Annotated in this window: 49 protein-coding genes (2 of these 49 running past the window's edge); 28 read left to right on the forward strand and 21 right to left on the reverse strand. The window is 42.9% G+C overall.

Going from position 1 to position 57,671, the window contains the following annotated elements:
- The 4 genes from DDZ16_RS09180 to DDZ16_RS09195 all read left to right on the forward strand — a co-directional run.
- On the forward strand, window positions 1-561 hold the 3' end of the coding sequence (locus DDZ16_RS09180; RefSeq protein ID WP_109264153.1) for a M16 family metallopeptidase. 894 nt of this gene lie to the left of the window's left edge; 561 of the gene's 1,455 nt are visible here — the last part of the coding sequence; its start codon lies beyond the left edge, outside the window; it ends in the stop codon at window positions 559-561.
- Between the two features lie 142 nt (window positions 562-703).
- Window positions 704-1,159 carry a deoxycytidylate deaminase gene (locus DDZ16_RS09185; RefSeq protein ID WP_109264154.1) on the forward strand — a complete coding sequence of 152 codons (456 nt, stop codon included), beginning with the start codon at window positions 704-706 and terminating at the stop codon, window positions 1,157-1,159.
- Between the two features lie 86 nt (window positions 1,160-1,245).
- Window positions 1,246-2,952, forward strand: coding sequence for a S41 family peptidase (locus DDZ16_RS09190; RefSeq protein ID WP_109264299.1), 1,707 nt, complete (start codon window positions 1,246-1,248; stop codon window positions 2,950-2,952).
- A gap of 24 nt (window positions 2,953-2,976) precedes the next feature.
- Complete coding sequence (locus tag DDZ16_RS09195; RefSeq protein ID WP_109264155.1) at window positions 2,977-3,243, forward strand: DUF4834 family protein; 267 nt, start codon at window positions 2,977-2,979, stop codon at window positions 3,241-3,243.
- A gap of 36 nt (window positions 3,244-3,279) precedes the next feature.
- Here DDZ16_RS09195 and DDZ16_RS09200 read toward each other — a convergent pair whose 3' ends face one another.
- Window positions 3,280-4,302, reverse strand: a complete 1,023-nt coding sequence (locus DDZ16_RS09200; RefSeq protein ID WP_109264156.1) for a branched-chain amino acid aminotransferase — start codon at window positions 4,300-4,302, stop codon at window positions 3,280-3,282.
- Window positions 4,303-4,580: 278 nt separating this feature from the next.
- Between DDZ16_RS09200 and DDZ16_RS09205 the strand changes: the two genes are divergently transcribed.
- Together DDZ16_RS09205 and DDZ16_RS09210 are read left to right on the forward strand one after the other, a co-directional pair.
- Window positions 4,581-7,304, forward strand: a complete 2,724-nt coding sequence (locus tag DDZ16_RS09205; protein ID WP_109264157.1) for a TonB-dependent receptor — start codon at window positions 4,581-4,583, stop codon at window positions 7,302-7,304.
- A 63-nt stretch (window positions 7,305-7,367) separates the two neighbouring features.
- Window positions 7,368-8,474: an NHL repeat-containing protein gene (locus DDZ16_RS09210; RefSeq protein ID WP_109264158.1), complete on the forward strand. Its 1,107-nt coding sequence runs from the start codon at window positions 7,368-7,370 to the stop codon at window positions 8,472-8,474.
- A gap of 54 nt (window positions 8,475-8,528) precedes the next feature.
- Here DDZ16_RS09210 and DDZ16_RS09215 read toward each other — a convergent pair whose 3' ends face one another.
- A complete protein-coding gene (locus DDZ16_RS09215) occupies window positions 8,529-9,293 on the reverse strand; it encodes a sulfite exporter TauE/SafE family protein (RefSeq protein WP_232526598.1) in 765 nt (254 codons plus the stop codon).
- A gap of 135 nt (window positions 9,294-9,428) precedes the next feature.
- Here DDZ16_RS09215 and DDZ16_RS09220 point away from each other — a divergent pair, with 135 nt between their 5' ends.
- Window positions 9,429-9,806, forward strand: a complete 378-nt coding sequence (locus DDZ16_RS09220; protein ID WP_146192223.1) for a hypothetical protein — start codon at window positions 9,429-9,431, stop codon at window positions 9,804-9,806.
- A gap of 257 nt (window positions 9,807-10,063) precedes the next feature.
- Here the strand turns inward: DDZ16_RS09220 and DDZ16_RS09225 are convergent, their stop codons facing one another.
- The 3 genes from DDZ16_RS09225 to DDZ16_RS09235 form a co-directional block, all read right to left on the reverse strand.
- On the reverse strand, window positions 10,064-10,786 hold the full coding sequence (locus DDZ16_RS09225; protein WP_232526599.1) for a tRNA threonylcarbamoyladenosine dehydratase: 723 nt from the start codon (window positions 10,784-10,786) through the stop codon (window positions 10,064-10,066).
- Window positions 10,779-11,438, reverse strand: coding sequence for a TatD family hydrolase (locus tag DDZ16_RS09230; RefSeq protein WP_109264162.1), 660 nt, complete (start codon window positions 11,436-11,438; stop codon window positions 10,779-10,781). Before DDZ16_RS09230 ends, DDZ16_RS09225 begins: the two co-directional genes overlap by 8 nt.
- Before the next feature lie 1,086 nt (window positions 11,439-12,524).
- Entirely contained in the window at window positions 12,525-18,053 is a 5,529-nt protein-coding gene (locus tag DDZ16_RS09235; RefSeq protein ID WP_109264163.1) for an alpha-2-macroglobulin family protein, read from the reverse strand.
- A gap of 368 nt (window positions 18,054-18,421) precedes the next feature.
- On the opposite strand from DDZ16_RS09235, the gene DDZ16_RS09240 reads away from it, so the two are divergent.
- Window positions 18,422-18,646: a hypothetical protein gene (locus tag DDZ16_RS09240; protein ID WP_109264164.1), complete on the forward strand. Its 225-nt coding sequence runs from the start codon at window positions 18,422-18,424 to the stop codon at window positions 18,644-18,646.
- Here the strand turns inward: DDZ16_RS09240 and DDZ16_RS09245 are convergent.
- The 9 genes from DDZ16_RS09245 to DDZ16_RS09290 all read right to left on the reverse strand — a co-directional run bounded on the left by DDZ16_RS09245 (window position 18,643) and on the right by DDZ16_RS09290 (window position 26,605).
- Window positions 18,643-18,930, reverse strand: a complete 288-nt coding sequence (locus DDZ16_RS09245) for a type II toxin-antitoxin system RelE/ParE family toxin (RefSeq protein ID WP_109264165.1) — start codon at window positions 18,928-18,930, stop codon at window positions 18,643-18,645. The genes DDZ16_RS09240 and DDZ16_RS09245 overlap by 4 nt on opposite strands.
- Window positions 18,923-19,162, reverse strand: a complete 240-nt coding sequence (locus tag DDZ16_RS09250; protein WP_109264166.1) for a ribbon-helix-helix domain-containing protein — start codon at window positions 19,160-19,162, stop codon at window positions 18,923-18,925. Before DDZ16_RS09250 ends, DDZ16_RS09245 begins: the two co-directional genes overlap by 8 nt.
- Before the next feature lie 423 nt (window positions 19,163-19,585).
- The gene (locus DDZ16_RS09255; RefSeq protein WP_109264167.1) at window positions 19,586-20,143 is read right to left on the reverse strand and encodes a GNAT family N-acetyltransferase; all 558 of its coding nucleotides are present in this window, start codon (window positions 20,141-20,143) and stop codon (window positions 19,586-19,588) included.
- Between the two features lie 1,220 nt (window positions 20,144-21,363).
- Complete coding sequence (locus tag DDZ16_RS09265) at window positions 21,364-23,784, reverse strand: RICIN domain-containing protein (RefSeq protein ID WP_109264169.1); 2,421 nt, start codon at window positions 23,782-23,784, stop codon at window positions 21,364-21,366.
- A gap of 285 nt (window positions 23,785-24,069) precedes the next feature.
- A complete protein-coding gene (locus tag DDZ16_RS09270) occupies window positions 24,070-24,384 on the reverse strand; it encodes a hypothetical protein (RefSeq protein ID WP_109264170.1) in 315 nt (104 codons plus the stop codon).
- Between the two features lie 408 nt (window positions 24,385-24,792).
- Window positions 24,793-25,356 (reverse strand): hypothetical protein, encoded by a 564-nt coding sequence (locus tag DDZ16_RS09275; RefSeq protein ID WP_109264171.1) that lies wholly within the window; start codon window positions 25,354-25,356, stop codon window positions 24,793-24,795.
- A complete protein-coding gene (locus DDZ16_RS09280; RefSeq protein ID WP_158275639.1) occupies window positions 25,343-25,774 on the reverse strand; it encodes a DUF1016 N-terminal domain-containing protein in 432 nt (143 codons plus the stop codon). Before DDZ16_RS09280 ends, DDZ16_RS09275 begins: the two co-directional genes overlap by 14 nt.
- Before the next feature lie 218 nt (window positions 25,775-25,992).
- Window positions 25,993-26,400 carry a putative toxin-antitoxin system toxin component, PIN family gene (locus DDZ16_RS09285; RefSeq protein ID WP_109264173.1) on the reverse strand — a complete coding sequence of 136 codons (408 nt, stop codon included), beginning with the start codon at window positions 26,398-26,400 and terminating at the stop codon, window positions 25,993-25,995.
- Window positions 26,390-26,605 (reverse strand): hypothetical protein, encoded by a 216-nt coding sequence (locus DDZ16_RS09290; protein WP_109264174.1) that lies wholly within the window; start codon window positions 26,603-26,605, stop codon window positions 26,390-26,392. Before DDZ16_RS09290 ends, DDZ16_RS09285 begins: the two co-directional genes overlap by 11 nt.
- Window positions 26,606-28,280: 1,675 nt before the next feature.
- Between DDZ16_RS09290 and DDZ16_RS09295 the strand changes: the two genes are divergently transcribed.
- Window positions 28,281-29,294, forward strand: a complete 1,014-nt coding sequence (locus DDZ16_RS09295) for an aldo/keto reductase (RefSeq protein ID WP_109264175.1) — start codon at window positions 28,281-28,283, stop codon at window positions 29,292-29,294.
- 236 nt (window positions 29,295-29,530) lie between these two features.
- Here DDZ16_RS09295 and DDZ16_RS09300 read toward each other — a convergent pair whose 3' ends face one another.
- Window positions 29,531-30,049 carry an HdeD family acid-resistance protein gene (locus DDZ16_RS09300; RefSeq protein ID WP_109264176.1) on the reverse strand — a complete coding sequence of 173 codons (519 nt, stop codon included), beginning with the start codon at window positions 30,047-30,049 and terminating at the stop codon, window positions 29,531-29,533.
- Between the two features lie 170 nt (window positions 30,050-30,219).
- Between DDZ16_RS09300 and DDZ16_RS09305 the strand changes: the two genes are divergently transcribed.
- The 3 genes from DDZ16_RS09305 (at window position 30,220) to DDZ16_RS09315 (ending at window position 34,943) form a co-directional block, all read left to right on the forward strand.
- Window positions 30,220-30,855, forward strand: coding sequence for a DUF6064 family protein (locus tag DDZ16_RS09305; protein WP_109264177.1), 636 nt, complete (start codon window positions 30,220-30,222; stop codon window positions 30,853-30,855).
- Window positions 30,856-31,863: 1,008 nt separating this feature from the next.
- Window positions 31,864-33,519 (forward strand): DUF6377 domain-containing protein, encoded by a 1,656-nt coding sequence (locus tag DDZ16_RS09310; protein ID WP_109264178.1) that lies wholly within the window; start codon window positions 31,864-31,866, stop codon window positions 33,517-33,519.
- A gap of 185 nt (window positions 33,520-33,704) precedes the next feature.
- A complete protein-coding gene (locus DDZ16_RS09315; protein WP_109264179.1) occupies window positions 33,705-34,943 on the forward strand; it encodes a DUF418 domain-containing protein in 1,239 nt (412 codons plus the stop codon).
- Here DDZ16_RS09315 and DDZ16_RS20735 read toward each other — a convergent pair.
- Window positions 34,930-35,262, reverse strand: a complete 333-nt coding sequence (locus tag DDZ16_RS20735; protein WP_158275640.1) for a hypothetical protein — start codon at window positions 35,260-35,262, stop codon at window positions 34,930-34,932. The genes DDZ16_RS09315 and DDZ16_RS20735 overlap by 14 nt on opposite strands.
- Window positions 35,263-35,519: 257 nt before the next feature.
- Between DDZ16_RS20735 and DDZ16_RS09325 the strand changes: the two genes are divergently transcribed.
- The 8 genes from DDZ16_RS09325 to nagA all read left to right on the forward strand — a co-directional run bounded on the left by DDZ16_RS09325 (window position 35,520) and on the right by nagA (window position 43,360).
- Window positions 35,520-36,344, forward strand: coding sequence for a ZIP family metal transporter (locus tag DDZ16_RS09325; RefSeq protein WP_109264181.1), 825 nt, complete (start codon window positions 35,520-35,522; stop codon window positions 36,342-36,344).
- A 119-nt stretch (window positions 36,345-36,463) separates the two neighbouring features.
- Window positions 36,464-37,066, forward strand: a complete 603-nt coding sequence (locus tag DDZ16_RS09330; protein ID WP_109264182.1) for a YhgN family NAAT transporter — start codon at window positions 36,464-36,466, stop codon at window positions 37,064-37,066.
- 167 nt (window positions 37,067-37,233) lie between these two features.
- Complete coding sequence (locus DDZ16_RS09335; RefSeq protein ID WP_109264183.1) at window positions 37,234-38,142, forward strand: DMT family transporter; 909 nt, start codon at window positions 37,234-37,236, stop codon at window positions 38,140-38,142.
- Window positions 38,143-38,785: 643 nt separating this feature from the next.
- Window positions 38,786-39,265 carry an SRPBCC family protein gene (locus DDZ16_RS09340; protein ID WP_109264184.1) on the forward strand — a complete coding sequence of 160 codons (480 nt, stop codon included), beginning with the start codon at window positions 38,786-38,788 and terminating at the stop codon, window positions 39,263-39,265.
- 699 nt (window positions 39,266-39,964) lie between these two features.
- Window positions 39,965-40,927, forward strand: a complete 963-nt coding sequence (locus DDZ16_RS09350) for an NAD(P)-dependent alcohol dehydrogenase (RefSeq protein WP_109264300.1) — start codon at window positions 39,965-39,967, stop codon at window positions 40,925-40,927.
- 69 nt (window positions 40,928-40,996) lie between these two features.
- Complete coding sequence (locus tag DDZ16_RS09355; RefSeq protein WP_109264301.1) at window positions 40,997-41,539, forward strand: GNAT family N-acetyltransferase; 543 nt, start codon at window positions 40,997-40,999, stop codon at window positions 41,537-41,539.
- A 165-nt stretch (window positions 41,540-41,704) separates the two neighbouring features.
- Window positions 41,705-42,127 carry a hypothetical protein gene (locus DDZ16_RS09360; RefSeq protein ID WP_109264186.1) on the forward strand — a complete coding sequence of 141 codons (423 nt, stop codon included), beginning with the start codon at window positions 41,705-41,707 and terminating at the stop codon, window positions 42,125-42,127.
- Window positions 42,128-42,217: 90 nt separating this feature from the next.
- Entirely contained in the window at window positions 42,218-43,360 is a 1,143-nt protein-coding gene (gene nagA, locus DDZ16_RS09365; RefSeq protein ID WP_109264187.1) for an N-acetylglucosamine-6-phosphate deacetylase, read from the forward strand.
- Between the two features lie 7 nt (window positions 43,361-43,367).
- On the opposite strand, the gene DDZ16_RS09370 is transcribed toward nagA, so the two are convergent.
- Together DDZ16_RS09370 and DDZ16_RS09375 are read right to left on the reverse strand one after the other, a co-directional pair.
- Window positions 43,368-43,982 (reverse strand): deoxynucleoside kinase, encoded by a 615-nt coding sequence (locus tag DDZ16_RS09370; protein ID WP_109264188.1) that lies wholly within the window; start codon window positions 43,980-43,982, stop codon window positions 43,368-43,370.
- A gap of 8 nt (window positions 43,983-43,990) precedes the next feature.
- Window positions 43,991-45,502, reverse strand: a complete 1,512-nt coding sequence (locus DDZ16_RS09375; protein WP_109264189.1) for a GH3 auxin-responsive promoter family protein — start codon at window positions 45,500-45,502, stop codon at window positions 43,991-43,993.
- A gap of 86 nt (window positions 45,503-45,588) precedes the next feature.
- On the opposite strand from DDZ16_RS09375, the gene DDZ16_RS09380 reads away from it, so the two are divergent.
- From DDZ16_RS09380 to DDZ16_RS09395, 4 genes are all read left to right on the forward strand, one after another.
- A complete protein-coding gene (locus tag DDZ16_RS09380; protein ID WP_109264190.1) occupies window positions 45,589-46,209 on the forward strand; it encodes a CvpA family protein in 621 nt (206 codons plus the stop codon).
- An 82-nt stretch (window positions 46,210-46,291) separates the two neighbouring features.
- Complete coding sequence (tyrS, locus tag DDZ16_RS09385; RefSeq protein ID WP_109264191.1) at window positions 46,292-47,584, forward strand: tyrosine--tRNA ligase; 1,293 nt, start codon at window positions 46,292-46,294, stop codon at window positions 47,582-47,584.
- A 288-nt stretch (window positions 47,585-47,872) separates the two neighbouring features.
- Entirely contained in the window at window positions 47,873-48,778 is a 906-nt protein-coding gene (locus DDZ16_RS09390; protein WP_109264192.1) for a CPBP family intramembrane glutamic endopeptidase, read from the forward strand.
- 442 nt (window positions 48,779-49,220) lie between these two features.
- On the forward strand, window positions 49,221-50,210 hold the full coding sequence (locus DDZ16_RS09395; RefSeq protein ID WP_109264193.1) for a hypothetical protein: 990 nt from the start codon (window positions 49,221-49,223) through the stop codon (window positions 50,208-50,210).
- Between the two features lie 270 nt (window positions 50,211-50,480).
- Here DDZ16_RS09395 and frr read toward each other — a convergent pair whose 3' ends face one another.
- Window positions 50,481-51,044 (reverse strand): ribosome recycling factor, encoded by a 564-nt coding sequence (frr, locus tag DDZ16_RS09400; protein WP_109264194.1) that lies wholly within the window; start codon window positions 51,042-51,044, stop codon window positions 50,481-50,483.
- Between the two features lie 132 nt (window positions 51,045-51,176).
- The gene (locus tag DDZ16_RS09405; protein ID WP_109264195.1) at window positions 51,177-51,962 is read right to left on the reverse strand and encodes an alpha/beta fold hydrolase; all 786 of its coding nucleotides are present in this window, start codon (window positions 51,960-51,962) and stop codon (window positions 51,177-51,179) included.
- 277 nt (window positions 51,963-52,239) lie between these two features.
- On the opposite strand from DDZ16_RS09405, the gene DDZ16_RS09410 reads away from it, so the two are divergent.
- From DDZ16_RS09410 to DDZ16_RS09425, 4 genes are all read left to right on the forward strand, one after another.
- Window positions 52,240-52,941 carry a succinate dehydrogenase cytochrome b subunit gene (locus DDZ16_RS09410; protein ID WP_109264196.1) on the forward strand — a complete coding sequence of 234 codons (702 nt, stop codon included), beginning with the start codon at window positions 52,240-52,242 and terminating at the stop codon, window positions 52,939-52,941.
- Between the two features lie 20 nt (window positions 52,942-52,961).
- Window positions 52,962-54,902: a fumarate reductase/succinate dehydrogenase flavoprotein subunit gene (locus DDZ16_RS09415; protein ID WP_109264197.1), complete on the forward strand. Its 1,941-nt coding sequence runs from the start codon at window positions 52,962-52,964 to the stop codon at window positions 54,900-54,902.
- 31 nt (window positions 54,903-54,933) lie between these two features.
- A complete protein-coding gene (locus DDZ16_RS09420; protein ID WP_109264198.1) occupies window positions 54,934-55,689 on the forward strand; it encodes a succinate dehydrogenase/fumarate reductase iron-sulfur subunit in 756 nt (251 codons plus the stop codon).
- A 318-nt stretch (window positions 55,690-56,007) separates the two neighbouring features.
- Window positions 56,008-56,709: a hypothetical protein gene (locus DDZ16_RS09425; protein WP_109264199.1), complete on the forward strand. Its 702-nt coding sequence runs from the start codon at window positions 56,008-56,010 to the stop codon at window positions 56,707-56,709.
- Window positions 56,710-57,085: 376 nt separating this feature from the next.
- Here DDZ16_RS09425 and DDZ16_RS09430 read toward each other — a convergent pair whose 3' ends face one another.
- On the reverse strand, window positions 57,086-57,671 hold the 3' portion of the coding sequence (locus DDZ16_RS09430; RefSeq protein WP_109264200.1) for a glycosyltransferase family 2 protein. 161 nt of this gene lie beyond the right edge of the window; 586 of the gene's 747 nt are visible here — the last part of the coding sequence; its start codon lies beyond the right edge, outside the window; its stop codon occupies window positions 57,086-57,088.

Below are 57,671 nucleotides of genomic sequence, written 5' to 3' on the forward strand. Positions count from 1 at the left end.
GAAAACAGTGTTAAAGTAGAAGTGCTTAACGAAATCCTCGGAGAAAGTCAGCTTTCATATTTGTATAAAAACATAAGAGAAGACAAAGGTCTGTGCTACTTTGTCAGATCAAGCCTCACTCCTGATGATAATGGTGGAAGAGCCACAATATGGACAACCGTACGTACCGATCAAACTGCCTATGCCCTTGAGAATATTATTCTTGAAATGTTGCGAATTAGAAATTTCGATGTTTCTGATGAGGATCTTAAGATTGCCAAAAGCAGTTTAATTGGAGAATTTACCCGCTCCTTAAGTGGCATTGCCCCCATTCCTTATATGTCTTTTGCTATGACCAAGGATTTCTATAATTTGCCTGATGATTATTTACAAACAAGGGTTTCTAAATATTACGAAGTAACAACGGATGACATTCGCGAAATGGCAAAAAAATATGTAAAGCCCTTTGAATCCGTGGTTATCGTCAATGGCAAAGCCAGTGAACTAAAAGGTACTTTGGAAAAATTTGGGGAGGTAACTTATTTGGATGAAAAAGGAAACGAATTAATTTTTGAACAATAAGCAAAACTAAACTCAAAAGGAAAGGCCGTCTCGGAAGCATAATCTGAGAGGGCCTTTTTTATTTTAAACCCGTTTTTTTTCCCATCACAACCTCCAAGTCACTTTCTTTGTTAATTTTGTGGCACTACATTATATTTTTACTATGCAAAATCCGGAAAATCACAAGAAACAACAATTATTGGATCGCCGATATTTAGATATGGCCCGCATATGGGCAAAAAACAGCTATTGCCAAAGAAGGCAGGTAGGTGCGCTTCTTGTCAAAGATAAAATGATCATCAGCGATGGTTACAACGGGACACCTTCCGGCTTTGAGAATATTTGTGAAGACGAAAACAACAAAACCAAGCCCTATGTGCTTCATGCCGAAGCCAATGCCATTACCAAGGTTGCTCAATCAGGCAACAGTTCAAGGGGGGCCACCTTGTATGTAACCTCTTCCCCCTGCCTCGAATGCGCCAAACTGATTATTCAGGCCGGGATATGCAGGGTTGTTTTTTCAGAAAAATACAGGGTTGAGGACGGCATTAAGCTGCTTGAGCGGGCAAAAACAGAGGTCGTTCAATTAGAATTTCGAGATCCAGAGGAACTTCCTTAATCAAGGTACAATTATTGCAGGAATTAACCGAACCAAAATACATTCTTTTGGCTTCTCCGGCCGGAAGAAAGAAGACAGGAAAAAAGATGACAGAAAAGAAGAACTCAAAAAGACAGATTTACCTTCCAATCATACTTGCCGTTGTACTTGTCGCCGGCATGCTCATTGGCCGAATGACCAGTCCCTCCGGGAATGGCAAATCAGGTCAGAGACTCATGATGTATCCGGAAGCCGGCAAGCTCCAGACCATCATCAATTTGATTGATGAGCAATATGTCGACAGTATTGATACAGATCAGCTGGTAGAGAATATCATACCTGATGTATTAAAGAAATTAGACCCTCATACCGTTTACATTCCTCCCAAAGATCTGGAAGCTGCCAACCAGGAGCTGGAAGGAAATTTTGGAGGAATTGGCGTGCAATTCAGCATGCAGAACGATACAGTGCTGGTCATAAGTGTGGTTTCAGGAGGCCCTTCCGAAAAGGTGGGAATCTTGCCCGGGGACAGAATTATTACCGTAAATGATTCTGTTATTGCCGGCGTGGATACCCCAACCAATGAGGTGGTCAACATGCTGAGAGGAGACATTGGCACCAAAGTAAATGTGGGCATTCAACGAAGAAACAAAGATAAATTACTGGATTTTGAGATCACCCGGGGAAATATTCCGCTTTACAGTGTGGATGTATCCTACATGGTGACAGACTCCATCGGCTACATAAAAGTCAATCGGTTTGCCCGCAATACCTATCAGGAGCTGCTTTCAGCACTGGCAAAACTGAAAGCCAACAACTGCAAAAGCATCATCATGGACCTTCGTCAGAATTCGGGCGGCTACCTGGATATCGCTATCAGCATGGTCAATGAGTTTCTTGACAAAGGTGACATGATCGTTTATACTGAAGGGGTCAACAGCAAACGCCAGGATGTTTATGCCAACGGATCCGGGTCCTGTAAAGACACTGAAGTTACGGTCCTCATTGATGAATTCAGTGCTTCGGCGAGTGAAATTTTTGCGGGAGCAATGCAGGACAATGATCGCGGGCTGGTTGTTGGACGACGCTCTTTTGGCAAAGGTTTGGTTCAGCAACAATTCCCGGTTCCTGCAGGAGGAGCCCTCAGATTAACGATAGCCCGTTATTATACCCCAAGCGGCCGCTGTATACAGAAACCTTACGAAAACGGTGTGGAAGACTATTACAAAGACATTATTCACAGATATGAACATGGGGAGTTCTTTGAAAGAGACAGCATTGATGTCAATGATTCTTTAATGTATGAAACGGTGGGAGGCCGCACAGTATATGGTGGCGGTGGCATTATGCCCGACTACTTCGTTCCTACAGATACATCCGATCGCAGCGAGTATTATTATAACCTGCGCGAGCAGGGAATACTTTATCAGTTTGCTCTTGAATACAGCGACAACAATCGTTCTGAGCTTTCTAAATATGAAACAGCCAATGAATTGAAGGGATATCTGGATCAGCAGCCAATAGCAAAAATGCTTACCGATTTTGCCAGTCAGAAAGGCATTAAATTCAACCGGAAAGAATTTCAGGTTTCTAAAGAATTATTGAAAGTGGAAGCTAAAGCGTATATTGCCCGCAACATAATAGACAATGAAGGTTTTTACCCAATCATTAGTGAGCAGGATGAAGTGCTTCAGAAGGCCGTTGAACTGATCAAATCAGATGCCGATTCAGTTTTGCAGACCTCGGCAAACACGGAGGCAGAAATGGAGCAGGATATAGCCGCAACCGAAATGGAAGCGGCTGCAATGAATTAAATTAATCGAACAAAGCAGAATGCTATGGGTACATTACTAAAAATAATCCTTTTCGCCGTTCTTTTCTATTACATTTTCAAAGGTATATTTCGTTTTCTTTTTCCATTTTTGCTATCTAACCAGGCAAAAAAGATGCAAAGAAAACAGGAGGAAGCCCAACGAGATTATTTTAACAAGCAAAAGCACGAAGAAGGGAAAGTTACCATCGAATACGATTCTTCACAAAAGCAATCAAATAAGAAGAATCATGGAAACACAGGAGAATACGTTGATTACGAGGAAGTAAAATAGTTACCATAAAAAAAGCGCCTCAAAAAGGCGCTTTTTTTATTTATCTTCAAGAACGGTTACCCAGCCGTAAGGATCCGGTTCATCGCCATACTGAATGGCCCGTAATTTATGGTAGAGTTTCTTAGAAACCGGTCCGGGCTCCCCATCTTTTGTAAAGCTAAATGACTCATCATTGTCAACGTCGTCGATGCGCCCGACAGGACTAATCACTGCCGCTGTTCCGCATTGCCCAACTTCCTCAAAAGTTTTTACTTCATCAAACGGAATGGGCCGCCTTTCGGTCTTCATCCCCATATCCTGAGCCAACTGAATTAAGCTCTTATTGGTAATTGAGGGCAAGATTGATTTCGATTCGGGGGTGATGTAAGTATTATCTTTTATACCAAAAAAGTTGGCAGGACCACACTCGTCAATGAATTTCTTTTCACGGCTATCGAGATAAAGAACCGCAGAATATCCTTTGTCCTTTGCAATCATGCCGGCTTTCAGACTTGCTGCATAGTTACCACCCACCTTGATATTCCCTGTACCATGTGGCGCTGCACGATCATACTCACGCATCACAGCCACATTGGTCAGTTTAAACCCTTCTTTGAAATAAGGACCTACAGGGGTCACAAATACCATGAACAGGTATTCTTCCGCCGGCTGAACACCAACCTTGGGACCTGATCCAATCAGCAATGGGCGAATATAAAGAGCTGCTCCGGATTCATAGGGAGGGACAAAACGTTTATTAAGAGCAACAGCTTTTTCAACAGCTTTCACAAAAAGCTCTTCAGGAACTTCGGCCATCATAATACCCTGCGATGAAGTAATCATGCGTTTGGCATTATCTGCAGCCCTGAAAATACGGATTTTATCGTCTTTCCCGCGATAAGCTTTCAAGCCTTCAAATGCTTCCTGTCCATAATGAAGCGATGTGGCTGCCATATGGATATTTATCTGATTGGAGGAGGAAACTTCCAGTTCACCCCATTTTCCGTCGCGATAATAGCATCGAACATTGTAATCAGTATCCAAATAGCTAAATGATAAGTTTGCCCAGTCTATATTCATGATATTACGGTTTAAACAATGCAAATAATGGGTTTAAAGTTAATGAAATTTCCCCAAATGGGAATGATGGATGTCAGAGTGCCTTTTAGAAACAAAAATTAAGATTTATCTAAGAATGAGTTAATTTTTCTTTAATGAATCTCAACTCATCATCCAATCCTTTAGCACTTTATCCATATCCACCTGTTTTTCACAAATAAACATCTGTTGAAGCTGATCTAATACCCGGTTAATATTCAATTTGTTGCTTTGCACAAATTCTAAAAAACTATTCCACTATGAACACTCCCAGGTTCTCTGTTTTTATTACTCTATTTTTTGTTATGGCGGCCAATCTATTGGCACAAGGCCATGGAAGCATCAACGGAAGGGTATTGGATACCGAACAATTTCCGCTTCCGGGTGCCAATGTTTACATTGAATCTATTGAAAAAGGCGCTGTCACGGACCGTGAAGGAAAATACCGCATCGCAAACTTATCTTCAGGTGATTACGAACTGTCTGTCAGCTTCATTGGTTTCGACACACAAGTTGTCAGCGTTACCGTCGATGAAGGTGAAACCACTCCTCAGGATTTCACCCTCGAAGGCGGCATCATGCTTGAGGGTATAACCGTTGGATCTGCCTTGCACGGACAAGCCAAAGCGCTTAACCAGCAAAAAACCGCGCCAAACATTAAGAACATCGTATCGGCCGACCTCATCGGACGATTTCCCGATCCCAACGTGGCTGAGGCCCTTCAAAGAATCCCCGGAATCTCTGTTCAACGCGATCAGGGCGAAGGACGTTATGTACAGATTCGCGGTACCGACCCAAACCTCAGCAACGTTACCATCAACGGGGAACAAATTGCTGCCCCCGAAGGCGATGACCGTACCGTTGCTCTTGATATGATTCCCTCTGACATTCTATCGAGCATTGAAGTCACCAAAGCCATCACCCCCGATATGGACGGAGACGCTATTGGTGGATCGGTTAACCTGAATACCATGGGAGCCGTATCGGGCAACCGTGTTTTGAGCATGACTGCCAGTACCGGCTACAACAATCTGGTTGAGGACTTGTCCCCTGTCTCCGGACGGGGATCTCTTGCCTTTGGAAACCGCACGGGAGACCGAAATCAATTTGGCTATATGATCTCAGGAAGCTACAACCGTTCCAATCGCGCTTCGAACAACAACGAAATGGAATACGACGAAGGCGAACTGGATGAATTGCAGTTACGTGATTACGAACTGACCCGTAAAAGACTGGGACTTGTATCCGGAGTGGATTACCGTTTTAGTGATAATTCAGTTGTTTTCCTGAGGGGTAACTACAACTACTTCTCCGACCAGGAATACCGCCGTCGATTTACCATTGCTGCTGACGAACTGGCACGGGATTTTAAAGACCGTCTGGAGGAACAACAAGTTTTCAGTCTGTCTGCCGGCGGAGAGCATCTTTTGAGCCGGAAAACATCCATTGACTACATGTTGTCTTACTCCTATTCTGATCAAAATACACCCAGCGACCGGGAGATCAGTTATACCATGGAAGATGACATGGGTGACTTCATTAACTTTGATCGTGGGAACCCTGACTATCCGCAGTTTTCCTCCATGGGTGGAAATCCTTACAACTATTCTTTGTATGAGTTTGATGAATTTGGTGATGCTTCAGAAATCACTACTGACCAACACTTCACAACCCGGTTAAACCTGAAGACAAATTTCGAACTCTCCGGAAACACACACGGGTATTTAAAGTATGGAGGATTGGCCCGGTTTAAGAGCAAAGACCGCGACATCACCGAAAACATCTATGATTATGGTGGTGATGTAACCTTCCCTGAAATACTCGGCAATTTTGAAGACCCCGACTTTCTGGAGAACAAGTATGCCAAGGGGGTTGGTCGCTTTCCAACCCGAAGCACCGTATCAGATCTCTTTGATAACCACCGCTCCGATTTTGAAAACGAAGAGGAGGACTCCATGGAGGCCTCAAACGCCGAGGATTATGATGCCACAGAAAATACTTACGCAGGGTATTTAATGACAGATTTAAAGGCCGGTAACTTCTCAACACTCTTTGGTGTGCGCTACGAGCATACAAAGGTAGAATACACAGCCAATATCACCGAGTTTGATGTGGAAGGCGATTTGATTACCCCCATTCCTTCCACCAATTCGGAAAACACCTTTGACTTCTTCCTGCCCATGGTTCACCTTACTTACGATATGGGGCAGAATGGCAAACTTCGTCTGGCATGGACCAACACTTTTGCCAAACCCAGATATTTCGATCTGGCGCCGTATCGCATCATTGCCCATGAAGATGAAGAACTGGAACTGGGAAATCCCGATTTGGATGCTGCCCGTTCTATGAACTTCGACCTGATGAGCGAGTATTACTTCTCCAATGTGGGTATCATCTCAGGAGGTTTGTTTTACAAACAGATCAAAGACTTCATCTACATCAGTAACTTCGAATATGCGCAGGCAGGGCCCTATCTGGGATATGAAACTACACAGCCCGTAAATGGAGAGGAAGCAGATCTTTTCGGATTTGAAGTCAACCTCCAGCGTCAGCTGGATTTTCTGCCGGGTTTTGCCAGCGGTTTTGGAATCTACGCCAACTATACTTACACCTGGTCGGAAGCTGATTTAACCACCGATGGCGGTACCCAACGTACGGTAAGTCTTCCCGGGCAGGCTGAAAACGTGGCCAACTTTGCCCTCTCTTACGAAAAAGGCGGTTTCAGCAGTCGTATTTCGTTGAACTATGCCGGAGCTTTTGTGGATGAAATTCGCGAAACCAGTGATTCAGATCGTTATTACGATGAGCGTTTTCAATTGGATGTTTCTGCCAGCCAGAAGCTCACTTCCAACATTCGCCTGTTTGCCGAAGTCATGAACCTGACCAATGCACCTCTTCGCTATTACAATGGCGTGACTTCAAGGCCCGAACAGCAGGAATTCTATTCATGGTGGGGGAATTTTGGTGTTAAACTCAATTTCTAAACACTGTGAAACCTCATTGAATCCCCCTCTATTTTATTGTAAATTAAATCAAAAACCAGAATCATGGATTTTAAATCTGTAAAAATTTTCCTCTTAATCATAACCATTATTGCAGCAGGCATCCTTGTATTTGTACTGACCGCAGCTCAGCAAAACCGCAACAGCATTGTAAAAGAACCCTGTCCATGTGAGCCAGTAGCGGTAATTGAAGAAGCTTTCCACACCCAAAGGGACGAATCAGATAATGTGGACAGTCCGGCGTTATGGCATGGACCCGAAGGTGAAAACTGGCTGCTTGCCACTGCCAAAGAAGGTCACAGCATTTTTGTTTTTGATGCCAAAGATGGTCGTAAAATCAAGACCTTTGGAACAGAAGGCTCAGGAATGGGCGAGCTGATGCGCCCCAATGGTATTGCTGTTATTGATTCACTAGCCCTGATTGTGGAACGTGACAACCGCCGGGTGCAAATTTTCTCTTTACCCGCTTGTCAACCCCTTGGAACATTAGGGGAGGACCAACTCATCCGGCCCTATGGCATCGCCATCCAAAAAACCAGCAAAGGCTATGAGTTGTTTGTTACCGACAACTACGAGATGGCTGATGAATCCATTCCTCCTGTTGACAGTCTTTACCACAGGGTGCATCATTTTGCATTTACCGCGAAAAATGACAGCATTCAGGCAGAACATTTAAATGCTTTTGGAGACACATCAGGCGAAGGTATATTGTACAAAGTAGAGTCCATTTTGTGGGACCAGCCCCTGAACCGTTTACTGATCGCCGATGAATATGAAATGCAACGCAATATCAAAATCTATACTCCTGAAGGGAAGTTCACCGGCGAAATTATTTCTCATCAGTATTTTAGATACGAGCCTGAAGGCATGGCCCTGTGGGCATGTGATGAAGACACTTCAGGATATTACGTGACAACCGATCAGGATGTGATCAACAACAATTTCCCGGTATTCGACCGTAAATCGTTGAAATACCTGGGGAGTTTTGCGGGAAAGATTACCCGCAACACCGATGGCATTTTCCTGTCCCAAAAACCTTATGGAGGTTTTGAAAACGGAGCATTTTTCCCGGTTCATGATGATGGCAGTATTACAGCCATTGATTGGACAAACATTGCAGATTCTCTAAAACTAAGAATTAACTGTCAGTAGTAACTCTGTCAATAAAGACAATCCCGCGGATAGACAAAGTATCTGCGGGATTTTTTATTTAAAAAACAACAAAAGGGCCGAAACAGCAATCACAATGGTCACAAATATCCTGAACTCTTTCTCGGGAATAAACCGTACCAGATACTTCCCGGTAACGGAGCCCAGCCAGACAGCGGGTAACATCACAAAATTGAGCTGAAGCGTATCCATCGAGATCGATTCCCACACAAAAAAGTGAAGAGGGATTTTCAGCAGGTTCAAGCTCAGATAGAATACCGCTCCTGTGGCAATGAAACTGTTTTTGGGCAGGCGCATAGAAAGCAGGTATAAATTAAAAATAGGCCCTGCAGCATTGCCTATCATTGTTGCAAATCCACCCGACACTCCAAGGGTTCTGGCAAACCAGTTTTTGCGTGTAAAACCATCCGGGTTGCCCGAATAATCGCGATAAAAGATAAGTCCCAAACATAAAAGTACGGAGACACCAATAATGGTTCTGAACTGACTGTCAGATATCATCTCTCCCACTACAAGTGCCATTGCGATACCGGCCAGGGCATACGGATACAATTTTTTGATATGCTCCCATCTCAGACTTTTATAGTAGTACCGAATGGCAAACATATCGCCAAAAACCAGAAAGGTCACCAATAACCCTGCAGAAGCCATCCCCCCGTAAAAGTGCGCCAGCAACGGAATCGTTACCATGGCAATCCCTTTCAAGCCACTCTTGGAAACACCCACCAGCCATGCACTAAATAACGTTATCAACCAAATGCCCCAACTTGTACCTAACGGATTTACTATCGATTCTATCATGGTGCAAAGAAACGAAAAATTAGTGGTTGAAGGGAAAAGGGTTGAAGGGTGATGGGGGAAACTGGAAGAAGAGAAAACAGGGGGATAAGCAAAATTATTCAAAATATAATTCTCCCGTCCAGTTACATCCCCCTCATGGCACCCACGGATGCCTCCGGTTCATTGCAACCCCTCCCGGGCGGATGCAATTTGGCTCCCGGGCAATTACAAATGCTTTCAGGCTGTTTGCAAGGCCTCCCGGGCGGCAACAAATTGGCTCAGGCCGGCTGCAACCCCCTTCCGGGCGGCTTACACCCCCTCGAGGTTGAGGTCCACCCCCCCCAGGCTGCAAACAATGCACCTCAGGGGCTTAAACCTTTGCTTCCTGCCTTGTGCAACCCCTCCCGGGGACATACAACACTCTTCCTGCTTGAGACAATCAGGCATATTGATTGGCGGCACCGTAAGACAAAAAAAGAGCCCGTTGCCAAAACCGGACTCCTGTCTTCAACAGCCTTTAAAACAAAAATCTAATTATATCTGGTATAAAAACCGTCCAAGGTCTCGGGATCATCATTAAAAACAAAGCGGGCACCATCACGCACTTCCTCGGCCAACTCCTTGGTCAGTGTATAAATGAATCCGAATCACACGTTCTTCACTAATCTCCGAGGTGCCGTTAGCCTTGGCTCTGAGATTGGCCTTTGTGCAGGGCCTTGAAACGAGGACTGAATACGGTGGCTAACCACCCCCAGATCATTGTTTACTGATCATAGCTTATTGTGCTGCTCCTATTTCACCAACTCCCGAATCACCTTCGAAGCTGCCATCATTCCAAATATCGCCGGCATGTACGAAATGGTGCCAACAGTGGTCTTTTTGTTGCGTTCCCCTTCTGTCTGTACAATGGCCGACTTATGCACCGGTTCGGGACTAAAAACCACGTCAAACCCTTTTTTAATATCGAATTTGGTCAGTCGTTTACGCACCATTCTCGCCAGGTTACAATGATAGGACTTGCTGATGTCGACAATCTCAATTTTTTCGGGATTCATTTTCCCTCCTGCCCCCATGGAAGAAATCAATGGCCGGTTGTTTTCCATTGCAGCTAGAATTAGAAAAACTTTGGGACTGAGGGAGTCAATGGCATCCACCACATAATCAACGGGCTTTTGAAGCAGGGCCCGGAAATCCTCGCCGGTATGAAAATGATCAAATGCGTGTAATACAATTTCAGGATTGATGGCCTTTAAACGGTCAACCATTATACTGGTTTTGGTGTGACCTTCGGTATGTTCCAGTGCCGGCAACTGGCGATTGCGGTTCGATGGTTGCACCACATCGCCGTCGATAATGGTCATCTCCCCCACTCCTGCCCTTGCCAGCATTTCAGCACACCAGGAGCCTACGCCGCCAAGACCGGCCACCAAAACATGTGCGCCATTCAGTTTCTTTACTTTTTCTTCACCAATCAACAACTCTGTACGTTCCAGCCACTCCATGAAATCAGTCAAATATTGTTTTAAAATTTTTGTTTATGGTTTTTTCAAGCTCTTTCAGAGAAATGCCTCTGATGTCTGCTGCCCGGTCGTAAAGTCCCGAAATCGTTTTATTGGTATGATCTGTTTCCAGAAAAAACCGATCGTCCGGGACTTCTGCCAAAGACTCTGATGCCCTGTTGTTATGATACAGGATTTTGGGTCCAAAAGACAAGTAGAATCCGGCATCCACAAATTGCTGCATCTCCTGAGGATGACCCGCAAAACCATGAATAATCCATGGCTGCAAAGGTGACATTTTTTTCCGTAACCTCAGCACCTCGTTATTGGCCTTTACAGAGTGTATGATCAGAGGTTTTTTAACCTCCTCCGAAATTTCTATGTGATAGCAAAATATTTTTTTCTGCTCTCCCATTTGTGGTCCCTTTAATTTATCAAGACCTGCTTCTCCTATGGCTACAACTTTATTAAAATGGGCCATATCGCGCACATGAGCCAGAAGTTTCCCGATATCATGCCCTTTGGTGTACCATGGATGAATTCCATAAGAAAACAGATTCCCGTTTTCGTATTTTTCCAGCGGTTCGGGAGCTACACAGCTCACAATCGCCCTTACGTGCTTCTTATCCTCAGGGGGGGTATGTGTATGAAAATCGATGTATTGCATAAAAGATAGATTCTTAGATGTTAGATCATTAGATGTTAGAGGTTAGAGGTTAGAGGCTAGAGGTTAGAGGTTAGAGGCTAGAGGTTAGAGGTTAGAGGCTAGACTGGCTTAAGTTAATATTTGCGATGATATTAATAATTAGGTTCTTCTTTTAAATACAATAGATCGTTAGATATAAAATGTTTCATGCAATCTTGATATTCTGTATTTTAACAACAAACACCTCCTAAATGGTATGTTGTCGGCTTGCACCGCTTTACAATCCCGATCCATCGGGATAACGGAGTATTGTAAATACGTACAAGGTGCATTAAAAAATGCTGGCCCTACTTGTCCCTGATAAGGGGCAAATGTAAATAACCCCGGGCAGGTAAGCCCGGGGGGTTAGAGGTAGGGATTACATGGTCCCTGGAAGGGGCCAACTATTCCGGATATTGCGATGAATTATGGAATGTTGGCCTCTTTCAGAGACCGATTATATTCTTATTCCCTCTGCTGGTGCGGATTTGAAATCCGCACCTCCTTAAGCCATATTGCAGGGATTTCATCCCTTTAACCCTGAATGGCTTTTATCCCTTGAAAATATTTAAGTAAAAGCCCAAAATACAGAATATTAGGGGCGTTGCCCCTATAACCCCAATTACTTATTTTGTCTTGACACAAAAAAGTAATCAAAAAAAGTCAAGGCTCTGACCGCTTCACTCAAAAAAACAGCGATTGATGGCTAAAATCTTTAAACTCTCCCGATTTAAGTTTTGTAAGGTTTTGGGTGCCCCAAAAACCAACAAAATCTAATATCGGAATCAAACAGAAAAGATTTTTTTACGCCATCTTCACTTGCTTTTTTGGCTCATCGGTCAAGGCCGTCCTATTCTGACAGCCTTGTTTTTGCTGAACATACCAAATTGACAGTCCGTCATGTTTTTACAACAGTCACGGAATATGGGGCTTAAACCTAAATATACTTTGTGTTAATACACACATTTTCGGCACCATACGATTCATCTTATATCTATCCCGAAGCATCGGGACTAACGATCTATTGTTGTATAAAACTCAAAATCTAACACGGATCACAAGCCCCCGTCAGGGAGTTACCACCTCTGTTTTTCTTCCGGCAACACGTGCACGGATGTTATGATTGTACATCGCTTCACAGGTCACGGGTGGCAAGTAAAACTCACCCGGGAATGCGGCGTGTACCACCACTACAAACTCTTTGCTTTCACCGGCCTTCAGATCGAAGTAGGATAGCACCCTGTCGTCACGAATATCCCGGTAATCAGGAATGTCGCGTTCGTGGGCGTTGGAACCTTCCAACCTGGTATTACGGATTTCCCATCCGGAGGGAACCATTTGTGTCAATGCCAGGTTCTCGGCATCTCCGGCAGTTCCCGGGTTGCTAATTCTCACCACATATTTAAAATCGGTGCCCTGCTCCAGTTTTGAAGCTGATAGCGTCTTGTCATCCATTGTCAACAGTCGGGTGGACAAGTTCAGGTTTTCGGAGAAGCTGGTTGAATCCACTCCGGCAGGTGTTCCGGTCATCACCAACGTCACAAAAAGTTCATTGCTGTTGTCATTACTAACTTCAATGCTTCCACTATTGTTCTTTCCGGTATCAATATCCCTCTGAGAGATGGGCTTTTCTGCACCTACCGTTACAGGACTGTCTCCGTTCACCGTCAATGTGTATTGCAACCCTTTGCTTTCCATGTTTTGTCCTGCAAAGTTGACGATGCTCATCAATGTCCAGGCAGTTGTTTGGGTACTGTACCAGCGGTCTTTACTGATGCGGTCTGCCGCCTCACGAACCAAGGGCATTGCGGTCTCTTTTTTGTTCAGCAACGTCAGTGCATTGATCAAAATAGCTTTATCCCTAAGTGAGGAACCATAAGTACGGTACTGAACCCTGGCCTGATCGGTATCTCCGGTTTGGTTCATCAACTCCTCTGCTACTTCATGCATGCCTGAGAGAGCATAGGCTGAAGCTAGTAGCCATCTGGCCTGAACAATCAACCTACTTTGCTGGCGGAGCCGGTTCATGGCACCAGTGGCAGGTTCTCCGGCCAGAGCAAGAGTGTAAAGACGATACCCCTGCAACATTTGCTCGGAGGTATAATAACGCGTTTCAGGTTTTGGTAACCACGATTTGGCTTTTTTCTTCTGATAACTGAGCCAGTTGTCTTTGATCGAAGGTCTTACCACATAACCTTTCTTTTCCGCTTCAAGCAGAAAATGTCCGGCATAACTGGATCCCCAATCACTGGACTGCGATTGCCCCGGCCAGTAAGCAAATCCACCCTCAGGAGTTTGATAATCGCTAAAGCGTTCCAGCACACTGGATACATTTTCTCGTATCTTACTCCTTTGGGCATTGTCCGGTTCCATCACTTTATCCAGATAGAGTTGTGGGAATCCTCCTGAAGTAATCTGCTCTATGCAACCGTGAGGATATTCAGTCAGATAAGTAAGTCGTTTAGTCAGATCCATTGGCGGAAGCGTACTTGCCTCAAGACGAACATTGTTCGTTCCGACAATGCCAGGTAATTGATAGTCGAAAGTCTCTGATGCATTGCCATCCAACACTGCAAACTGAGTTCTGGTCACCGGGGGATTGGGTATGCGCACCTCAAGGTTTTTAGTCAACACCGCTTCTTCGCGGCCACCCCTGGCTGTGATTATAAGTTGTGAAGTACCGGTTAATTGCTTCGTAGCTATTTCAAAATAAACATTCTTGTCACCCGGGCCGTCAAAGCTTAGAGTCTTTGTAGCATCCCCAATCACCTGGTAGTGTTCGGAACCCTTTAGCGAAACTTCCACATTGCTAATATTGTCTTCCGTCACAAAAACGGTCACCGGCAGGGCGAGTTTCTCATTGGGGCCCAGGACACGAGGCAGAGAACTCCAGACCATTACCGGTTTTTTCACCTTCACAGTGGCATCGCTGCTTCCTGTTGCTTCTCCGTTGGAGCCAATCACCATCACTCTGACAGAACCTGTATAGGAGGGCACCTCAAAACTGTGCTCATTTTCCTTACGTTTTTTGAGTTTGTAAGGGCCAAAAAAGCGCACCATGGGCTCAAAGCGGCGCATCTGGTTCCGCCCTTTGTCCCCCGAAAGACTGCCATCACCACCAACGCTAAAGAGCTGCTCTATTTTTCCACCAAAAGCACCCAATACCTCATCGTACAAATCCCAGGTTTTCACCCCCAGGGCCTGACGGGCGTTAAACCTGCTCCATGGATTAGGCGTGCGGAAATTGGTCAGATCCAGCAGACCTTCATCCACCACCGCAACCACATAATCCATTGGCTCGTTGTTGGCTTCACTCACTTCAATTTCTGCTTTTTCACCGGGCCGCCACACCTCTTTGGTTTTTAACTCAGGCTCGAGCCGGGTTGCAGGATCTTCCACCATGGCCGGAACAATGCCGTACAACCGCAAAGGCCGGTTATTGGCGGTTTGTTCATAGGGCTGGATCAGCGTTACACTGATGTAAATATTAGGAGTCATATCAGCCGTAGCTTCAAAAGAAAATTTTGTCTCTTTTGCTTCGGGTTTCACCCACCAGCTTTTCAGCACTTTGCTGCCGGTTTCTATACTCACCAGTGCACGCCCCTGCTCAGATGAGGGAAACGTCACTTCAATATCCTCTCCTGCTTTATAAGTTCCTTTATTGGTGGCAAATACAAGATGTGAAGCACCATCCCCACCTCTCGACTCGCGGGTCCATCCCGGCCAGTCAACCTGCACGGTTGTTGCAGTGCTGTGTTCCGATGCGGAATTCACCACACGAATCAGATAACGCCCCCACTTGGGTTTGTTCACACGAAACTGAAAACTGCCTTTCCCGTTTCTATCGGTCTTAAGGGTGCCTGAATCCACCATATTGCGACTGCGCGAAGATATATAACGGCCCAAATCTTCGTCCGATTTCTCCCACCACCATCGCCAGTCAATTTTGTAAACCATATAAACCAATTCCTGATCAGCAACAGGCTTTCCTTTGGCATCTACCGAAACCAGATCAATCTGATGGTCCTGATCGGTTAGTAATAACCCACGATCATCCCCGGAAGGGGTCTGAATACCGGTATAAACATCGAACGGTGATAAAGGGGCTTTATCAGTAGCAATACTAAATGAACCACCTTCTTCGAAAACACGGGTAGTAAATACCGCGGCCAACTTTCCGGGTGCCCGGTCAAACTCAGGGATTTGTTTGCGGAAAGAGGTCTCTCCCGATTCATCCAGCTGTCCTTCAAAAATACTTACCTCCGACTCCTGAAGATCTCGTGTGGGATCATCAAAATTATATCCGGGAAAATCCTCAAAAGTGGTCTTGACGTTACGCACATCCATTCTCACATCGGCTTTCAATTTGGAGGCAGGAGAACCATGCAGCCACTCAGACTGAATGGAAAAGTTACCGGAATTTCCCGATTTCAGCACTTCATCAACCACTTCCAAATTGATCTTTAAGCGATTGGGCCGAATGGTTTCAATACGCAATGATTTTTCAAACACCACACCCCCCATTTTAATGCGGGCCAGCCACATACCTGTGGGGGCGTCTTCTGATGTTTTGGTTCTGAAAGTGTAAAGTGTATTGTCAGGATTGACGCTGGTCTGCCGGTCAATCAAGCGACCTCTCGGGTCGGTAAGTTCAAAAGTGACCGGGTGATTTGGAGGCAAAGTCCCCGGCTGGCTTTCCATGGGCATAAACGAGACAAATATGGAATCGCCCGGACGCCAAACTCCACGTTCGCCAAAAATAAAACCTCGCAATCCTTCCTTTACGGTTTCACCAGACACATCGAAACGATCTATCGCCAGGGCCTGACCATCATCCAATCTCAGATAACCGCGTTGTTTGTCTTGTTTGGCAACCAATAGAAATGGGGTTTCATCCAAATGGATGGATACCAGTCCTTCGTTTCCGGTTTTGCCTTCAGCAATTTTGGCCATCTGGAGATTGAATACCTCCACGTCAATATTTTTAATGGGTTCAGCCGTTCTGATATCGGTGACCGTCACCAATAATTCATCGTTGGTTCCACGCTTGGCCAGCAACCCAAGGTTAGATGCCAGCACATTTTTGGCCACCCACTTATCGCGGTTGTAATAAGATGATGAACAGGGATTGTCTCTCTCCCGCCAACTGTAATTGGGGTTGTAATGATAGGGATAGGTGGAGTAGTAATTATTGGGTTGATCCCAGAATTCCTCATCAGGATCGGATGTGTTTTCCGTTACGGTAGCTTCCTGGTCATTATCACTTGCGCAGGGATAAATGGCATCTGCTTTCTCAAAACCAATCTCAACACGGTAGATGGCCCCCGGGTCGGGCTGGACAAACTTGCTTAAATCCAGCGAGAAAGTATTCCATTTATACAGATCCACTGTTGGATCGGTATCGATTTTTATACGCTGTCTGTGAACCAACCGGCCGGCACGTTTCAGTTGTGATTCACCTCCCAGACGGTTGACCTGAAGGAAATGGCCGATGTTGTGTTCATAAATTTTTATGATGCGAACCCTGACAGCCTTGAGACTAACAGCACGGAAAGGCATGTAAAGTCCTTGGGAGTATGGCATGATGGTGCCATCCCCTATCATTTCCACCTCGGGTTTTTCGCTGGAGAATACAAACGAAAATTCTCCTTTTGCGCTGAGTTTTCGACCCGAGATATTTTTTACATCGGGCAAAATCACCAAAGTGCGTTCTCCCGTAATCGCGTCCCCGGGATAAAGTTCAATTTGATTGTTGTCGATGTTCCAGTCAAGATCTTTGTTATCCAGCAGTAACAAACCGGAGATATCCTGTCCAGGATCTACCGGATCACTGAAAGTAACGGTAATTACATTACGTGGGGAGGTAGACAACCCGGCCGAAATAATTTTGAAAGCATCTTTTGAAGGAACGACCATGTTCAGGCTCTTGGACTCCCTGGGTGACAAGGGGCCCTCTGCAATGGTTACTTTAAGTTTTCCGGCAGCATCCTTACGAGGCACATTATTAACTGTCAATTCATGATTACGTCCATCAATGTGCGTCCACTCAGGTCTTACCGTTTCCCCGTTAAGCGTCACTTCAACCTCATCTTCCACCAGTTGATTTGCGGCCACATCGGCCAGTGACACACGCGCCGTCACCTGATAGGTCTCGTAGTCGGAGACCGAAACCGGCCGCATTATATCGGCACTGATCCAGGCATTTTGCTCAATGGTGCGGAAGGTAAAAAAGAAAGGCTCTTCTTCCCCTGGTAACAATTTTGGCAAATCAATTTCAACCTTAAATTCCTCTCCCGAAGGCAACATCTCCGAAGGCTTAAAAACCAGAGTGCGGTCACCTGCCCACGTGGCTTCACCATCTACCGAAGGAGATATCATCAATACACCTTTGGCAACAGACTGACCGGCTTCTGCCTTATGAACAGGAGACGCAAACTCAACCATGACAGGTGAATTAACCGAAATCTGCCCCGAGGTAAAGGCACTGATCTGAGGATGAAAAGGAGAATGGGCAGATTCTTCTTTTTTATTGGAAGAACAACCCATAAAAAGTGAGGCCGCAACCATTAAAGTGGCCAGGGAAGTGAGGATTCTCATAAAGCGATGTGTTATTCTGATTATAAATTATTTAAGATGGTCTACAAATTTAGTATAATTTGAATAGGATTTTTGAAAAGAGAAAAGTTAAAATAGTTAGACTTAACGCAGAGGCGCGATGACGCAGAGTTTTTATGGGGAGATTTCTGCTCTGGAGGTTATGAGGGGTTGAACTATGGGATTGGTTGTGTTTAGAAGGAATGATTTAACAGGATTGAAAATCCCGGATTAATGAGAACCCGGATTGCAAATCCGAAGTATGAGAAGATTAGCTAGTCTGGGCTACCAGGGCCCTGAAAGGGTCCAATCTGGATAACCCCGGGTAAAAAACCCGGGGCCAGGCATCACTTAAAATAGCAGGTCCCCGAATGGGGGCCAATTATCATTTTGCTGAGGCTTTTGCTTTACTAAAATCTGTCATTGGTAGCTTGTCGAATAATCTTTTCATTGGATTAACAGATGTTTCGGCTGCACTCAACATGACGCGTGATTGTTGTTTTATTGTTTTTGGACAGCTTCTTGTTAATGAAACGCTGATTACCGTTCGGCTCTGCCACTTTGCTTATCCGAAATCCCCAATCAGCGCCGGTTAAAGAATATCATTTAAATCTTGTCGTCCAATAATTGCCATTATTTCAACTATGTCATCTTTAACTCTGAAGAAAATACTGTCTGCTCCACAAACACATCGCCTGTACCCTTCTTTTATAAAATTGACGGATTGAAAGGAATAAGGCTGTTGCGCAATCAGATCGAAATATTCAAAAAACGTCTCAAAGTACTTGTCTGCCTGGATAGGTCCGAATTTTTTAACCCCGTAATGATGAATTCTTATCAGGTCTTCCCTGGCAGCAATACTTAACTTGTAATTAGCCATTTAGCAATCTTTTGGATTGTTCTAATAATTGCTCTTTAGTTTCATCCGTAAAACCACTCTTTTCTGCTCTGTCCAATTTAGCTCTAACCATATCAATTTTGACCTGTTGCTTTCTGGCTTGTCTTATTAAGTCATTTACAAGCTCACTTTTGCTTGAGTATTCTTCATTCTCAACCTGAGCCTTTAACCACTCATCATTTGGCTTGGTTAATGAGATACTTTGCCTTGCCATAACATTTATTTTTGATGTAAATTTACACCAAATAATAACCATATGCAATCATTCTCAATAAGTATTCACCTATTTCATTTGGTTTTAGAAACTGTTTAAATTTTGTTTTTGGAAGATGTTTTTGAAGAATTGAGTTCTTAGACAAGTCAAAATTGACACGAAAAGGATGATTAGAATATCAAAACCTTTCATTGTAACGGGGCTCAAATTAATTGTTGAATTAATATGGATGCGAGGTTGCTTTGCGGGTTGCGGATGTAATTGGGGATGGGTAAACCAACAAAATTATAATCCCGGGGAAAGAGGAACATAAAGTGACGCAAGTTTCAAGGATTTGACCTTTTGAAGCTGAATATATTCAGAAGACCAATTTAACAGGATTGAAAATCCCTGGTTAATGAGAACGCAGATTGCAAATCCGCGTCAGCAAAGGGTATCAAATTGATATTCATAAAAAACCATTCCCTTTCTCTTTTTATCCACTGTTGAAACTGAAAACCCGGTTTTTTCCAATACGTTGATCGAAGCAATATTGTCAGTTTCCACTCCACCTGAAATCGATTTTATATCTCCCTGCTTTTTGCACCATTTTATTAACCCGTCAATCAATTCAGTTCCTAATCCTTTCCCCCAAACTCTTTCAGATAAGAGATAGCCAAATCGCAAGTCATGGTATTCGTTTTCGGCATCAGTTTCATAGAGAAAAACAAAACCTATTATTTCATTAATGGATGAAAGTTGAATCGTTACAAAATGACTTTCTTTTTCTCTTTCGGATATCCATTCCTGAGCATGATTTATTGTTGTAATATCCTGCCATCCATCGGGTAACGCTTTTGTAACATTTGGAGATAATATTTCAATTACTTTTTCGGCAAAATTTAGTTCTGAGTTTCCCTCTAAAATCTGAGCGGTCCAACTCCCTACTGTTAATCGCTGAGTCTCGAAATTACATCTTTCTTCTATGGTGCTATTTGACATCTGACAGACCTTTTATAATGTGATGTAACCGTCCCGGCTTTATTCCCCTGCCCGCTGCTTTCAGACCAGCTGTGGATTTATCAGCTTGAACGCATGGTCTTGGGAAATGAAAAACCCTCAATATGCTTTGGATGCCACGGCTGGCGTATGATAGCTTTATTAGCAATGGCGGATTACTCCACTTACCCCCTCGCAAACCCGGATCCCGATGCATCGGGACAAGCTGTACAGTATTCCCCTATCCGGTTCCTCTGTATTTACATTCACTATCAGTTGCTAATTTAAACATTTGCGTGAACAATCCTTGGTCGGGGTAATGGTAGATGTTTTAGTAACATTCCGTACCCTTTCCATGTATAACTTTTGCGTTGACTTCGACGATTTAACCATTTGAACCAGGAATGTTTCGCGTCACCAAACATTCTTGGTAAAGCAAGCGAGTTACCCTTTATTACGGATGAACGTATTGCGTCGGCTTAACCACGATTTAATATAGCTTTTGCTCATTCGTGGTTTGTTTTTCAAGGTAATCGCGATTTCTCTTCGTTCAATTTGGAGGCTCTGTCACACTGCCTGCACACTCGCTTGCCAGATACTTTTACTCACATTTATAATTTGTTTTTAATTGTGTTCGTGAACTCCCTACGGTCGTTTCTGCTATCCTCACGGAATCCCCCATCTGGTTCACTACTACCCTGCCGGCGGGCTTTGGGTAGACAGGAATTGCACCTGTTGTCAGTCATCATCAAATTTCAAAGACCTTGGTCTTGTTCCAAAGATTTCGGCTTACGAAACCGTTTCACATTTTTGTTTAGATTGCTGCAGTTTCTCTCAGCGTACACGTGAAATTGTATGAGTAGTGCCAGATTGCGTGGTACTTTCCTGTCAAACCGTTACGCAATTTGAGCGGGCTACAAACCTTGATATTTAGCACTTTCCCTGCTATTACTTATACAAATTCTTTTCTCTAAAAGTTCCAATTTACATAACAACTTACTTTTTTTAGAGATTGTATCTCCTTTGGCGTATGATTGCATCGAAGCAATGTTATTTTCAATGAGTTTTCCATTCTCGAAACGTAATTCAATGTCTTTATTTGTTTTTTCCCGGTCTTGCTGAAGGGCAGGCAGGTGGCTTGTGTCGTGAATTGGGCGAAGCCCACGAAACGGAACAAGCTACCTGCCAGCCTAACGACCAAACTGCTGTTAAGGCTTTTTTTATTAATTCGGGATATATTTTTTACCTGTTTTTACATTTATTAAATACCATTGTTTTGATGGGGTGTTATGATAAGTCCATAGGTGTACTTTGTTTCCTTTATTGGCATTGTTATTATCTTTTAAGGCCAGACACATTTTTCGGTTGGTTCTGGGAATTATTACAAACTTACCTCCGCCCACATGCTTAAAATAAAATTGCTGCGATGCACCTTTATGTAGTCTCCACAAGTGTATGGGGGTTCTTTTATTTCTGCCTCTTCCTTTTAAATCTAAGGCATATCTATGGTCGCTAGCCGGGGTAATTATGTAGTACGAAAGATAATTATTCCTGTGAAATTTATATTGTTTGGCACCGCTATTATCTTTTGTCCATATTTGTAAACGCTGCCCTTTCATTTTCCATTTTTTCTTACCGTGATCGTAGGTAATATCGAAATAGCCATTGTCCGAATTTCCGGCTTTAACCGATTTTATATAATATGTTCCTTTAGGAATTTCTTCGCCTTTCAGCGTTGCTGTTTCCGTTTTTTTCCACTCTCTTGTCAGCATACGCTCCCACACCTTGTCGCGATAGGCTTTCTCTTTCTTCATGTATTTCTTCACTTCCGCATAGTATATTTTCACACCGTTTTTTGCATCAGATTCTGATGTATAATACTTCACAAAAGCACGATCGTTAAGAATTTCTTTCCAGTCTTCGTCTATACTTCTACAAATCTTATCCCAGTCTTTTTTTATTAATTTACTTCTTATTCTTCGGGTTTCTTCAGGTGTGTCTCCCTCTATTTGGCCTATCTCATTAAAGGTGTTGAAATAAAACCTACGTACTGCATCGTAAGAGCCATCTACAATATGACGACTTAACTCATAAGCTCTATCGGGAACACATTTTGTGTGGCAACGCTCTTTTGGATGTGTATGCTCAGCGTAAGTTTTAATATCATTCATCATTGCTTTAGAAATAGAACCCGCATCTTTGGCTATGTTAGCAGCATGTTTTGCCACCTTTTCTACTTCCTCAACAATAGGCCCGCCAAATTTTTCTATCAATTTATTGGTAATGTCTTTTACGATTTGTTCTGCATCAAGTGAGGCTTCAAATGAAATTTTTTGTAATTTATTCTGATATTTAAACTCACAATGCATTTCTCCATTCAGACTCAAATTTTTCTTTTGGGCATCTAAATCAAGATACATTTTTTGTATTTGTATCTCATCTAATGCTTGTTTTACTGTATTTCTTATTGTTTTATTTGGTATTTTATGTGCCTCGTTCCAAATAAATTTACTGTAATCTCCGGTGAAATGCATTTTGTATCTGAACTCATTTTCCAAATCAAAATTAAAATCTAAAAAGAAGTCAAGTTCTTTGAATTTGCCTACTCCCACAAGCGCAAAACCTTTGGTTAACTCTAAATCCCCTACCGTGCCCCCTGTGGGTGCAAATTTTATTTCTGCACTATCTAGCTCATAATCGGGTGGAAACACATTCGGAAAATCCAAACTAAACCCTTTTTTAAGCATTTCAGGTATTTGATCTAAACTAATTTTTGAATTGCTTCGTCCCCGTAGCGCAACTTCGCCATCGAGAGGTGATATTGAAACAAATGTTCCGAAATCAACATCGAAGTATTTAGCACGTTCTATGGCAAATCCAAATTGCGAGATGCTTTGCGCCGGAATATTTACAGCCAGTGCCGATGCACCTTTTGAAAATATTACCGAATTTTTATTGAAAAACCTATCCATACCAAACGGGTCTGTCCACGTTGACATCATGGATGCCGAGCCCATAATTGTTTGTTTTACCAGGTCATACCCAAACTGATAATTCATATTTAGGTCAGGGTCAAATTCAGAGGGTTTTACAATCATGTTTAAAGATACCGTTAAAATGAAGGAACCTTTTTGATAAGCAGCTCCAAGTCCGGCAGAGTAATAAGATAGTGTTGTTCCGCTCTTTTCGACTTCAAGTATTTTAATTGGCTCTTTTGAGAAAGCTAAATCGCCGGAAAGCTCAAAAGTTCCCATTCCTATTTTGGCTTGAATACCAACAGTTGGGGTTGTAACTTTTAATAGCGTACAAAGATTTTTTAGGTTTTTCTCTGTATCTGCATTTGCACTAATCATTAAACCTTCTTTCGACATTTCAAAACAAATGTCCTGTAATCCCAAGTCCTTCAGAACATTGTAGCCCGGTATTTTTTCAAGTTGATCAATGGTTACTTCACCTTTTAATTCTAAGGGGTTTAAGCTCCCCTCGAAATCGAATGTCCCGTAATCTGCTATTGTAATACTATACATATTTCCATTTTGAACAGCAGCGAGCTCACCAAACCCGTTAACGTTAATTTTTTGGGTGTTTTGTGCATATCCTGAGACAGTAATAAACACGAATAATAGTAATACTTTAATTTTCATTTTGGCATTTTTTGATTAGCAACATGATTGGTTAACATATAGTTGCTAAACTGAATGATATTTGAAAAATATTTAGCCTTAATGTGTGTATATACAAAACAAAGTGTCGTATGTCTACTATTGTAGTTTTGTGTTTCCTAGCCTTAAATATCTGTAAATCGGAATATAATTTTTCACTGATTGTTAGGGTTTCATGGTTTTACGAATGTCGCAAAGCTAGCCAAAGGTAAAACTATACATGTCGCTTTTGCATCAATAACAAGAGCAAAAGCGACACATAGGAAATCACTTATGGGGGTTTACTACCTGAGTTAATCCGGCCGCGTGGGCTGCCTTTTTTACCCGATGCCCTACACCAGGCTGCTTTCTTTTTGCGGGCAACCACCCAGCCGGGCATCCGGCCACTAAGAGGTGATGAAAATAACTCAGGTTAAGGGCCGGTTCATAGACAGTGACAGCTTCCTTTATCTTGAAATAATCGACCTTAACATCGGTGGTTTTCAAATAGTTTGTGTGAGCAACATGAGGCTTAGTGGAAGATTGGGAACTGGCAGCTGCCATGAGACCCAACAATAAGACAGTGAGCTTTATTTTTTTCATAGGATGGTTGGTTTTTTTTCATTTAGCTCCAGGTGTTCGATTAAATGGGCATTCGTATCTAAAAGAACCTCTTCTTCAATTCGTTGGGTTTCAAGTGCCATTATTGCGAAAAAAGTCAAGACCCGGAACATTTCGGGGGCGGCATGTCCATATTGACCGCCTTTCGGTTACCTGCTAGTTTCTGTTGAAAAGTTTCAAAGATCGTTGCTAATCCCCTTTTCACGGATTTAGCCTGGCGCAAGGAAATACAAAACCCTCAATATGCTGTGGATGCCACGGCTGGCGTATAATAGCTTTGTTATGGGCTTGTGCTTTAATTCTTTAATGTATTTATGTTTGTGTTTGATATAAAGCTGCCTCGGAAACATCTATTATTTTAAGATGTTTCCGAGGCAACTTTATTTTCAATTATTCCATATTCCTTATAGTCTCAGGTCTATATCGAATAGTCTGAACAACCCATGTTGAGTTTTTAAATATGGGATTTTCTTTATCTGTAAATAGTTTTAATTCCCCACTTAACAATGCCTGTTCAAATTCTTCGTACGCTGAGATAGGTATTTTTAATTCTTTGGGACATCGCAATCCTAATTCAATAATATTTCCATCCATATCACCAAAAATATAAACAGCAATGGATTCATGATGTTTATATTTATTTTTATTTTCTTTAAGCCATGGAGCAATATAGGTCTTCATATATAAATCCAAAAGCTTTTTGTTGTTTAGATTTATTGATTTCCAGGCAGTTCTATGGGTGTCCCTGAGCATATAATCAGAATCAGTTCCCAAAAGTTTATTTCTTTTATTGTATAGGCCATAGGTGTTTTTCATAACCTTTTTCACGTATTTGTTCCTTTCCCCTTTGACCTCTTCATATGTGGGCTTTGTTTTCTTAGCTTTGTACTTTGATTCTTGGGCAAATGCACTTCCCATAATACAAACAAATAAAATGATATTAAATATTTTCATTAAGTACCCTTGTAGTCCAACCTTCTAATCTGCACATTTCGGCATAGAATTCTCTACTTAATTCGTTTTCAATGTATATGAGTGTTCTGAAATGTGTCCAGGTCAATTGTCTACTCAGTGCGTAGACAATTTCTTTTTCCTGAAAAGTCTCCGCAAAGCGTAGACAATGCCTTAATTGTTTTTCGCTCCAGCCTTTGCCGAATTCTTCTGTTAATCTTTTGGAAAGGGCTCGTATTATTTGTTGTCCGTAATCAGCGCGTTTATTTTGAAGAATTTCATTGTTTATCCGATGACCTATATTCCAATACAATATCGTTAAAGCTGAATTGGCTGTTATAGCAACAGTTTCTTTGGCTTCATTTATGAAACCTTTTATTTCCTCAATTAGGTTGTTATTTTTCTGAATTTCTTTTTCCATAAAAACAAATATATCACAAATGTGATAATTCATTACCGTGCTGACTATTTTAGAGCGTCCCTTTGCCTTGCCGGCAACGTTGACCTGTATGCGGTCGGCCGGGGCTTTCAAACCCCATAAGATTGTGTCAAACCGTGAGCGGATGACATGGAAAAACGAAGCTTGCAATATGCTGTGGAGGCCCCGGCTGGCGTATACAGATTGTTGCAGCGTCGTGTTTATATTCTTTCTGTTAATTCTCTGATAGTTAGTATTTTTGTTTTTTCAATTTTCTTCAATTCCAATAAATCATTGTCGCCTGTTACAAGAAAATCTGCTTTACTGTCAATTGCCAGGTTCAACAAGAAATTATCTTTGAAATCTCTACAAATTTCTATATTTGATGTGGTTTCAATTATTTTTGCGAAGTTGTCAAATGAGCGAAGCAGTTTCTGAATATCTTGGTCTGTGAAGTACTTTTGAAATTTTGGTCGAGTGGCAACAGTCAGGAATTCTTGAATTAATTCTTTCGAGAAAATCAAAGTCACTTTCTGATTTTCAACAAATTTGTCAATAAAGCTGTAGTTTTTTGTAATTAAAAAGCTAATCCAAAGGTTTGTGTCCAGAATGACCTTTTTACTTCTCATATCGGGATGCTCTAACTGATTCAACTTCTTTAGTTATTTCGTCCAAAGAAGGCGCATTCTCGGATTGGCTTCTTAATTTTTCTAGTAATTCAGAGAATTCCGATTTTGTTTTCTCTTTTCTAATCTTAATTAATTCCATATCCGCCAAGTCTTTAATCAGTCGTTTGGCTTTCGGATTTATGATATCAATACGTAATGATTCCATAGCAATCAGTTTTTATCAAAGATACGAAATTCTGAATTTCTTTGGGCCTTTTTGTTCTATTGAAGAAATGTTGTCTTGTTTTTTTACATGCGCTGCAACATTTCCATAAACCCAATGCCGTTTTACAACCTAAAACAACATTGCGTTAATATCTATTATGTATTTTCTCCCCGAATCTACCAAAAAAACCAAACATTCGAAAAACATTTATGTGAGAGCCAGGGATGTTTGAGTGGGAGAATAGAATTACTGAGTGGACGGTAAGCAACGCTTTCTGGATGGCATAACAGAAAATAGTGGTTAAATCCCAGAAAATCGAAACTCCTAAGTGCAAGGTTATTCCACATCACACTCGGATTTCTTTGCCCATATTCAAAAAAAACAGCTAATCAAAAGGGGACAAATGTCCTTCAATTGTCCGTTGACAATATCACCGGGGTGATTAACCCCTTCAGAAGAGGTTATTACCCCCTAATGAAGGGGTTATTACCCCTTAGGGATGGGGTTACTACCCCTTATGGAAGGGGTTTTCATCCCTTAGGAAAGGGGTTTTCATCCCTTAAGGAAGGGGTTTTCATCCCTTAGGAAAGGGATTTTCATCCCTTAGGGAAGGGGTTTTCATCCCTTGAGGAAGGGGTTTCTATTCATTTACAGTTGCTGATTTTTTGAGTCTGAAATTGACAATACTTCGTTAAACTATTGTAAAAGGCGGTAAATCAATTTTTTGGAATTATATGCATGATTACTTTAAATCCCTGTTTATCAGTAGCATATGCTTCGTCTTAAATCTAACGATCTATTGAAATTGATACCCCACACAATACAACCCTTTCCCCCTGTAAAACTGATACTTAACGCGTTTTTCAAGGGGCTTTTCCGGGGCTTATTCGTACCTTCTTCGGGGCTTGTTCGGCCGTTCTTCGGCATTTCTCCGACTCTATAGGGCCGAAGAACAGTCGAACAAAAGTCGAACAAAGGTCGAAGGAGGTACCTGCATGGCTGGAACAAGATCAGGAACAGGACCGAAGCGGGTTAGTAAGGACTTCACTTGAAGTGAAAGCCTCACTTTAATTGAGAACATACGACACCTTCGGCGTCGGTTTTTCTTATTTGCCATTCGTTGCTATAAAAATAGGAGCCCTTCAGGCTCCTGCCCCATCATCATGGAATTTAGACTCCGGGAAATAATGCTTTTCAAAAGTCTGCATAAGGAATAATCGACCCCGAAGTTGGTCGCATGTTTATAGCCAGACGCTGAAAAGAAAAGAAAGTCACCCCGAAAACGGCCTAAATTTCAAACACTTCTACAATGAACAAATGCCCCTTTCTATTAGTTAAACCAAACGAAATCAAGAGGCTGTTTGTTATCTTTTAATTCTTACCTGATACATTTTAACAGGCTGAAGGCCTGACTTAACATAGCCCGGGGCAACGCCTCGGGACAGAGAATCCAATTTCCCCTCTCGTTTCGTTGGCCGCAAAGCGGCCAACAAAACGGATGATGAATATCACCCCTTCCCCGGGGGCATTGCCCCGGGCTGGAATTGGTCAGGCCTTCAGCCCGTATCAATCTGAGTTATTACAATATCAATATAGAACTAATGACCCGGAGTTCATATGGTGAATAACCCTTCACCTTGCCCACAAAATCATTGAACACTAAAACACATAAGCCATGAAGTACAATTTATTAGGTAACACAGGATTAAAAGTTTCAGAACTTTGTCTGGGCACCATGACCTTTGGTGGCCGCGGCATGTGGACAGCCATCGGTACGCTGCCTCAGGAGCAGGCCAACGAACTGGTAAAGATGTCGGTTGAAAACGGCATCAATTTCATTGACACGGCCAACATCTACAGCGAAGGCCTGAGTGAGCAGATGACCGGAAAAGCCATCCGTGATCTTGGCCTGAAACGAGACGATCTGGTTATTGCCACAAAAGTACGTGGCTCGATGGGTGAAGGCCCCAACGACTCAGGCCTCAGCCGGAAACACATTTTGCAACAGGCTCACGAAAGTCTGGAACGCCTTAACACCGATTACATCGACCTCTATCAGATTCACGGTTTTGACCCCCTCACTCCCCTGCAAGAAACCCTTGAGGCCCTGGACTCCCTGGTGCAAAGCGGGAAAGTCAGGTACATTGGGTGCAGCAATCTGGCAGCCTGGCAGATTATGAAAGCACTGAGCATTTCGAATCTGAATCGCCTCAGCAAATTTGTCTCCCTTCAGGCTTATTACACCATTGCCGGGCGGGAACTGGAGCGGGAACTGGTACCGATGATGCTCGATCAAAAGATGGGGCTTATGGTATGGAGTCCGCTGGCAGGAGGTTTGCTGAGCGGCAAATACAACCGCAAGATGGAAGCCAAAGAAGGCCGCAGGGTGAATTTCGATTTTCCACCCATTAACAAAGAGAAGGCCTTCGACATTATTGATGTGATGCAAAAAATAGCAGATGCGAAACATGTTTCGGTAGCCCAAATCGCACTGGCGTGGTTACTGCATCAACCGGTAGTATCGTCTGTAATAGTAGGTGCCAAAAAGCCCGATCAGTTGACAGATAATCTCAAATCGGTGAATGTGGAATTATCGGTTGATGACCTGTACCTGCTCAATGAAGTAAGTCAACCGGAACCCGAATATCCCGGGTGGATGATTGAACGCCAGGGAGCGGACCGGAAATAGGTTAGGTTAAGTCGAGGTTGTCTCAAAAGCCCACATTTGATGTCATTCTGAGTGCCTACCTCAAATAATATTGAGGAGTAACGCGGGTATGACAGTGGGAATGCCTCGTCTCCGTAGGGGCAAATTTGGATAACCCTCCCGATTAAAGTGCGGGACAGGCTGGGTGAAAACCCGGGGCGAGGTATCCCAGGTAGAAAAAGCAAGGCTTGGGCCGTCAGACTATGCTTGACTTGACACTAGCTCATTTTCCATGCCACATAAAAGCGGACCAATCCGTAAAACAAGGCATAAGCGCCAAGAATGAGGGTGCCCAAAACAGCCCCTTCAAAAGGATTGAACATCAGTAATGCACCTACCAGAACAGACAAAATTCCGCTGGTCAGAGAAAGCTGTTGTCCGGGAATCTTATCACGCAATTTCAGAGTGGCAGTGAGCTGGAAAATGCCCAAAAACGTGATCCACAAGCCCATTATGAAAATAAGCAGACTGGCCGTTACATCGGGATAAGAGATGATCAAAAGCCCCAATAATGCATTGATCACTCCCTGAGAAAGGCGCCACTGCCAGGAGCCTTTCTTTTTGGAAAGAGCCCAGAGAATTAATACTACGCCGACAATTAAAGCGAGGAGCCCTACGTAAGTGGCCATTGCCATCAAGGCGGTTTGAGGATTAGCCAATATTAAAATCCCGAGGATTAATCCGATAATTCCTTTAATGATTTCCAGATTGCGATTGTTCTCAAGCAATTTTTTCATAATAATTTCTGTTTTTGTTTTATTCCTGTATAACCTGGTTTATTAACACCATATTCTGATAAGAATAAGGAAACTGTATTGGCTTTATTTTGATATAATTACCAATATCCTTAATTTTATTCAAAATGGAAACCTTTTATTTCTCACTCATTAAAAAAAATCCGCTAGTCATGAAAATACCTTTCTCCACAGAGGCTTTCTTCGGCGTTTTTGAAACCTACAATTCATCTGTCTTCCCTTTGCAGTTTCTGATTATGGCATTTGGGATAATCACCGTAATTCTTTTGCACAGTGGCAGTAGGTATAAAAACACTGCAATTTCTTATTTTCTGGCTTTTGTGTGGCTGTGGACAGGAATTTTATACCATCTGCTACACTTTACAGCCATCAATATGGCAGCCTACAGTTTTGGGATCCTATTCATATTACAGGGCCTCTTTTTTATTCTTGAATTGTCCCGTAAACGGTTAAACTTTTTCTTTCCCGGGGGATTCGCAGGTTACACAGGCTATTTTTTCGTCTGGTTCGGTCTCCTAATATACCCGCTTATCAGCTATTTTGCAAAAGGTTCCTGGGCCGGAACCATCGCTCTGGGATTGCCCTGCCCCACCACTATTTTTACTTTTGGGTTGCTGATGCTTACCAGCAGAGCTATGCCCAGATACCTACTGATCATTCCATCCATCTGGACCATTATCGGAACCGGAGCTGCTGTCAATTTCGGAGTTTATCAGGATTATATGATGCTCTTGTCGGCTGTTGTGGCCAATATTTATTTGTTGAAGCGAAAGCGGATAACCAAATGATTATTAAGGAGTAATCTCAGGCCATTCTTAGAGGCAAACAATCCCATCAAACAAAATTTAAACAGTTTCTAAAAGTAATAGATCGTTAGTGTTTTAGTTACCGGCCTGACGGCAGTCAGGTTAGATGTAAATAACAAACAAGCCAAATTTGGCAGGCAGTAGAAAAAGTATTGACACCAAAGACCATCTTTCAACATTCGAACAAAAGTTTTGTCTGAAAAGCAAAGATCTAAATCATGAGAGTTATTTCTCTACTATAAAGCAGCCTATGCAACGAATTAGATAAAAGTAAATTAGTCGTTAGGCAGTAGGCAGAAGGCAGTAGTGATTTCTTTTAAAAACGACATACCCAAAAATCTAACAAACACCATATAAACAGCACATTTACAATGGTTTATGATTTAGGTTAGATAAAAGACAAAGGCTGTGGTTTAAAAATGCGTTTTTGCCCTTGGAGATTAAATAGTGCAAGGCCTTGCAAGGACAAAGTCACCATATTAAAGTAAAAAAGGCATCATTGGTACTCCTGAAAAGGTGGTACCGAATTAGGTCTGGCGGATTCCGATCCGCCACCAGAGGTAAAACGGCGGATCGGCTTCGGCTCTGCCGCTTTCCCAGAAAGAATCCGCCGCACCTGATCTTCCATTGGTAAGGTTCGATCCCCAAAAACACGCAAAAATAAACTTAAGCCAAAACAAACCTTTTAACAATGAAAACCTGGGCTTTAGCCTAAATCAAAGTATGCCTGCAAACAATTAATACGAATATATTGCAGGGCTTGCTGAAAAAGAATTAAAGAGCTGATAATCTCATTCAAAGTGTAAGGTTTTTCAAGTAAATTTTTCAATAAGTCTGCACCTGTGGCAATTAATAGCCAAAACATCACTGTTCAAAAGATTAACTCAAATACAGTTTCGCAATCAAGAGCCGGATCATGCTGATGGTTGAAACTGAAATTTTAATTACTTTTACCTCTGATTTTTAAACCATCAATTTCTGCTCCCTCAAATGAGCAACACCAGCATCAGAGTAATAATTGTTCTTTTTTCCGTGTTCACAGCATCTTTCCCGGTATCAGGGCAGAAAGAATTGAATGCAGTGCTCGACAGTCTGGATCAAACCCTCGAAAACAAAGAGGCATTTGATAAAAAGAAAGAAAATAAAATACAGCTTCTGAAAGAACTGGAAAAGGAAGCCACTTCTTTAGAACAATCCTTTGATCTCAACCACCAACTTTATGAAGAGTACCGGAAATATCAATTAGATTCGGCCACCGTTTACGCCAGGGCTTGTTTGAAAGTAGCAGAAGCGCTCAACAACAACCTTTTGAAGATCAAAACCAAAATTCATCTGGTGCCTTTGTATGCTTCATCGGGGCGGTTTATTGAAGCGGAGGATCTTCTTGAATCCATCAACAAAAATTCAGTTCCCCGCTCCCTGCTGCCCGATTATTACAAAGCCTGCCATCTGTTTTTTAATTACTATGCGGCCAACGTCAGGCTGCCCTATTTTCTAAACAAAACCAAAGCCTACAGGGATTCCGTAATGAAGGCTGTGGCCCCGGAGTCTCCAGAACATCAAATCTACAAAGCAGAGACATTAATTGATAAGAATAATCTCAAACCGGCCCGGGACATTTTAGAAAAACTGTTAAACACTCCATCTTTAGAGAAAGGGAACTATGCTGTTGTCACTTTTTGGCTGGGTATCATTCACTCAAGAAAAGGCAATGCCGGCGAAAGCAAAAGGTTTTTTGCCATGTCTGCCATCTCAGACATTCGCCATTCAACGAAAGACAATTCATCTTTGCACCACCTGGCCTCCCTCTTTAACCGGGAGGGAAACATAGAAAAAGCTTTTAAATACTCCCAGGCGGCTTTAAACGATGCCCTTTTCAGCAATGTTCAGTTCCGCGCCATTTATCTCTCCGAATTCTTCTCCATCATCAACGATACCTACAAAGAACGGGCAGATAACCAGAAAAATAACCTGATACTGTACATTGTTTTAATCAGCTTTCTCTCCTTGTTTTTGATTGTTGCAGTCATCTATGTTTACCGCCAGATGGACAAGACATCAGGCATCAGAAAAGAGCTTGACAAAGCAAACAAGGAGTTGGTACGATTGAATGCCGACATACTTCAGAAAAACGATCAGCTGTACAATCAAAACCACCTCCTTCAGGATTCCAATCAGATTAAAGAGGAATACATTGCCCATTTCTTCGATTTGTGTTCTACCTACATCAACAAACTGGACGACTACCGGAAATCACTCAACAAAAAAGCTAACACAGGCAGTCCGCAGGATCTCATTAAGGCTTTAAAGTCGTCAAACATCGTTGAGGACGAATTGGAAGAACTTTACAGGAACTTTGACACCATATTCTTAAACCTTTATCCGTCGTTCATAGAGGAATACAACGAATTACTGGCCGATGGGGAAAAAGTGGAGCCCAAGCCGGGAGAAAAGCTGAATACCGAATTGCGAATATTTGCACTCATACGACTTGGAATTACCGACAGCGTGAAAATAGCAGCCTTCCTGAGATACTCATTAAGCACCATCTACAACTATCGCACAAAAGCCCGGAATAAGGCCTCGGTTTCACGTGAGGAGTTCGAAGACCTCGTCATGAAAATTGGGACACTGGGAAAGAGATAACCTCTGACATTGATCAAAAAAGCGGGCAAAAAATCTTCTATTTCCACTACTTATTTTTCCCACACCAAAAACATAAATACCTATTTTACTGATACTTTACTTCAACAACCACTACTTTTCGCACCCAATTCTCAAACCACCCCATTCTTTCTATAATTTTGGACTTGACAATTAAAATTCGAATCATGATTGCTGAAAGTAAAAGGTTTTATGTCGTAGATGCGTTGCGCGGATTTGCCATTATTTCAATAATGCTGCTGCACAACATCGAGCATTTCGACTTGTACTTTACTCCGGAAGGCATTCCCGAATGGATGGCCAGTATCGATAAAGTGATCTGGGATACTCTGTTTTTCCTTTTCGGAGGAAAATCGTATGCCATGTTTGCCCTTCTTTTTGGCCTTACCTTTTACATTCAGATGCACAATCAGGAAAAGAAAGGCAGCGATTTCAGAGGCCGTTTTGCCTGGCGGCTTTTCTTACTACTGATATTTGGCGTTATAAACTCCGCCTTTTTCCAGGGAGATATCCTGTCGCTTTATGCCATGGTTGGAGTGTTCTTAATTCCCATGGCCAGGTTAAGCGACAAAGCAGTCCTTATCATTGCCATTATTTTATTCCTTCAGCCACTAGAGATATTAAAGCTGTTTCAAGGCATCCGTAATCCCGGAATGGAAATGGCCGACCCTGTATCGTGGTCCTATTTCGGGAAAATGGGAGAATACATTACAGGCGATTCTTTTTGGGCTACCATAAAAGGGAACCTTACCAACGGCAAAATGGCGGTATTGCACTGGAACTGGGAAAACGGCCGTTTCTTTCACATGCTCTCACTCTTCTTGTTTGGCATGCTGGCAGGTCGCCGTCAACTTTTTGCCTGGAATGAGAAAAACAAAAGATTCTGGGTTAAGACCCTCATCATTGCCGGTATTGGGTTTATTCCCCTGTTTGTTATCAAAACCAACACCGCCGAACTTATTGATAGCGAAGCCATACGCCGCCCTTTCAGTACGATGGAAGCATCATGGTCCAACCTCTTTTTTATGGCTTTCATGGTTGCCGGATTTGTGCTGCTGTTCCATTCACGCTTTTTCCATAAAGCACTCAGCAAGCTCACCCCAATCGGAAAAATGAGCTTGTCCAATTATGTTTTTCAATCATTGGTGGGCTCTTTCATATACTATGGATATGGCTTAGGGCTCTATCAGTATACCAATACCACCTATGCCTTTTTAACAGGCCTTACTCTGGCTTTTGTCACCTGGATATTCTGTACCTGGTGGGCACGCAGGTTCAAACGAGGGCCTCTGGAAACAATCTGGCACCGTGTCACATGGATTGACAAAAATTTAAGCACACCCCAAAGCAGTGCCACACACACTGTGAAAAATAAAACCATAAACACTTCTTTTACACACAACTAGTAAACCAAAAACGCGTCAGGTGAAAGTCTGATTTTAAAACAGCCCGGAGATTTTCTCCGGGCTGTTTTTTTATTGGAAAAAATGCACTAGAAGTCAATTGTAGAATGTCGGGTAAGCCGCCGCTGTTTTTCACCTTGTGCAAAACAACAAAAAAGTAAGCATAGCCGCAGCCACGTGAGTCTTTTTTTTGAGAAGCACAAGGTAGAAAGAGCAAGGCTTGGGCCGTCAGACTATGCTTGACTTGACACTGGAAACTGAAGGTTCCTTCCATAAAGCTTTCCTGGAGAGAGAAGTCACAATTTAAATAGAGTCTGTCCATAAAGTACCACTTTCTGCGTTACGCTTGCCGCCAAAACACTCATTTACCCAAGTAAACTCCGTTTTTGGCGGCTTCGCAAGCCTTGCAACTGGCCCTTTCTGACCAGACACATAACTTTTTACAAACTTTCCCGACTTTATAGACGGGCACTAAATAGTATATGGACCGACACTAAATACACTCTCCTTTTATTTGGACACCTCTGTATTTGTATTTACATTAATACCTCGTTAGGAACTATTTAAACCCGTTTTTACATGAACCTTGAAAGCCTGATTGAGATAAATCCAATAATTCTTGCCCTGGTGGCCACCATTTTTACATGGCTGATGACAGCACTTGGATCATCGATGGTCTTTTTCTTTAAAAACATAGACAAACGACTTCTGAATTCAATGCTTGGTTTTGCTGCCGGAGTAATGATAGCGGCCAGTTTTTGGTCCTTATTAAAACCAGCAATTGAAATGGCCACGAACCAGGGAGACATTCCCTGGGTACCTGCTTTAACAGGCTTTCTGGCTGGAGGGACATTTCTTCTGATGGTTGACAAGATTTTACCACACCTTCATATGGGACTGAGCACCGACAAAGCCGAAGGGATAAAAACCACCTGGCAACGGAGTATTCTGCTGATTCTGGCCATTACACTTCACAACATTCCCGAAGGACTGGCAGTGGGTGTCGCCTTTGGGGCTTTGGCCAACACCCCCGATGTGGGAATTCTGGCAGGGGCCGTTGCTCTGGCTATGGGAATTGGTCTTCAAAACTTTCCGGAGGGAGCTGCTGTTTCCATCCCTCTCCGAAGAGAAGGCTTCACCAGGTTTAGAGCTTTTAATTACGGACAGTTTTCAGGCTTTGTAGAGCCCATGGCAGGTGTGCTTGGTGCGTACCTGGTGGCTACCATGAAGCCTTTATTACCTTACGCGCTGTCGTTTGCAGCGGGAGCTATGATTTTTGTAGTGGTTGAAGAGTTGATCCCAGAATCACAGAGAGGGGGAGAGGGAAATGAAACGGACCTCTCTACCATTGGTGCTATGCTCGGTTTTGCTGTTATGATGCTGATGGATGTTGCGTTGGGTTAAAGCTATTAAAACATTCTCCTAATCCCTGTTACGCATCTGAAAATATTTGCTAATTTCGCGGCCGATTTTGGAAGAACACTCCAACTAACAGAACCGTTAAAAAGCAAATATTCAAGGGAATGGAAAATTTAGGCAGTTCAGTTTGGTCAGCAGCAGTTTTGCTGTTTTTTCTAATGGATCCACTCGGTAATATCCCGGTGATGCTCTCCATCCTCAAAGGCATTGACCCCAAACGTCAGAGAATCATCATTGCCCGTGAGCTTTTCATTGCATTGATCATTCTGCTCATTTTCCTTTTCGCAGGTAAACCCCTGCTCAACTTCCTGCATCTCGAGAAGGAAGCGGTAACCATATCGGGCGGTATTATTCTGCTTATCATCGGACTAAGACTCATATTTCCTCAAAAAGCAGGGCCAATGGGAGAAACACCTGACGGAGAACCGTTTCTGGTACCCATTGCCATTCCCATGATTGCCGGCCCATCGGTTTTGGCCATGCTGATACTGATGACCCAGAGTCAACCGGGAAACATGACGAACTGGTTCTTTGCACTTCTGATAGCCTGGGCCCTGTCGGCCGTGATTCTGCAAACAGCCCCTATCCTGTTGCGGGTATTAAAACAAAGGGGACTTATAGCCCTTGAACGCCTGATGGGAATGATCCTGGTAATGATGGCCGTTCAGATGCTGATCAATGGATTCAAGGTGCTTTTTGCAGGGTAAAAAAGGCTTCTGAAGTGTGTCGGGACCCCCTAAAGCTAAATCATACTTACAATCAGCTAATTAAAGAGATTTAAGTTTTTCTGCACATTCTAAATAAAATTCAACCCGAAAACATTTGGGTCACCTTTAGGACAATCCTTATATTGATGGTTAAATCATGTTAGTGTATGTCCAAAACCGGCTTTTTACTTCCCATCGCGTTCATCATCCTCTGGAATTCCGGTTTCATCGGGGCCGAATACGGTTTGCCTTACACCGGACCATTCACTCTGCTGTTTTGGCGTTATGGCATCCTCACCCTGATTCTGTCTTTATACCTTTTAATAACCGGGCGTTTTAAATTTCATGGATGGGGAACCATATTTCCCAATATGCTGGTAGGGTTTCTGGCTCATGGAGTTTGGCTTACCGGAGTTTTGTTTGCAATAAACCTGGGGGTTCCGGCCGGAATTGTTGCTTTAGTGATTGCACTCCAACCTATGGCCACCAGCGCTTTTTCCGGACGAGCAACAGGCGAACGTACCTCATCGGGGCAGTGGGTAGGTTTGGTGACTGCATTTGCCGGCGTTATACTTACCTTAATAGCCAGGATAGACTTCTCGGACCCCACGGCTGCAAGTGCTTATTTACTGCCCTTTATATCGGTGGCTGCAATGACCGGCGCCAACCTGTTTGAACGCGAGATGGAAATTTATGAACGCTCCAAATTGCTGGACATGGATGAAACGCTTTTCTATCAAAGTCTGGCCACATTCATTGCAACCATAATTCCGGCTTTGGTATTCGAAAACCTGGAAACCCGATGGGAAACTCCATTTGTTCTGACCATGGGCTGGCTTATTGTGGGCGTATCACTGGGGGCTTATGCCTGCATGTGGAAGCTGCTGGAGTACATGGAAGTCAACCGCTTTGCTTCATTGTTCTATTTTGGCCCTCCGGTAACCATGTTTATGGCCTGGATTGCCTTTGGTGATAAGCTTTTAATTACGGATACAGGAGGATTCCTGATTGTTCTTATTGGTGTTGTTCTAACCCAGAAAAACTTTCGTCTGAGAAATCCCTTTTTAACGAACTAATCAACATAATAGATCGTTAGATTTTTGGATATCAGATTTAAGACGAATTATATAGTGCTAATAATCCGGGCTTTAAAGCAATTACTAATACAGCTACAAGAACCTAAACAACAGCTTCTTACAAAAACTTAAGATGGTTGTTTAAAAATGCGTTTTTGCCCTTAGAGATTACATAGTGCAAGGCCTTGCAAGAACAAAATCTCCATATTAAAGTAAAAAGGGCATCATTCCATTGGTAAGGTTCGACCCCCAAAATACGCAACAATAAACTTAAGCCAAGTTTGACGGAGTATTGCAACAGATACTCTACTTGGGAGCTACTGAAAAAGGCAGCAGCCTCATTCTTGTTAAAGCACCCTCAATGTACTGATGCTTGGAGATATAAGTATTTTTCAGCAAGTCCTGCTTAAACAAAGAAAAAGGATGGAGTGTTAATATCCCAGGGGATATAATTCAGTGAAAAACAGGCTCTTTTTCAATTTGATTCATTGGTGTCGTTTTAAAATATTTCTCTCCATTGCAAATTGTGTGAATATTAATCTGTTTAATAAATTTGATTCAAAGAGGGCTTGCATTTCGCAAGAAGAAAAATACTATTATTTTTCCGGACAATAGTGAATTTAAATCATCTCAAAAGCAACTTATGGGAACCTTTCGTTTAGAAGTCAGTCAAAAAGTCAATGCCTCCATGGAAGAGGTATGGGACTTTATTTCATCGCCTCGAAATCTGAAATTTATCACCCCTGAGCATATGGGTTTCGATATCATTACCCCAAACCTGCCTGAAAAGATGTATCCGGGTATGATGGTGGAATACGAGGTAAAACCTTTTGCGGGATATAAAACCAAATGGCTGACTGAAATTACCCATGTCCGTGACCTTGAATTTTTTGTGGACGAACAGCGATCCGGTCCTTACAAGCTTTGGCATCATCAACATCACATAAAACCAATAGAAAACGGGGTATTGATGACTGACATTGTCCACTATATCCCACCAATGGGAATCATCGGCAACATGGCCAATGCCATACTTATCCGAAAACAGCTCAATGCCATTTTTGAATTCCGCAGAGACGCTTTGATCCGGAAGTATGGGGATTATGCTTATCCTGCGGTTTAATAATACTCCGCCGGATCTTTCCAAAAAGCTCTTATTCGATTGCTTACAGGCTTGCTTTTGTTTGATGTAATGTGCAGAATTTCGGCGTTGTATTATTTGTCTTAAATCCAACCTGACTGCTGTCAGGCAGGCATCTAAAAATCTAACAGTCTATTGGTTTAAAAGAAAGGCTGCTTTTACTTTTTCAAAAACAATGGGCTTGAAATACCTGAAAAAATCATCTAACTTAGGAGCTGCTGAAAAAGTCAAAAGGGCAGAATTTACAAGCCGCCCAATCGAAGGAGTATTGAAATACTTCGAGATTGTGGCGGTGAAGTAAATTTTATTCTTTTGATTAGCCATTTTCATCAATTCAAGTGCAAAGAAATTTGAGTAATTGTGAAATAACCTTGCACTTATGTTCTTGTTGAGATGATTTAAAATTTTAATAGTTAGTGCCTGCAAGAAAACCCTCTTTTTTTCGAAGGCTTTGATAAGAAAACTTCGAGAACAAGGCTTGCGAGTCTTAATTGTCAGGAGTTTACTTCTGTAAATGACTGGCAAGTAAGATGAGCGTAACGCAGTTATCGGAGTTTTCTTGCAAAGACTAGTTAATAAAATATGCGTTTTTCAGCGCTCCCTAACTTACCTTAAAGTCTTTTGATCTGGCTTGGATGTTTTATCAAAGCGTTTTTTCAGACCAATAAAATCAACAATACGGTGAAAGCAGCCACAAGAACCCGATATGGGTCACCGGAAGTTTTAAGCATCCGGGAGACAGAGCGTCCCAACCCGGCACCCGATGAGATACTTGTCCGGGTAAAAGCGACTACTGTCAACCGAACAGATTGCGGCATTCTTTGGGGAAAACCCTTTATCATCCGGCTTTTCACAGGCCTGATGAAGCCTGCCTCACCCATTCCGGGAACCGATTTTGCCGGCGAAACAGAAGCAGTGGGTTCTGAGGTCAGTAAATTCAAGACAGGTGACCGCGTTTTGGGATTTTCTGACAACGGATTGGCCAGTCAGGCAGAATACATGACCATAAAAGAAACCCAACCAGTAATCCACATGCCTGAATCGCTGTCGTTCGAAGAAGCAGCAGCCTGTTCCGAAGGTGCACATTATGCTGTTAATTTCATCAACAAAGTGCCATTAACCGAAGGCTGCAAAGTATTGGTCAACGGCGCTACCGGGGCTATTGGCTCAGCGGCCGTTCAATTTCTGAATTACCGGGGCGCTATAGTTACTGCAACCTGCCGGACCAATGATGTAAAATTGGTGGAATCATTAGGAGCCGGCCGGGTCATTGATTACACGGCCAATGATTTTACCAACGACCATGAAAAATACGACTTTATCTTTGATTCTGTAGGAAAAAGCACCTTTGGAGCTTGCAAAAAAATTCTTAAATCCGATGGCATTTACATCTCATCCGAACTGGGCCCGGGGGCTCAAAATCCCTTACTGGCTGTTATTACCTCATTCCGGAAAGGCCAAAAAGTAAAATTCCCTCTCCCATCTAACATTCCGGCCAGTCTGGATTTTATCGTTGACCTGGTTCAAAAAGGCCAATTCCGTCCTTTAATTGACCGCACGTTTTCGCTTGAGCAAATAAGAGAGGCTTATGAGTATGTAGCCGGGGGACAAAAAAAAGGAAATGTAATTATTAAGCCCGGGTAACGGATGCTGAGTGCTTTCAATGACCAATGCCAATTTCGTATAAAAGAGACACTGCTAAACTCCTTTTTTATGAACCTCATTTCAACCCGATTAGTTCTCGCCGAAGTCTCGTGGTATGACATTCCGGACATTCACAGGCTTCATTCCCTCCCCGAAGTGGATGAGTACAACACAATAGGAATTCCGGTAAACGAAGATGAAACCCGTGATGTAATAAGACCATGGATTGAAGATCAGTCCCAAATTCCCAGATCAAAATATCTCTGGAAGATTTTAAAAAATTGTTCCGGCGAATTTATAGGTGTGGCAGGATTAAGCTTGTCCAATGACAGATTCCGAAGCGGAGAAATATTTTACAAACTACTGCCTTCGCACTGGGGAAACGGATACGCCACCGAAACAGCCATCACCCTGATAAAGGCAGGTTTTAAAACATTGCACCTTCACCGTATCGAAGCAGGGGTTGCTACTGCAAACATCCGGTCTGTCAGGGTTCTTGAAAAAGCTGCTATGAAAAGGGAAGGACGCAGAAGAAAAATCCTGCCCATCAGAGGGGAATGGAGGGATAATTATCACTATGCCATTGTGGAAGATGACCCGCGGGATTATTAAATGGTTAGTTTTTAGTTTTAGTGGATAGGTTTAATAGTGGGTTCTCTTGTTTTAAGGTTTTCAGTCAACAAGAGAAGCACCCGCCATTTTATTCAGGGAAGTTTGAAGAACAGCTTTCTCTTATTGAAATAAAAAAAAACGACATCATCTTCAAAACCAAATATCATGAAGAAAACAATACTCATAATCATTCATCTGCTGCTGTGGATAATGGTGTTTTTCACTTTCTTCAACATCCACAATGCCCTCGAAGGTTTTCCCAAACCTCAGGGATACAGCCCTTATTCCGATCCGGATTTGTACACCGGTGCTTTCAGTACTACCCTTTGCCTGGTTGTACCCTTCTACTTTGGCTACCTGGTACTCCAACACATCTTCTTTTCAAAAAAACGCTCAAAATGGCTTCTTTCCACTCTTGTATTCATTATTTTCTACCCTGTTCTGATCAGCATCCTGGATGATGGATTTAGAGAAAGTTTCATTACGCAATCGGCCTTTTTGATTGCATTCCTGAATCTGTTCCTGATTTTGGGGGCAGGATTCAAAGCCTTGGTGATGTTAATTGAGAACAATAATTCCCGGGGCTGATCCCTTCGGGTCTTCAATCATTGCTTCGGTGGAGGACATTCGCATATTGTTAAAACATTTGCTATCTTAACAAAACAAAAATCTTTAACCATGTTACCAGCATTCATATTGAAAAACGGGCGTATTTTTGACGGACGCTCTTTTTTGTCACAGGGCTTTTCTGTAGTAATTCGGCCACCACATATTATTGCTGTCACGCCTCATCCCCCGACACATCTTCCATCGGTAGATCTTAAAGGCAAAGTCATCGCACCCGGTTACATCGACTTGCAGGTAAACGGAGGAGGCGGAAAATATGCATCCCTGGATCCATCTGAGAAATCGTTCAGACAAATTCTGGATGCCCATATTAAGCACGGCACAACTTCTATGCTGTTGACCATTACCAGTTCGGCCACAGATACCAGAAGAGAAGCCCTCGAAACCATCAGGAAAATGATGGCAACGGACCAATCCTCTCTGGCAGGAGTTCATCTTGAAGGCCCGTTTCTGAACCCCTCGAAAAAGGGGGCTCACCATGAACCATGGCTTCAACCCCCATCCCCGGAGCTGCTAAAACAAATTATTGATGAGGGAATGGACGTGGTTCGCGCTATGACTGTCTCTCCGGAATTATTCACCTCGGGGAATCTTGACATCCTTCTGGAAACAGGGTGGATTCTTTCCGCTGGTCATTCTACAGCTTCCTACGAAACAGCCATGTCTTTTTTCGACCATGGCGGACAAATGGCCACTCATTTGTTCAACACCATGCCGCCCCTCTCAGGTCGGGAGCCGGGCATCATCACTGCCATTTTTGAGCACCAGGGGGCCAGAGCAGGTGTCATTGCCGATGGTCATCACGTTCACCCTGCTGCCATCAGACTGGCCCATAAAATCATGGGAGAACGATTATTTCTGGTTTCTGACGCTACTTTCCTGGGACAAAAAGATGGTGCTGTTTATTTTGGCCCTACTACCTTTAAAATGAAGGATGGCATTTGTTACAACCAGGAAGGCAAACTCGCGGGATCTTCCATTTCCATGGCTCAGGCTGTGCAGTATTGCATCACACAGGCAGGAATTCCGGAAACCGATGTATTGCGAATGGCCACCTTCACCCCTGCTTCAGTAATTGGCGCTACCGATATGATTGGACGACTGGGCAAAGGTATGCTGGCCAACATCGTAGTGCTGGGAGAAGACTGGCTGCCTGAGAAAGTCTACCTGGAAGGGCAGGAAATTGGTCGATAAAGATTCATCAAAACAATCCGTGAATTTTACCATCCACCTTATCAATAACAGCACTCAGATTGCTTTTGTCTTTGATGAAGTCGTTTTTATCCACGTCTACAATCAGCAGATTACTCTCCTGGTATCCCCTGATCCAACCCTCGTATCGTTCATTAAGCCGTCGCAGGTAATCCAGACGAATGGAGGACTCATAAGGCCGTCCTCGCATTTCTATTTGCCTGACCAATGTGGGCACTGATGCTCTCAGATAGATTAAAAGGTCGGGCGGGGCAATGAGGCTGCTCATGAGATTGAATAGTCCCGTATAGTTTTCAAAGTCACGCGGACTCATCAGTCCCATGTCGAAAAGGTTGGCAGCAAAAATCACGGAATCCTCATAAATGGTGCGATCCTGAATGACACTCTTGTCACCTTCGCGGATTTTGACAATCTGTCCAAACCTGCTTTTAAGGAAATATACCTGAAGATTGAACGACCACCGCCGCATATCGTTGTAAAAATCGGACAGATAAGGATTTTCCTCCACATCCTCATAATGAACGGCCCACCCGTAATGACGGCCCAGCAATCCGGCCAGGGTGGTTTTTCCTGAACCTATATTTCCTGCAATGGCGATATGCATAAAAGGGCTTATTTATTCATTTTCAAAAGATCGTCCAAATATTTCCTGTTATTTGACAAACGGGGAACCTTATTCTGACCTCCCAGTTTGTTTCGAGACTTCATCCAGTCAAAAAACAGGCCTTTCCTTGCTACAACCAAATCCGGCGGATCCAGGGTGATGCCTTTGTATCGCTTGGCTTCATAATCACTGTTTACATCCTGAAGTGCTTTGTCCAGAACCTCACGGAATTTATCAACAGAACCGGGATCTTTTTCAAATTCTATGATCCATTGATGAGCCCCTTTGCTACCGGTACTCATGTACAATGGGCCGGCGGTGTATTCTTTAATAACAGCTCCGGTGCCATTACAGGCAGCATCAAGCGCTTTTGTGGCGTTATCAATGATGACTTCCTCTCCAAAAGCATTAATAAAATGCTTGGTACGCCCCGAAATAATAAACTTGAACGGATAACGCCGGGTAAACCGAACTGTATCTCCAATCATATATCTCCACAAACCGCCATTGGTGGTAATAACGATGGCATAATCCTTATTCAGCTCAATTTCATCAAGGGTCAGCGCCTTTGGATAATCTTTGCCCAATTCACCCATGGGCACAAACTCATAAAACACGTTGTAATCCAGCATTAACAGCATTGAACTATCCGATGGATCGTCCTGTATGCCAAAGAACCCTTCAGAAGCATTATAGGTTTCCATGTAATGCATCTTATCTGTAGGTATCAACTCCTTATACTGTTGGCGGTAAGGCGTGAAATTAATCCCTCCGTGAATGAACAGTTCCAGATTGGGCCAGATTTCCAGCAGATTCTTCTTCCCGGTGGTTTTCAGTATATGCTTAATCAATACAAGGAACCACGATGGAACACCGGCCAGGGAAGTCACATTTTCCCTTGTTGTCACTTCGGTCATCTTTTCCAGTTTCTCTTCCCATTCTTCCATCAAAGCCACGTCGGGACCGGGAGTTTTCAAAAACTGTGTCCAGAAAGGCAGGTTCTCAATTAAAATGGCGGAAAGATCACCGTAGTATGAATCGTTGCTGAAATTATTGATCTGATGACTGCCGCCCAGGGTCAGTGTTTTTCCGGTAAAAACCTCATTACCGGGATAGTTGTCATTGTATAACGCCATGACATCTCGGCCCCCTCTAAAGTGACAATCTTCCAGAGCATCTTTAGTCACCGGAATAAACTTACTTTTGGACGAAGTGGTTCCCGATGACTTGGCGAACCACTTGGTTACCCCGGGCCATAAAACATCTTTCTCCCCCTGGCGTAATCTCTCGATATAAGGCTCAAACCCTTCATATCCCTGAACGGGCACCCTTTGCTGAAACTGATAAATGGTTCTTATATTTGAATAATCATGATCCTTTCCCCACTCGGTATTTTGAGCTTGCTCCACCAACGAAAAGAACGTTGATTCCTGTACTTCCATCGGAGCTTTTCGGAAAAGATCGATCTGCGACAAGCGCCTGGCGTTGAAGAGTCCAACAATGCTTGGTATTATTGGCATAAAAACGTTGTTTTTTTGTTTAGGATGTAAATATAAATAATTTTGCTGCAACCATTCAAGCCCTTTAGGGGGACAAATCAAAAACCATGAGCTATTTCGACATCATTGCAGGTATCTTATTGATACTGGCCGCCCTGAAGGGTTTGAAAAACGGATTTATTAAAGAGCTGGCCGGCCTGGCAGCACTTCTTCTGGGGATTATTTTCGCTGTCCAGTTTTCCGACGTAATGGCAGATTTCCTCTCCGGATTCTTTTTCTCCCGGCACATGGGCATCATTGCATTCCTGCTCACTTTTGTATTGGTGGTAGTGGTGATTCATCTTCTGGCCAACCTGCTGCACACACTTATCAATGCCGTAGCCCTGGGAATATTTAACAAGTTATTGGGCCTGGTGTTTGGCATTATCAAGGCAGGTTTCCTGATTAGTATTATTTTACTCGGACTGGAAGTGTTCGGACTGGAGAAATCAATTGTTCCACCCGGGGAACAGCAAAGATCAAAACTTTACCCGCCGGTAAAAAATGCCGCTCCAATGATATTCGATTTTTTTGAAAAAGACCTGGATCAATTATTTGCTCCCGGAAAGGAGGAAGGCAGTCCTGTAACGGTTTTGCCTGAGTTGAGGCAGACTGCTCTTTTATTTGTATTTTTGCAGCCATTTAAATGGAAAAGCGCATACAGCCCGGCATGTATAGAAAAACATTGAAATTGTTTGTGCCTGAAAAGAAACCTTTTCCCTGCATTAATAACAATATCAAAACCGAAAATAAAAAGCTTAAAATAGGACTATGAATTTCGTAGAAGAATTAAAATGGCGTGGAATGATCCACGACATAATGCCCGGAACCGGGGAGCAACTTGAGAAAGAGATGACCACAGCATATGTAGGAATTGACCCTACAGCCGATTCGCTTCATATTGGTCACCTGGTGGGGGTTATGATGCTTCGCCATTTCCAGAATGCGGGTCACAGACCACTGGCACTAATTGGGGGAGCTACCGGAATGATTGGTGATCCATCAGGCAAATCTCAGGAGCGTAATCTTTTGGATGAAAAAACACTGAGACACAATCAGGATGCTTTGAAAGAGCAATTGGCCAGGTTTCTTGATTTTTATTCGGATAAACCTAATGCAGCTAAGCTGGTCAATAATTACGACTGGATGAAAGAATTTTCCTTTCTCGAATTCATCAGGGATGTAGGAAAGCACATTACCGTCAATTACATGATGGCCAAAGATTCGGTAAAAAAGCGCCTTTCAGGAGATTCCCGCGACGGTCTGTCTTTTACCGAATTCACCTATCAGCTGGTACAGGGATATGATTTCCTGAAACTTTACGAAAGCCACAATTGTAAATTGCAAATGGGCGGTTCGGACCAGTGGGGAAATATCACCACCGGAACTGAGCTTATTCGTCGCAAAACAGCTGGTGAAGCATTTGCCCTTACCTGTCCGCTAATCACCAAAGCCGATGGCGGAAAATTCGGAAAAACCGAATCGGGCAATGTATGGCTCGACCCGGAACGCACCAGTCCTTATGCGTTTTACCAGTTTTGGCTCAATACATCTGATACCGATGCTGAAAAGTACATCAAAATTTTCACCCTCCTGCAGCGTGAGGAAGTTGAAGCATTGGTGGCCGAACATCAGGAAGCACCTCATCAGCGAAAACTTCAAAAACGACTGGCTGAAATTGTCACGGAGCTGGTGCACGGCAAAGAAGCTTTGGAAACGGCCATTGAAGCCTCTCAAATCTTGTTTGGAAAAGGGGTCACCAACACCTTGCGGAAACTGGATGAGAAGACCCTCTTGGCTGTTTTTGACGGAGTACCAACGTTCAACATCTCCAGAGAGGAACTTTCCGCCGGCATTGGCATCCTTGATCTAGTAGCCGAAAAGACGGCTGCGCTGCCATCAAAAGGTGAAGCCAGAAGAACCATCAAAGGTGGTGGTCTGGGGCTTAATAAAGAGAAAGTAACGGCTGATGACAAGCAGGTAAACATCTCTGATCTTCTGAACGATAAATATTTGTTAATTCAGAAAGGAAAAAAGAATTACTTCCTTATTATTGCTGAGTAAAGAATATAGTGAATAGTTATAGTTTTTAGTAAATAGTGCCTGCAAGAAAACCCTCTTTTTTTCGAAGGCTTTGATAAGAAAACTTCGAGAACAAGGCTTGCGAGTCTTAATTGTCAGGAGTTTACTTCTGCAAATGACTGGCAAGTAAGATGAGCGTAACGCAGTTATCGGAGTTTTCTTGCAAAGACTAAACAGTTTGCGGATGCTTAGTGATCCCAAAAGCGGAACTACCACACTGTGAACTATAACTATCCACTTTTAACTACTATTTATCTAAAACCAACATTCATGAAAGCCATGTGGAGCCATCAGGGAGGTTTTACCAAACTCGTACTTTTCTTTCTGCTTGTTTTTACCAGTTTTGCTATTTTCTCCCTTTTAGCCTTCCTTGCTGCGTTTCCTTTCATGGAAAACGTCTCATTGACAGATGCTCAATCGATGTCCCTGTCAATTGACATGATGCGCTATTTCCAGATTGTGCAGAGTTTTAGTGTATTTATTATTCCCTCACTACTAGCTGGTTTTCTCTTTTGGGGGCATATGACCAAAGGCCTGGCTTTGGTCCGGGCAAACTCCGGATTAATTGTTCTCAGTTTGCTGATCATTATCTCGGCCCAGCCTTTGGTGAGCTATCTGGGTGTATGGAACAGCTCCATGCAAATGCCGGATTTTTTGGCAGGTATGGAACAATGGATGCAACAGTCTGAAGATAGTGCAAGGGATATCATTTATCGATTTCTGGATACCGATAACAGCGCACTCCTCTTCATTAACATTCTAATGATCGCCATTTTGCCGGCATTAGGTGAAGAAATGTTGTTCAGAGGGGTGTTACAGCCCATTTTTCGCGAATGGCTGAAGAACAAGCATTTGGCCATACTTATTACCGCTTTTCTTTTCAGCGCCATCCACCTCCAGTTTTTCACCTTTCTTCCCCGGTTTTTTCTTGGAATTGCTCTTGGCTACCTGATGGTTTGGGGCCATAATTTATGGTATCCAATAGCCGGCCATTTTGCCAATAACTTTCTTTCCCTTATTGTATTTTATTATTACCGCCATACCAATCCTGAGATAAACCCGTTAAGCCCCGAAACTGAGCAACTTCCGTTGACCTGGTTGTTCATCGGATCAGTTGCAATGATTGCCTTTACCACCCGTTTTTTTTCCTTAAAAAAGCAAGAGCGTTCAATCTAGTGAATGAACTTATAATGGGTATAACCCAATAAACAGATCCAAAGATATATTCAGGGTGTTTTATCATTTTAATGGCAGCACAAAATCTCATTAAAGATAAACCACATGAATGAAAATTTTCTTATTAAACCAGAGCCAGGATAAGTCTTACAGAACTGATAACCTGTCCATTGACCCAAACATTCCTTTTACTGAAAACAATCGTTTTTTTGTACTTTTACAAAAATCCAACGAAATATTGACTTTAAAACAGATCACTGAATCATAATAAAACCATTTGATCTCTAATAAAACTGCATCATATTGTAAAATTATCCCATCAATTGATTATATTTAAGGTTTAACTTTTACAATGGCTGGCTGATTGCCCCAACCTGCCTGACCATATGCAAAATGACCATTTTTATCATTGACCAGAAATCAACCTAAACACCAAAAGATTATGTTCCAGGGGATAGCAGAACAAATTACTGAGGCCACTAAAGAGGTTCGTCAGCAAAAAGTATTGAGAAATTATGTTGAAACACTTGAAAAACAAGAAAAAGTCAATCACCGATTAAAGAAAAAGGCCGAATCGAATTTGTCGAAAACATCAATTCCCCAGGTCTCTTCCTCGAAAGTAATTAAATCCATTTCCCTTAGATCTCTCTTTTTTAATGTCTTCAAAAAACAGGAAAACGAAAAAGACTCTGCCAGGAGCAATTTCATCCGCAACATCCTCACAAGCACCCACATTGATCATTGCACCGCTGTTTATACAAAAGAAATAACAGCCAACAAGTCCAAATTAAAGCCAGGCCGGGAAGTAACAAGCCTGGAACTTCTGATAAAAAAAATCAAGAACAGCACCAAAGACAAGTATTACAGTCATGACGTTTTAAGCATGCTTCAATTCATTGATCGTTTGTCGCAGGCAAAAGCAAAAAGCATTGAACTTGAACGGGCTTTAAATGTTGGACAAACTGCCGAAAAGCACCTTCAAACCACCATAAAGAACTTAACTCAGGAAGAAAACTGGGGCTCCTGGGAACTGGTTGCTTCTAAAAAGGCAGATTACAATCAAATACCCCCTTCAGAAATTGACAAGGCTTTGGATCAAATGCCATTAGCCAGCGCTTATATAGAGTGTTTTTGCATTCTGGCCCTCCCTTTTTTGGAGAACCGCAACTTGGTTTTGCATGGGGATAATTTGCAGGGTCTTTTTAACGCTTTCATTGAAAACACAATTAAAGACTGGATTTATGCAGATAAAATAAAAGCAACCCTCTCAAGATCCAAACAGGTAATGAACAGCGTTAAAGTAATCATTCATGGACTGGAAAACATTTACGAACAAAACAAAAGTGAGATCAGCTTGTTGGAGATCGAAACCAGCAAACGAATAGAAGAGACCGGAAAACAAGTTGAGAAAAGGCTGAATGAAAAATTCTAAAACAGATTGCATTGAAAAACAAGTTGCTGAATACAATGGCCTTGCAAGGCAACAAAGGAGTACTTCACATCAATAGATTTTTAGAAACAAGATTTAAGAGGAACCATATATTACCAATAACCAGAGCTTTGAAACAATCATGTGTATGACTCCAAAAATTGATTTACAGTCTTTTGCAAAAATTCAACGGAGTATTGTCACTTTAAAATGCACAAAAAAAAAGCGCCTGTTATGAACAGACGCTTTTGATATAATTCAAAAACAACGGAATTAAACAGTCATGATGTCCTCTTCTTTCTTTGAAAGCATTTCTTCCACGTTCTTAACAAACTTATCGGTAAGTTTTTGAACCTGGCCTTCAGCATCTTTTTCAAGATCTTCAGGGAGACCATCCTTTTTAAGTTTTTTCAATTCATCGTTGGCATCGCGCCTGGCGTTACGAATACTGACACGTGCATCTTCACCCTCTTTTTTCACCTGCTTTACCAGTGACTGACGACGTTCTTCTGTCAAAGGGGGAACATTGATGCGTACCAACTCCCCGTTATTATCCGGATTGAGGCCCAGATTGGCATTCATAATAGCCTTCTCAATGGGACCAATCATCCCTTTCTCCCAGGGCTGAATAGCAATGGTACGAGGATCGGGAGTATTAACACTGGCTACCTGCTGCAGCGGAGTCATGGAACCGTAATATTCGACCATGATGCCGTCAAGCATTTTGGGATTGGCTTTACCAGCACGGATTTTCCCCAGTTCACGATCCAGATGATCAAGGGCTTTCTGCATTTTTTCCTCGGTACTTTCAATCAGTATTTGAACTTCGTCTTCCATGGCAATAATGTATTGAATGGTTTATTTTTTGCTTTTTGCTCTATTTGTGAACAAAAATATAAAACTTTGGGATAAATCGAAACACTCTCAATCTGTCTCAAAGCAATTTAATTGACAATCAAAACTCTTTTTTTAATCCAGAAACTTTTTGAAAACTGCCATCGCTTCATAAGGTTTTTCTAAAAAAGCGGCATGCCCTACATCCTGGAAATGCTTATGCTTCACTTTCGGGAAATGTTTTGCCACTGCCTCTATGTGGTCCATTGGCATAAACGGATCCTTCCCACCGGTAACCCATAATATGTCTTTGCTCCTGCTTCTCATTACAGGCACAAAATCCGGGCGGTTCATAATTGTCCAAAGAGTTTTGATCATTCCTTCGGAAGTACAACTTTGTGCCTGTTTGTATAATTTCTCTCCTGTTTCTTTAAGCTTGTCGCGATTTTCCGGAGCAAACATTCCCGGCCCAACCCCTTTTATCAAAAGCTGTCGACGACCTTTTTCTATCAGGTCAATTTGTCTGTGTCGTGATTGCGTCTGGCCCGGCATATCGGGCATTGGTGTAGAATGAAACAAGACTATTTTCTTTACTCTATCCGGATAAAGCCGTGCCATTTCAAGAGCCAGATAACCTCCCATCGAATGGCCCGCTATCGCAAAATCGCAGTTATCCGAAAATTCCTGATCCATTATTTCCAAAAGCGTTTTGGCCCATCCAGAAAATTCGGATTTCCCAACCCATACTTTGCTTTGACCATGCCCCGGGAGATCCGGCACAAAAAGCGGATTGACCAGGGGATAATCAGACAACCACCTTAACCAAACCTCCCCGGTTTCCAGGAACCCATGCAGGAAAAGAACCGGTAATCCTGCCTTACCCTCAATGAACCTTGTATGAATGAAATTTTGTTTTTTCATGAATTTATGCTGTAAAACAGGTATGCAAAAAAAGAGAAAGAACTATTATTATCCTATTTTTGCATAACATTCCTTCAAAAACTCTCCTGTGGATGTTAAAATCCACAATATAGATGTAAAATAGTGCTTCGAAATGGCGGAAATCAAGGCATACAAATTAGACTAGTTATAAATAAAGAACAATTTCTTTAATTTTCTTAGCGAATAAAAAACGTAGCATCTACCTTTGCGGCATTAAAAAAATCACATTCGAGATACAACTAAAAATAATGGATTTATGAGCAGTACACTTGGTTCTTCTATTGGGAAGAAGTTGCTGATGAGCTTATCAGGACTTTTTCTAATTATGTTCCTTGTAGTTCACCTTACCGTGAACTCATTTCTTCTGATTCCTGACGGAGGCGAATTTTTCAATGCAGGTGCCCATTTCATGGCAACCACGCCGGCCATCCGACTCATTGAGCCGCTATTGGCAATTGGTTTTCTAGTCCACATTTTGTGGGGCGTAAAACTGACCATTGAAAACCGCAGAGCCCGCGGAAATGCCCGCTATGCATCAGGTAAAAAGACCACAGGCGTAACCTGGGCCTCTCAGAATATGTTGGTTTTAGGAATTACCGTAGGCGCCTTTTTGGTACTTCACATTGCCCAGTTTTGGGTAAAAATGAAACTCACCGGAGATCCTCTTTTGGACCACACGACGATCAGTATCGGGGGCGTAGAAACTGAAGTAGAAAATGCATATGCCCTGGTAAATACTACTTTCAGTTACCTCTGGATTGTAGTGGTTTACGTGATTGGAGCCATTGGCCTGGCCATCCACCTTTCTCATGGTTTCTGGTCAGCCTTTCAAACCATTGGTTTCAGCAACGAAATCTGGAGAAAGCGCCTGACAGTTCTGGGTAACATTTTTGCCTGGTTAATGGGTCTTGGCTTTTCTCTGATCGCCGTTCTTCAATACTTTTTCTATCAAGGCTAATTTTTAAAACCGGAGAGATTATGGTAAAAATAGATGCAAAAATTCCCGAAGGCCCATTGGCCGATAAGTGGAAAAACTATAAAAATAACCAGAAACTGGTTAACCCCGCAAACAAAAGAAAGCTTGACATCATTGTTGTAGGAACCGGATTGGCCGGTGCTTCTGCTGCTGCCTCATTTGGTGAAATGGGATTCAATGTAAAAACATTCACCATTCAGGATTCACCACGTCGTGCACACTCTATTGCAGCGCAAGGTGGTATCAATGCTGCTAAAAACTACCCAAATGATGGTGACTCAATTTACCGTTTGTTTTACGACACTGTAAAAGGTGGCGATTATCGTGCACGTGAGGCCAACGTTCATCGTTTGGCCGAGGTTAGTAACAGTATTATTGACCAGTGTGTTGCTCAGGGAGTGCCTTTTGCCCGCGAATATGGTGGTTTGCTCGACAACCGTTCGTTTGGTGGTGCGCAGGTAAGCCGTACTTTTTATGCCAAAGGACAAACCGGTCAGCAGTTATTGCTCGGCGCATACCAGGCTCTTATGCGCCAGGTAAACGAAGGCAATGTTGAGTTGCATACCCGCAACGAGATGGTTGAAATCGTAATGGTTGACGGAAAAGCCCGGGGTATTATCTCACGCAACCTGGTAACCGGAAAACTTGAGCGTCACTTCGCCCACGCTGTGGTACTGGCAACCGGCGGATACGGAAACACGTTCTTCCTTTCAACCAACGCAATGGGTTCAAACGGATCAGCAGCCATGAAAGCCTATAAAAAAGGCGCCATGTTTGCCAACCCCTGTTTTGCTCAGATCCACCCCACTTGTATCCCCGTTCATGGCGAGTTCCAGAGTAAGCTTACGCTGATGTCGGAGTCTCTTCGTAACGACGGACGCATATGGGTGCCCAAAAAGAAAGAAGATGCCGAAGCTATTCGCGCCGGCAAACTTAAGCCTACCGAAATTGCCGAAGAAGATCGCGATTACTATCTGGAGCGTCGTTACCCGGCATTTGGTAACCTCGTGCCCCGTGACGTAGCTTCACGTGCTGCAAAAGAACGTTGCGATGCAGGCTTTGGTGTTGGAACTACCGGACTGGCTGTGTATCTCGATTTCAAATCAGCCATCGACCGCCTGGGGCGCGACGCTATCGAAGCCCGGTATGGAAACCTATTCCAGATGTACGAAAAGATTGTCGATGACAATCCATACGAAACACCAATGATGATTTATCCTGCAATCCACTATACCATGGGTGGAATCTGGGTAGATTACGAACTGCAAACTTCCGTTCCCGGTTTATTTGCTGCAGGAGAAGCAAACTTCTCTGATCACGGTGCCAACCGTCTTGGAGCATCTGCTTTGATGCAGGGATTGGCTGATGGTTATTTCGTATTGCCATACACCATTCAGAACTACCTTGCTGACGATATTGCAACACCTCGCATGACTACTGAGGAAAAAGAATTTGAAGAAGCTGAAAACGCCGCCAAAGGACGTTTCGAAAAACTGATGAGCATCAATGGTGAAAAATCAGTGGACAGTCTTCACAAAGAACTCGGACTGGTAATGTGGGACTTCGTTGGTATGGCCCGTAACAAAGAAGGCCTGCAAGAGGCCATCGAGAAAATTCAGGCCATCAAGAAAGAATTCTGGAGCAATGTTCGCATCCCGGGATCTACCGGGGGAATGAATGTTGAATTGGAGAAAGCCAGTCGTTTGGCCGATTTTATTGAAATTGGCGAACTCATGGCCCGCGATGCACTGCACCGTGAGGAATCATGTGGAGGTCACTTCCGCGAAGAGTACCAGACCGAAGAGGGTGAAGCCCTCAGGCAGGACGACAAGTTTGCCTATTCCGGTTGCTGGGCCTACAAAGGAGAAGATCAGGAGCCTGAACTTAATAAAGAAGAGTTGACATTCGACGTGGTGAAACTTGTTCAGCGTAACTACAAATAATCGGGGTGTTTAATTTTAATGGAGTTATATCATGGAAAACACGATAAATATTAAACTCAAAGTTTGGCGTCAGGCAGGCCCCAAAGCCAAAGGCCGGTTTGAAACTTTTGAGCTCAAAAATATCTCTACAGACAGTTCATTTCTTGAGATGCTAGACATCCTGAATGAGCAATTGATCAACAAAGGCGAAGAGCCTGTGGCATTTGACCACGACTGCCGCGAAGGTATTTGCGGAATGTGTTCGCTTTACATCAACGGACGTCCACACGGACCCGACGATGATGTTACCACTTGTCAGTTGCACATGCGTAAGTTCAAAGATGGCCAGACCATCACCATCGAGCCCTGGCGCTCTGCAGGTTTCCCGGTGATAAAAGACCTCATCGTTGACCGTGGCGCATTTGACAAAATCATAGCAGCCGGTGGTTATGTTTCTGTAAACACCGGAGGTGTGCCAGATGCCAATGCATTGCCAATTCCTAAGCCAAATGCAGATGAAGCCATGGATGCTGCATCATGTATTGGATGTGGCGCCTGTGTAGCTGCTTGTAAGAACGGATCAGCCATGTTGTTTGTATCAGCCAAAGTAAGCCAGCTGGCCCTTTTGCCTCAAGGAAAGGTTGAAGGAGCCCGTCGCGCTAAAAATATGGTAGCCAAGATGGACGAACTCGGCTTTGGAAACTGTACTAACACCGGTGCTTGTGAAGTGGAATGCCCAAAAGGTATTTCGCTGGCCAACATAGCCCGTCTGAACCGTGAATTCCTAAGCGCAAAAGCACAGGACTAGTGTCAAGTCAAGTATAATCTGACGGCCCAAGCCTTGCTCTTTCTAACTTGTACTTCTCAAAAAAAAGATTCACGTAGCTAAGGCTATGCTTACTTTTTTATTGATTTGCACAAGGTGAAAAATAGCGACGGCCTAACCGACATCCTACACTTGACATGACACTAAAATAAATTCACATAAAATTAAAAAAACCGCTTTTCACTGTCATACAGGACAGAAAGAAAAGCGGTTTTTTCTATTACACCCCTCAATTATCTGTTTAGCTTGTAATTGCTTAATCTTTTTTCTAACTTCAAAGCCAAAGAAAAAACAAAGAACATGCCATACAGACGACTTCCCAACACTGATCAAGCCCGTCTTAGGGCACTCAAAACAGCGCAAAACAAAGGCGCCCAGCTTGCTCCCATGGAGTTGGCTTTCTCTCAAAAACTGCTCTTCGACATCAAAGCTTTTGTGCCACAATATGAGCAGGTCATCCAACAGTATCAGTTTAGTCGTGACAGACAGGCAAAGTTTGGGAAATCGTTGTCTGAGCACTTCAAAATGGCCAGGATGTATTTGTCGCATTTTCTCCAGGTCGTTAATATGTCAATAGCGCGTGGTGAGTTAAAACCGGAAGTCAGATCTTTTTTCGGGCTGGAAGAAGACAGTAAAGCGATCCCCGAAATCAGTACCGAACAGCAATTAATCGACTGGGGCAAAAAAGTAATCAGTGGTGAAGAAGGCCGCATGGCTCAAGGTGGCTCCAGAGTCTTTAACCCGACCATTGCCATGGTAAAAATGAGATTCGAAAAATTTCTGGAAAACTACGATTTTCACAAAGACCTGCTGAAGACTTCTCAAAAAATGCACGATAAGGTGGCCGAAGAGCGCGAAACCGCCGATAAGCTCATTCTCAGCATCTGGAACGAAGTGGAAGCAAGTTTCCATGAATCGGAACCTGAAGTAAAACGCCAAAAAGCCTCTGAATATGGCGTGGTTTATATTTTCCGGCCTTCAGAAAAAGAGAAACAAGAATGAATGGGAAAGAGAGAATGAGAGAATGATTGAATGATTGAATGAGTGAATGACAGAATGAGAAAGTAGCCTCCAACCGTTTTTGCATCTCACCTTTTCACCATTCCACCATCCTACTATTTAACCCTCCTTTAGCTGATGAATTGGCGAACTGATGAGCAGTTACAGCTATGCTCTTCGCTCTATGCTAATGAGTAAGTGAATGCACTTCCACCCACCAACCATCCCACCTCTTCACCTTTCTACCCTTTTTTAGCTGATGAGCAAATTCCCGCCATGCCATTGGCTCCATGCTCCATGCCAATGATAGAATGAGTGATTGAGGGAATACCATCTTACCCTCCTACCCTATCACCGTCTCACCCTCCTCACCATCTACTCAAAATCTCTTGTTCTTCAGCCAGAAGTAAAAAAACTTAGGCGCAATAATAATGTGAGCAGCCAGAGTTGAGAAAAATCCGAAATTCTTAACCATTATCCGAAACCGCTCCTTTAAGCCGGGAATTATATTCTGCTTTGTCAATCCTCCCTCTCTGAAATGCGAAAGTACCATGTGTGTATTCCGAATATTAGATGCATTTCTCAAAGCATAAAGACACCAATCAAAATCAGCTGAAAATTTGAAGCGTAAATCGTACTTTTTGACCACTTCCCGGGCCGGAATGAATGATTGATGGCCAACCAGCATTCCATGCCTGAAATGGCGCCAATTTAAGTTTTCCGGAGGAGACAAACGACGCAATCCGATTTCATTTCCCTCATCATCAATCAGCATGGTTTCGCCGTAATATATATCAGCCTTTTCGCCCTTACCAAAGATTTTTTCCAAAACACCGGGAGCTCCCGGCTCATCACCGGCATTTATAAACCACACGTACTCTCCCGAGGCCATATCCAATCCTTTATTCATGGCATCATAGAGACCATGGTCGGGTTCAGAAATCCATTGGCTGATGAGCTCCGCA

The sequence above is a fragment of the Marinilabilia rubra genome (assembly GCF_003121985.1).
Classification (GTDB): Bacteria; Bacteroidota; Bacteroidia; order Bacteroidales; family Marinilabiliaceae; genus Marinilabilia; species Marinilabilia rubra.

Bases quoted from the DNA above. Each gene is read 5' to 3' on its own strand.
- DDZ16_RS09340 (WP_109264184.1), top strand. From the start codon at position 38,786: ATGGGAACCTTTCGTTTAGAAGTCAGTCAAAAAGTCAATGCCTCCATG.
- DDZ16_RS09265 (WP_109264169.1), bottom strand. From the start codon at position 23,784: ATGAAAATTAAAGTATTACTATTATTCGTGTTTATTACTGTCTCAGGA.
- DDZ16_RS09325 (WP_109264181.1), top strand. From the start codon at position 35,520: ATGAACCTTGAAAGCCTGATTGAGATAAATCCAATAATTCTTGCCCTG.
- tyrS (WP_109264191.1), top strand. From the start codon at position 46,292: ATGAATTTCGTAGAAGAATTAAAATGGCGTGGAATGATCCACGACATA.
- DDZ16_RS09335 (WP_109264183.1), top strand. From the start codon at position 37,234: ATGTCCAAAACCGGCTTTTTACTTCCCATCGCGTTCATCATCCTCTGG.
- DDZ16_RS09355 (WP_109264301.1), top strand. From the start codon at position 40,997: ATGAACCTCATTTCAACCCGATTAGTTCTCGCCGAAGTCTCGTGGTAT.
- DDZ16_RS09200 (WP_109264156.1), bottom strand. From the start codon at position 4,302: ATGAATATAGACTGGGCAAACTTATCATTTAGCTATTTGGATACTGAT.
- DDZ16_RS09300 (WP_109264176.1), bottom strand. From the start codon at position 30,049: ATGAAAAAATTGCTTGAGAACAATCGCAATCTGGAAATCATTAAAGGA.
- DDZ16_RS09295 (WP_109264175.1), top strand. From the start codon at position 28,281: ATGAAGTACAATTTATTAGGTAACACAGGATTAAAAGTTTCAGAACTT.
- DDZ16_RS09280 (WP_158275639.1), bottom strand. From the start codon at position 25,774: ATGGAAAAAGAAATTCAGAAAAATAACAACCTAATTGAGGAAATAAAA.
- DDZ16_RS09270 (WP_109264170.1), bottom strand. From the start codon at position 24,384: ATGAAAAAAATAAAGCTCACTGTCTTATTGTTGGGTCTCATGGCAGCT.
- DDZ16_RS09380 (WP_109264190.1), top strand. From the start codon at position 45,589: ATGAGCTATTTCGACATCATTGCAGGTATCTTATTGATACTGGCCGCC.
- DDZ16_RS09235 (WP_109264163.1), bottom strand. From the start codon at position 18,053: ATGAGAATCCTCACTTCCCTGGCCACTTTAATGGTTGCGGCCTCACTT.
- DDZ16_RS09410 (WP_109264196.1), top strand. From the start codon at position 52,240: ATGAGCAGTACACTTGGTTCTTCTATTGGGAAGAAGTTGCTGATGAGC.
- DDZ16_RS09290 (WP_109264174.1), bottom strand. From the start codon at position 26,605: ATGGAATCATTACGTATTGATATCATAAATCCGAAAGCCAAACGACTG.
- DDZ16_RS09240 (WP_109264164.1), top strand. From the start codon at position 18,422: ATGGGGGCCAATTATCATTTTGCTGAGGCTTTTGCTTTACTAAAATCT.
- DDZ16_RS09285 (WP_109264173.1), bottom strand. From the start codon at position 26,400: ATGAGAAGTAAAAAGGTCATTCTGGACACAAACCTTTGGATTAGCTTT.
- DDZ16_RS09330 (WP_109264182.1), top strand. From the start codon at position 36,464: ATGGAAAATTTAGGCAGTTCAGTTTGGTCAGCAGCAGTTTTGCTGTTT.
- DDZ16_RS09395 (WP_109264193.1), top strand. From the start codon at position 49,221: ATGTTCCAGGGGATAGCAGAACAAATTACTGAGGCCACTAAAGAGGTT.
- DDZ16_RS09305 (WP_109264177.1), top strand. From the start codon at position 30,220: ATGAAAATACCTTTCTCCACAGAGGCTTTCTTCGGCGTTTTTGAAACC.
- DDZ16_RS09360 (WP_109264186.1), top strand. From the start codon at position 41,705: ATGAAGAAAACAATACTCATAATCATTCATCTGCTGCTGTGGATAATG.
- DDZ16_RS09375 (WP_109264189.1), bottom strand. From the start codon at position 45,502: ATGCCAATAATACCAAGCATTGTTGGACTCTTCAACGCCAGGCGCTTG.
- DDZ16_RS09230 (WP_109264162.1), bottom strand. From the start codon at position 11,438: ATGCAATACATCGATTTTCATACACATACCCCCCCTGAGGATAAGAAG.
- DDZ16_RS09210 (WP_109264158.1), top strand. From the start codon at position 7,368: ATGGATTTTAAATCTGTAAAAATTTTCCTCTTAATCATAACCATTATT.
- DDZ16_RS09215 (WP_232526598.1), bottom strand. From the start codon at position 9,293: ATGATAGAATCGATAGTAAATCCGTTAGGTACAAGTTGGGGCATTTGG.
- DDZ16_RS20735 (WP_158275640.1), bottom strand. From the start codon at position 35,262: ATGGACAGACTCTATTTAAATTGTGACTTCTCTCTCCAGGAAAGCTTT.
- DDZ16_RS09415 (WP_109264197.1), top strand. From the start codon at position 52,962: ATGGTAAAAATAGATGCAAAAATTCCCGAAGGCCCATTGGCCGATAAG.
- frr (WP_109264194.1), bottom strand. From the start codon at position 51,044: ATGGAAGACGAAGTTCAAATACTGATTGAAAGTACCGAGGAAAAAATG.
- nagA (WP_109264187.1), top strand. From the start codon at position 42,218: ATGTTACCAGCATTCATATTGAAAAACGGGCGTATTTTTGACGGACGC.
- DDZ16_RS09205 (WP_109264157.1), top strand. From the start codon at position 4,581: ATGAACACTCCCAGGTTCTCTGTTTTTATTACTCTATTTTTTGTTATG.
- DDZ16_RS09390 (WP_109264192.1), top strand. From the start codon at position 47,873: ATGAAAGCCATGTGGAGCCATCAGGGAGGTTTTACCAAACTCGTACTT.
- DDZ16_RS09190 (WP_109264299.1), top strand. From the start codon at position 1,246: ATGACAGAAAAGAAGAACTCAAAAAGACAGATTTACCTTCCAATCATA.
- DDZ16_RS09275 (WP_109264171.1), bottom strand. From the start codon at position 25,356: ATGAAAATATTTAATATCATTTTATTTGTTTGTATTATGGGAAGTGCA.
- DDZ16_RS09370 (WP_109264188.1), bottom strand. From the start codon at position 43,982: ATGCATATCGCCATTGCAGGAAATATAGGTTCAGGAAAAACCACCCTG.
- DDZ16_RS09195 (WP_109264155.1), top strand. From the start codon at position 2,977: ATGGGTACATTACTAAAAATAATCCTTTTCGCCGTTCTTTTCTATTAC.
- DDZ16_RS09425 (WP_109264199.1), top strand. From the start codon at position 56,008: ATGCCATACAGACGACTTCCCAACACTGATCAAGCCCGTCTTAGGGCA.
- DDZ16_RS09250 (WP_109264166.1), bottom strand. From the start codon at position 19,162: ATGGCAAGGCAAAGTATCTCATTAACCAAGCCAAATGATGAGTGGTTA.
- DDZ16_RS09185 (WP_109264154.1), top strand. From the start codon at position 704: ATGCAAAATCCGGAAAATCACAAGAAACAACAATTATTGGATCGCCGA.
- DDZ16_RS09310 (WP_109264178.1), top strand. From the start codon at position 31,864: ATGAGCAACACCAGCATCAGAGTAATAATTGTTCTTTTTTCCGTGTTC.
- DDZ16_RS09255 (WP_109264167.1), bottom strand. From the start codon at position 20,143: ATGTCAAATAGCACCATAGAAGAAAGATGTAATTTCGAGACTCAGCGA.
- DDZ16_RS09420 (WP_109264198.1), top strand. From the start codon at position 54,934: ATGGAAAACACGATAAATATTAAACTCAAAGTTTGGCGTCAGGCAGGC.
- DDZ16_RS09245 (WP_109264165.1), bottom strand. From the start codon at position 18,930: ATGGCTAATTACAAGTTAAGTATTGCTGCCAGGGAAGACCTGATAAGA.
- DDZ16_RS09315 (WP_109264179.1), top strand. From the start codon at position 33,705: ATGATTGCTGAAAGTAAAAGGTTTTATGTCGTAGATGCGTTGCGCGGA.
- DDZ16_RS09405 (WP_109264195.1), bottom strand. From the start codon at position 51,962: ATGAAAAAACAAAATTTCATTCATACAAGGTTCATTGAGGGTAAGGCA.
- DDZ16_RS09220 (WP_146192223.1), top strand. From the start codon at position 9,429: ATGGCACCCACGGATGCCTCCGGTTCATTGCAACCCCTCCCGGGCGGA.